Here is a 49,035-nt window from a genome sequence, read left to right as displayed (position 1 = left end):
CATATGTTGAAACTTATAAGTTTGCAGCTTGATCAAAAATTGCACTCATTTTATTTGATTAAGTCTTAGAATACAGGCAGGCAGTATTTATTTGTAATCTGATTTTCATTCGGAAAACCTAAAATGGACTAATGCCCGTCCTTCTATAAATCCTATTGCACAACAGATTTTCGGATTAACCCTACACTCCGCAACTACACTAAAAGCCATAAAAAAAACCTGTTTGCGTTCCAAACAGGCTTTTCAATTCCCAACCAAGAATCCATTTTATTTCCCAACCACGGATTCTTATGGCTAAAGTAAAGCAGGTCATCATGCCCCTCGTGGTAACTCGGTGAGTTGACCTGTTTGCTCGTTGAGGCAAGGAAATCTTTCATCGGGGATTACGTGATACCATAAGAATGTGGTAAATCGAGCGTTTAGTCAACATGCAGATGAAATTGTTTGTCCTTTTGGCCTTAGCCCTAAGTGCCTTTCCGCTTACGGAAGACACGGTGACCCTACAGGTGCAAGCCAGTGCCTACAACTCCATTCCCGCCCAAACGCGACCCGGTACTGGCAACATCGGAGCCTGGGGAGATACGCTCAAGCCAGGCATGAAAGTAATCGCCGTGAGCCGGGACCTGATCGCAAAAGGGCTGACTCATAATACAGCAGTGAAAATCCACGGACTGGAAGGCACCTACCTCGTCAAAGACAAAATGAATCAGCGCTGGACCAACAAAATAGACATCTATATGGGCACGGATGTGCAAAAAGCCCTGCAATGGGGCATACAAGAAGTCCAAATATCCTTTGAGCCCAGCGGCCTCTAATGCAGCCTGCTCAAAACCACGTTTCGTTAAGCGGTCAGATGGGTATCTTGGATAAATTTATTCAGAATTAAGAGCGGCCTTGAAGGTTGTCCGGAAAGATTTTGTGAGCAAATTTGTGGGTGAAGACAAAAATTTGTTTGAAATCCTGTTGCAAACAGGATGAGTTTATTTTTGTCCCCCAAATTTGATTACAAATTCCGGTAAAAGCTTCACAGCCTTGGGTTTTTGACGGTCCGCCGCTGCGGTACTTTTGGGCTAAGCCAAAAGTACGAAAGAAAATACCTAGAAGATTTGTTCTGATTGTTAATTGTGAATTACAAAATATCACATACTTATTGAAAAGTGATAGCCTGGAATTACAAGGTACAGGCTGATATTAGAGGTTAGAAACCCTACTTTTCCAAACCCATTTAGCTAAGCTACTTCGTCCATTAGGAATTGAAGTTCATTAATAAATTTCACCTTGCTTTCTTACATCTGATATACATGAAACTTTTGACGTAAGCCCAAAACATCTAATTGGTTTTCATTGAAAATCTAAATACTTGCCCCTACTTGGTCCTCGTCACTCACAAAACCTATTCCTCACCTGCTGCGTACTATCGGCATGTATAGATTACCACTTCCTGGCACTCATTGGTCTGAGCATATCATGCGGGCCCAAAAATGCAACAAACAACCATACAAGCCCGACAAACCCTGACCTATCGTCGCGACCGGCTCATCGTTTTCCTGAGGGTTTGGAGCTCTCTACACCACTCCCTGGTGACACCATCGAATTTCCACTGATCGTAACAGGCAGGGCAAAAGGCTATTGGTATTTTGAAGGAGACTTTCAGCTGGCCCTGTATCAAGGAGATCAGCTGCTGGCTGAGTCTTATGTTTCTGCGCTGGATGCGTGGATGACTCCAAGTTTTGTGGCTTTCGAAGGTGAAATCAACCCAAGGCAAACGGTACCTTCTGCCACTCAGCTGACGCTCCTGCTTCAAGGGGCTAACCCCTCAGGTCTGAAACAAAACGAGCGGCAGTTTGAAGTGCCGCTCGTCTCCGAATAATTATCTATCTGCGCTTACGGTGGAAGTATGGACTCCTACCTCTAAGGTCTTCGCGCCCAAAGGTGAGCGTTAGTTCGTGTTTGCCAGAAATCAGCTCGTTGAATTCTCCGAAGGGGTGGTTGTAATTATACCCAAACTTAAAGTTTCCAAAACGGATGTCTTTGGTAGAAAAGGCCAGTCCTATGTTTGCACTACTATTGGAGCGATAGGCACCGTTGAGCCACACCATGTTGTTGTACCCTACCAGCAAGCCAGCGTCGTAGAAATAGCTGCCGTCATGGAAGTAGCGAATCAGCCCGTAATTTTCTACGGAGTAGATGCTCTTATGATCGGTGTAGGTGTATTTCATGTAGCCGGTAAAGTCAGCTTTGAGCGACTCATTGCCACGCACCAGATTGGGCATAAAAAAGCTCATCTGAAACTTATAGACATTGTACACCAAACCACCACCTAGCGTCACCACTGTACGGTCGTAAGAATTGTCTCCGTTGAGCAGCGGATCATTCTGATCTACATACGGGCTGTATTGCACGTCCTGCTGCTCGAGTATTTCTCTCAAGAGCCCTGGAGCCAGCGAAAACGACAAGTAGTGATCCTCATTGATGCCAGCAGAATAAGAAAGCGACAGATCCACGGTTTGATAGTTGATCATTCCGAGGCTTTGGGAATTCATGCGCAGCCCTCCTGCCATGCCGCGTCCCAGGTCATAGTACCCTGCAAAGCTGATATACTCGGCTCCTTTTTGGGACTGTGACCCGGTGTACTTATTGGCCTGGAAAGCCGTAAAAAATGCTCCACCCATGGCGCTATATGCGGTATTGATGGAAAATGGATTCAGGTAATAGCTGGAAGAACCCAGGTAGTCTTGAGCAGATAATCCTTGTACCAGCGCAAAACTGACGATTAATGTAACTAGTCTTTTCATGGCAGTTAGTCTCTTATGATGGTTACTGTTCCTCGATACACAGGTCCATCAGGGCCTGCAAATTTGTAATAATATACGCCTGGGTCCAGGTCGTCTCCGTTTTTCCCCTGGCCGGCCCAATCATTGTTATACGGCCCCTTACGATACACCTCTATGCCTGAGCCACTGTAGATCACCAGCGTATAGTTTTCGTAGAGCTGGATGTTTTGTACCCGGAAGTAGTCATTGTATCCATCGTCATTTGGTGTGATCACCTCATTGACTGGCAAAATATCTGGCTCTACCTCATCCATGAGCTCTATACGCAGCAGCGCCTGAGTGCTCAGCTCGGGTGAGCCACTATCGGTCACGGTCACCAAATAGATGATCTCGGTAATTTGCTCATAGTCGAGTGAGTCTGTCGTTTTCACAACAACCTCTCCGGTACCAGCCACCACATTAAAGGCAGCTATCTCTTCATTGAAGAAGGGATTGTTGCGCTCAAAAGTGTAGGTAAGCCGATCTCCATCTACATCTGTACCGAGGAGTGTCCCTATGGATGTACCCGCTTCGGCATTTTCATAGACATAAAATGTAGTATCCAAAAGCACTGGTGTTTCATTCACTGAGTTGATCAGGATGACAAAGGATTCGCTAAAGGTAGTTTTTCCCTTGTCTGTTACCGTCACCTCGATCGCATACTGACTTTGCGCCTCAGCGTCCAGCGAGGTGGCGGTCTGTAACTCATCCCCTACAATCTTGAAATATTCGTTTAATACTGTGGCGTCATTTCCCGTAAGGGTATAGGTAAAGCTATCCTGTGCATCCGTATCATCGGTGCTGAGCACCCCGATCACCGTGCCCTCGGGCAGGTTTTCATCCACATCGTTGTTGTCCAGCATGAGGCCGGTAGGTGCGTCATTGGCGTCTACGATGGTGACCACAAAGTTTTTCTCAATGCTTCCCCCCTGTGAATCCGTAGATCGCACCCTGATTTTATAAGAGCTGGTAGACTCAAAATCAAACGCCTCTGCGGTCTTCAGTTCGTTGTTTTCAATAGTGAAAGATGCATTACCTCCAGCGCCTACACCCTCTACCAGCGTGTAGGTGAACGTCTCGCCTTTATCTTCATCGGTGGTTTCGAAGGTGCCCACCAGCGTCCCCGCATCCATATTTTCATCCACCTCCAGGTTGTCAATCGTCAGGGCAGTAGGCACATCATTTTCATTTTCTATCAGCACGTCAAATTGCTGAGTGTAAGTATTCTGAGCTTTGTCTGTCACGGTCACCACGATGAAGTATTTCTGCTTCGTTTCGAAGTTGACCTCCTCGGCCAATTCCAGGTTGGGTCCGTCTATGAAAAACGGGCCGCTCACATCCTCACCCGTGGCAAAAGCATAGGTATGCAGCTCCCCAAAAGTGCTGTCGCTATCCTCTGCAGTCATCTCGCCAATCACCGTCCCTATTTCCTGATGCTCCGGCACGATCAAATTGGTGACAAAGATTTGAGTAGGCGCTTCATTCACGTTATTGATCTTAAACGTAAAGGGCTCCTCATAGCTAAAGCCTTCCCCCGCAGCATCCGTCACCTTGATGGTGAGTGTGAGCTCCTTGTTGGTCTCATAGTCCACCTCTTTTTGTACAAAAAGCTTGTTGCCGATGATTTCGAAAAAGTCATCGTTATCAGACCCTACAAGGGTGAATTTGTATTCATCCGTTGCATCCTGATCGATGACGCTGATTTCGGCTACTTCCTGTCCGACTTCATTGTTTTCATGAAAATCAAGCTTGGAAAGCTCCATATCAGTTGGTGGATCATTGGAATCTGTAATATTGATGATGAAAGTCTTCACAAACGTGTTGCTGCCCTGATCGGTGGCTTCTATACGCACTTCGTAGGTATTGCGTACCTCATAATCATAGGTGCCACTGGACTTCAGCTCATCGTTTACAATGGTAAAACTACCATTATCGGCATCTCCATCTCCAACTACAAACGCATAGGTCCAGGTATCCGGATTGTCAACATCGTTTACCGAAAGTCTGCCAATGAATGTACCCGAAGCTGCATCTTCCGCCAGTAGGTTTTTGCTGAGGTAAAGGTCGTTTGGTGGCTCATTGACATCTGTCACGGTTACCTCAAACTGCTGAGCGTAGGTATTCCCCGCTACGTCTTTGGCCTGAATGGTAATGAAATAACTCGAAGTAGTCTCAAAATCCAGTTTACTCGAAATGGTGAGTTCGTCTCCATCGATAAAAAATGGGCCACTTACATCTGCTCCAGAGTTGAAAGTAAATGTGTGTGATTCACCACCGTAAGCATTGTCAGTATCTTCTGCCGAGATGGTCCCAATCACTGTGCCCAGTGCAGCATCTTCTGCTACCACCAGATTGGTCACATTGATCTCATAAGGAGCTTCATTTCGATTGTTGATATCCAAGGTGAAGGTCTCATCATACGTAAAGCCATCACCTCCATCGTCGGTAACTCTGATGGTAATGGTTAAATCCTGATCCGTTTCATAGTCGATCACTTCAGATACGATGAGTTTTTCATCAATGATTTCAAACTTACTATCATCATCAACGCCCACTAGCGAGTACACATAGGTGTCAGTCGCATCCTGATCAGTAACAGAGATCACTGCGATCTCGTCTCCTATTTCATTGTTTTCATAAAAGTCGAAATTGGAAAGGTTGAGATCCGTTGGCTTATCGTTTCCGTCCGTCACAGATACTGTGAAGTTTTCCACGCGGGTATTGCTCCCTGCATCGGTTACCTGTACACGCAGGAGGTAGAGCTTTTTCGTTTCAAAATCCAGGTCTGCCAGCGTCCGCAGCTCGTCCCCAACGATCTCGAAAGAAGCATTACCCGATGATCCATCACCTGATACGAGCGCATAGGTGAAGGTATCGCCAGCATCTACATCGGTGGTAGAAAAACGTCCAATAAACGTACCCGAAGCACTGTTCTCCTCTACTTCATTGGCATTTAATGCAATATCCGATGGTGTTTCGTTTACGTCCTGAATGTGAATTTCAAACTGTTTGGTATACGTCAGCCCTCCTTTATCGGTAGTCACGATTGTGATGAAATAAACGTCTTTGGTTTCAAAATCCGAATCAACGATAATTTTAAGCGCAGCGCCATCCAGCAAGAAGTTGCCATCTGAATCGGTACCATTCTGAAAAGCGAAGCTGTGCGTATCGCCTGCATCTTCATCCGTCACGGTGAAACTGCCAATGACCGTACCTTCGACGCTGTTTTCATCAACTTCGTTGTTGGAAAGTGTGATGTCTGTAGCCGTTTCATTTACATCGCCAATATTGATCGTAAAGGTCTCGTCGTAAGTAGCACCTGCTCCTCCCTTATCCGTTACCCGGAGGGTGAGGGTATAGCTGCTTTTCACTTCAAAATCTGCGGCTACTCCAAGTACCAGGCGGTTGTTGTCACGAATCTCAAAGTCCCCATCGTCATCCGATCCTATCAGCTGATAGGAGAACGTGTCACCAGCATCTTCGTCAGTCGTAGCAATTGTCGCTACCTGATCAAATAGCTCATTGTTTTCGTTGATCGTACTGGCGGAAAGCGTCAGATCTGTAGGCGTATCGTTTTCATTGCTGATCGTGATGGTAAAGACGGTCTCGGCCGTAGCACCTTTAGGGTCTGTGGTTTTCAAGCGAACAGAAAGCTCCTCAAACTCCTCAAAATTCAAGACTTCAGCTGTTTTAAACTCATCACCATCAACGCTAAAATAACTGTTACCCGAATCTCCCGTGCCCGTCACGAGCGCGTAAGTAAAACCCGTGGTATGGTTTTGATCTTCCGACCCCAGCGTACCTACCACAGTGCCTACAACCTGATTTTCCGCTACAGCAGAAGCCGAAAGGGTTACAGCAGTGGGTGCGTAGTTGTCTGAGATATCATACGGATCTGTGTTTTCACCCGTACTGGCATTCGCCTGAAAGGCCAGGCTATTCACGGCATCCAGTACTTCATTGTTTTGATCATCATAAAGCTGGAAAGTGACTGTCTTACCTGAAGCACTGTTGCTATGTACAGTAAGAAACACCACTACATCTCCAGTAGATGGCACGTTTACATCCGGACTACCTACTCCCACTACGGTGCCGTCTATAAATGCGGCTACTTTATCGTTACTACTGGTACTGATTCGCCCATTCATTTCCAGACGTGCCACTACGGTCATGTCGTGAGAAAAATCATTGGGATCAACCGTCCAGCTCGCTGGCGCCTGTCCCTGGCTGTAAAAGCCAAGGAGCAGGGCTGCAATCATTAGTACATTCTTCATTGTCTAGCTTGTTATTAGGCTGGTGATTATTGTTTGATAATTTTTTCGGTCTTGAGCAGCTGATCTCCTTCGTAGAGTTTCACGAAGTACACGCCGCTTTCGAGACGGTCACCCAGCAGCAAGGATCGCTTACCATTGAGGTGTGCTGCGTCTATCTGCTTGCCGTTCACATCTATGATTTCATAGCGCACCGCTTGCAAGCCTGCAGGCAGGTTGAGCATGATTGCCTCATGATATGGATTCGGGAACAAAGTGATCATCGCAGGATCTGCTTCCAGCACGGTCTCTGGTGTATTGAGCGCCACAGGATTTGCTACACTACCATAAGAGTAATCTGCTGAGAACGCTACGGACTTGCCATCGGCAAAGGTGTAGGTTCTACCAAAGTCATCCTCAAATGTAAGATCAGCACCAACAGCTTCACCAAACACCGTAATAAACAGCAGCTGTTTTCCGTTCACATCTTTGGCATAAGTGTAACCCACCTGCTGCTGTCCTTCATAAACTTTCAGTTCATTTTCAGACAAGAAATTGGTGTTGGAAACCGCTACAATGGTCATGTTATTTGGATAGTCCATGTAATTGAGGTCTTTGGTGAGATAATCGCTATCAGAGACAGGTTCCGCGCCATAGCGAGCCGTGAGTGGCACACTTGGATACGTAAACGTCGTATTCTTAGAAGACTTCAGCATGAAACCATTGCCCTTAGTTAGGTGCGTCAGTGAACCAATCCAGCCGATCATGTCTCCTTCGTATACTGCAAACCCTCGCTGGCTTTTGATCTCATCACCCACTGTCGCATCAAAATTGGCCAGGGCAGTGTTGATTTCCAGCGTTCGCTGCGAGATGTAGCTAATCCAGTTCCACCCTTGCTTCACCGTGATGGTCTCAGATGAAGGGTTGATTTCGGACCCGCTAAATTCCAACATGCCGTCACTGGCAAGTTTAAATTTATACATGGTGTTGTTTTTGATACCTCCATTGTTGGTGATGGTACCAATCCAGCCGTTCACTTCATCGTATTGATCAAAAAGACCATGGGTCTTGATCAAGTCACCATCTGTCACGGTAACGTCAGCCATGAAGCTGGCAACTGAAGACATTCTGGACGAGCTGGTATTGAAGGATAGCCATTGCCATCCACTCACAAGCTCCTGACGAACCTGTACAAGGCCTGTCGTTTCGATTACCACCGGATTTGAGGCACTTCCCTGACGTGTTTCGGATACAAACGAAATCGCAGGATCTACTTTGGTGTAGGTGATACCATCAGACGCATCCCAAACACGAAGCTCTACATTTTCACCGCTTACTCGGTTGGAATAGATATTGAGGAAAGCAAAATACTGATCAAAGGCTGCCACGTATTTGAGCTGAGCTACACCTCTACACTCCGTACCCACAAATGCAGCTACTTTGTCGTCTCCATCTTGAGAGAATTTGCCATCTATCTTTACTTTACCAACCACACTCATACTGTATTCAAACTGAGTAGGATCCACCGCCCATGAATCAGGAGCTGCCTGGAAGACATTCAGGTTGACCATCATTCGCTCATCGTAACCGTAATCTGTGGTGAGGTAGATATCCTGGCTATAGTCTCCCAAATTGATTCCCTCATCTACTGTAAAGGTGACAGTTTGCGATGTGAGCGGGTTGAGTGTGCCAGACGCTGGCGAAACCGACAACCAGTTAGGCACATTAGATATACGATAGTTTTCAACAGCCCCTCCCACATTGGAGATCGTAGCTGTGAAACTTAAAGCACTTCCAAGTTCTAAATCAAACGACTGCTCAGCCTCTGTCCACAATACGGTGTTCTTATTGTAGTAAGCCGTCCATCCTGCAGGGCTGGTCATCTTGTTGCCATTCAAATCCTGAATGTCTTTCACGGTGATATCGAGGATCACACTCTCCAAGAGGCTATCCGGATCGATTGGTGATAGGATGATCTTGTCGCCATTCGCTGTGAAGCTAAAGTTGACATGCTTAACAGGTCGCGGTAGATTGATAGCCGGCGTGTTCTCAACAGCAGCAGCACTACCCACAGCAACCAACACATCGTCCGCTTTGGCACCTTCTGTTTCATTGTCCATTGTAGGTGTTTTCAGCAATACACCACTATCTTCTTTGAAGGTCTCAAATGGATAGTAAACCACGAGTCCACCTTCTTCACCAGACAGTTTGTACTTACGCTGAAGTTCTACCTGACTGGCAGTCTTAGCTTTTGCCCAAATGCGTATATCATCAAACGAACCATTGAAATACTGATCGTTTTGCTCTACAGCACCATCGAACCAACCACGAGCGCCAATCCATAGTTTGGATCCTCCAAAGCCAAGCCAGTTTTCAGCATCTATCGATCCGATTTGCTCGCCATCGATGTATACATTGGAGCTGGTGATTCGGTTTACACTCAAGGCAAAATGGTGCCAGGTGTTATCCAAATAGCTTTTATCACCAATGATGTGTTTTTCATCATTATTGGCAATCATGAATTTGCCTGAAGCATCCGTACCAATAGACCAGCCAACTTTGTTGGCATCACGGCTGTCGCCAATACCTGTGCTCAACAGGGTAACACTGTCGGTAACTGCACTGCGCTTGAACCAAAACTCTACGGTAAAGTTGTTTTCGGCGGTAAAGGCTAGTGACTTACCCGTTAAGTAGCCATTTGAAGTCAGCTCATAAGCGTAACCTACCGGCTCGATGGACCAGTTTCCATAAATCGCAGCATGCTTAAATCGGATATGATCTTCGGCCACATTTCCTTCTGCCTCTTCCATTCTCCAGTTACCAATGAGTCCAAACTCGTTGCGCTCAAGACGCTTGGTCGCCACGATGCTGATCTTGCTTTCCGTCAAAGGACGGTTCCATATGCGTAGTTCATGCACTTTCGCATGCAGTGGCTTAGTTTTATCGTATTTCGCCTGGCCTACATAGATTTTACCTTCATCGATGTAGTCACTCAAGAAGTCATTGTTGATGTCATCAGGATCAGTATTTCCATTTAGGGTAATGGACCCTGTGCCATTTGCATGGTCGTAGACGAAAGCATAGTGACGCCAATTGCTGTCTGTAATCTGCTCCTCAGAGACTTCTGTTTTACCAGAAAGCTTGAAGTACACCCGGTTGTCCGAACGGAATCCGATCTCCAATGCATCATCTGCAGCTACGCCCTGAGACAAGACCACTTGCTCACCCATGCCTGTTCTGGCCAGGTAGAAATCTATAGAGAAAGACTTACGCTTTAGGTCTACACCTGCAGGAATTTCCAGGTAATGATTTGCATCCCCTTCGAAATTCATGCTGGCACTGTGACGCACATCGCCACCATTGAGCACACCCGTAATCTCAAAGTTTGTTGGGCGCAATAACCCACTATTGATCGGCTCATTGAACTGAATCATAATCTCCTCCCCTGCTGACAAGATACCGTCGCTAGGCTGTGGCGCTCCAAATGGATGTGGATTAACTCGATCTATGAGGCCGCTAAAAATCTCCGACTCACCAAATACTACAGATCCTGAAGAGGCTACGTTACACTTGGTAACAGCGCGCAAGTCATACTCACCGTCGTTGATGTCAGTCAACAACCAGTCGTATTCGATCACCGGATTATTTCTCGGAATTTGTCGAGCATAGGGATCATTCATTCCCGTAGTATCACGATAGAAAGTCTCCAACACAGACCAGGTAGACTGAGAGGATTGTTTGTATTCCAGGTTTACGCTTTCAAATCCACTGTAGTTGATATTGAACCCTCCGATCATAACGGTGAGTGTATCCTGAAGATTGGAGTTGGCTACCCAGTTGTCTTTAGGTGTCAGAATCTCAGGTGTAGTACACTGCGGTAAGTAATAAGCAGAAATTGCTACCGTATCCGATATCAAGGAATAGAAGCTGGTAGGGTCAAACTGACAGCTACTGGAAATGATCACCTGCACATCTGAATAATCATATTCGAATGGTCCACGCTCTACTTCCAGCACTTTTTGGATGGCTTTACCTCCTGGCACTAAAATGCTTCGTTCTTCAGACAAGCTCACACCATCGAGTGATAATTTCAAACCATCCGGATTCGAAGCCTCTACGATGGACAGGTTATAGTACATATCCTGCTTGTTTTCACTGTCATTATAAAGTGTAAGAATGAAGTTGGCACTTTCGTCAGCAGGCACATTGTACATGATAGGCACATCTACCTCGATACGCGGTTTGTCCTGCTGGAAGGTACGAGCCGAAATTTCCGTGCCTTTTTGATAGTACTTGGTCAGCACCTGATCCTCGTGAGGACATTGAGTCACCCCTCCATCTGCTATTTGGAAAACCGGACCATTTTTCTTCTTGGAATTGTAAATCTTCACATTGAAGTAATCCGAAATATCTCCATCCGTAAGGGTATATCCGTAGGTGGTAAAGTCTTCCTGAGACTCGCTTTCGGACCCACCTTGCTCCAGATTCACCGCTGTGGACATGTCGAGCTCCATACTTACCCCGAACAGGGAGAAGTCCATGGAAGTCCCGGCACTCATTGACTCGGCAAACTCATAAACAAATGAGGTGGTCTCCTCTTCTGAAGAGCTTTCTTCAAATGAAAGCACCGAACCTCCACTGACACTCAAGTTGCGCTTGGGTCTGTTCTCCTGAATAAGCTCTACTTTTTCCTTCTCATTAAGCATCAACTGTTTCTCCCACAGAGAAATCTGCTGATTGAGCCATCTTACTGAATCAATCTCGTCTGGAGCTCCTCTATTGAACTTGTAGCTTTCCCCATCAAAATCTTCTTCTTCTGTGATATCAGGGGTATTGGTACTCTTTGAACTCAAATCCGGATGGTCGTTATTCTTTCCGTAGTTAGTATGATCTGCCGCCAATTTGCTTTGGTAACTGCTATTCTGCTTCAGTACATTGTCTCGCAGCATTCGCAAATTAGGTATCAACGTATTTTCGATATGCCATGAGGTGTAGGCAAAGACCGTAGCCTCACCTGTAGGGTTCATAAAGGTAGTCAGGTATGACCCCAGTTTGTATTGAGACCCATCATGAGCAGTGATTACCGGACCTGTACAATGAACATTGGCACCGCCACAATCAGCGAGCGGTACAAATGAAAGGCTCTGAGAAACTCCAAAGCGAACATTTTCTGATTTACCTACGAAGAGGTCAAAATCCGGACCGGTGAAGTCTTCGGTAGTCTGGAAGGTCTCCGTGGCTGTGTAAGACGTTACACGCTCACCCTCATCACTGAGGCTATAGCTTACATCCAGACCCGTGGTAGCGTCGGATTCGGATTCATTGATCGTACCAGCACCAAAACCTACCCAGGTAGTGACTGATACCCCAATGCCCAACTCCAGATTCACCGACTGACCTGCTGCAGAACGATAGCTACTGGTCTTCGATACTGTAGTACCCTGCTCGAGGTAAGAGAAACTACCATCACCCGGAGGATCTCTAAGGATAAAGTCTACAACATCCGGACCTTGGGTTACAAAGCTTGTACCCGCCACTGGTGCAGCTCCTAATATGTATCCGTTTCTCACCACATTCACATCTGAACCGCCTGGCCAGTATACAGGGTCGTTTCCTTTGGTTTTTACTGTCACCTGCATGGATTTAGTAAAACTCTGAGATTCAAATGACGCATTGTTGTTAAACTCAGGAGATGCTGCTTTGAATGTATAAGTGGTATCTCCATCTACATCTTGTAATTGGATGGTTTCAAGTGTTCCTGGAGGTGAACTGGCCGCATTATAATGCAACACATCATCACCATCATAGAAGTAGCCTTTACCCCATTGGTTGAACAACTCAATGGTCGCATCAGACACGGGCACAGTGTCTTTCACTGCCGGCGTGACATCATTTCGCTCATAAGCCTCACTTACTTCTACGCGTATTTTATAATCTCGTGCCTGGAAGAGTACAGGATCTGTAAACGATGTATTGAGATTAACTGAATCTACCGTGCCGTCTTTATTGGTAATGGTATAAACGGACTCTCCTTTAAATTCGGTGTCTGTGTTCTGAGCTCCGTCATATACGGCTACTTGTGGCTCAGAGCGGTAAATGAAATTTCTAATTACATGATAGTCAGCCGAATCTACTACCCACTCATTTGATGAGTTTTTAGTAGAATCAATTTCATAATCCAGAGAGTTTACATTTCTTAGATCCAAGGTAAGATCTTCTGCAAGCTCCGGCTTTTCAAAGTAAAGCGTTGCGGAATTGTTGCTTTGCACATGAATCCCACGCTGTAAGCCAGCTCCATCTGTTTTGTTCGGGTTGTAAACGGTGTATTTCAAAGGTGGAACCTCCACTACATACTCCCCTGAATTTGCATCTGGCGTTACTGTGGCAAATACGTTTTTGCCTGTTGCTTCTTCTAGTTTGAAGAGTGACGCTCCAATGTTGTTAACTGATTTGTCAAAACCAACGATTTTTTCGCCTTCCACGAGTCCACCAACTACACGTCCGCGTACTTTACGAACCGTTTGGTCATAAATCAGCAGATTGCTTACTGGCTCCTGGAAGTCATGATATTCTTTGGATGTTGGCCATTTACCATCATTATTAAAATCATGGAATGCTTTCTGAGCCTGAACGTAATGTAGACCAATTGGCACCTGTATTTGGAAGAAGCCATTTGCATCGGTTTCTACAAATCCGGATGAATTTTGAACGTATGTTTCGCCATCTATTAAGAAACGAACTCCCTGTGATCCAGTAAGCTTATCTCCAAAATCGAATCTCACATAACCTGATACGGTAAATGAACTCACGTCTTTGAAGTCCACTTCATTTTGAACCGAAACGCCTTCACCTATGAAGAGTACCTTCTGTGCTGGAGTGAATTCATGCACGGCACCACCCAATGTGATTTTAGGTGTCACTGTGAAATTTTCCCCCGTTCCAGAATAGGCAATTCCTGTTACGGTATAATTACCATTGGCATCTGTGTAGCCTGCCATTCCCAATTGCTTTCCATCAGGAATATCGGTGGTCCAGGTAGCGCCATGAATATCTCCATCGTTCGCATGGAATACACCTCCTGTATTGGCTATGTCGAACACAAATGGCCCTACTCCTTCATTTAATCTCCAGTAGAGCGCAAGCCCTGACGTATTCGGCTTGATAAGTCTTCCATTGTCTTTACCTACCGTCAGACTATCTGTGGCCAATGTGTGCATGCGCACTTCATCTATTACTCCAGCGAAGAATTCTGACTTAGCCAAATTTGCTCCTATTGTAATGCTGTCTGTGCTATTGGTCAATGTACCCGCATGTGCGTTATTGTAGTATTCTTTACCGTTTACGTATACAATGGCTGTAGACTCATCGTAAGTCAGCGTTACGTTTTTGTACTGACTGGCATCAAAAACGGTATCCACAGTGAAATTAATCGAGCCATTGAGTGTTACGTTCAGATCTTCTCCATTCTGGGTGAGTTTCACCACACCATTTTTATGAAGGATGGTCCTGTTACCGGCAGAGGTGTTAGCTGGTTTGATCCAGGCAGAAACGGTGATACCTTCCTCAAAATCCTGGAAATTGGTATTAGCTGCGATGACATAATCGTTTGTTCCATCAAAGTCCAAAGCAAAGCCCGTATTGCCCACTTCACGCTCCACAACTACTTTCACATTTGGTACGGCTATTCCTCCTTCATAGGTAATGTTACCATTTACAATACCACTCGGACTTCTAAAACCTATGGCATAACCCACACCCAGGTTGGCCAGATCTGAAGGTAATGAAGCATAGTTATTGATAGTGGTGATATCAAAGCTGAGAATTTCGCCATCACCACAATCGCCAGAAGCTACGATAAAATACTCGTATAGAACGCCTGCGTTGGCGCGCTCGTCTACATACTGACGAAGGTCACTATCTACAATAGCCACTAGCTCTGGCACTACGGCATCTCCGAGCTCTCTTGAGTAAATTTTAAACCTATCTGCAAAAGAGTGATTGGAGTTCATGTTGATTCCCCACTTAAGTGTAATACGGTCTGAGTAATACCCTTTCGAGGTTTCCAAAGCAGAAGGGTATAGAATATCCGTAATAGTGGTTTCTACTACAATGTCATGAGAAAGCTCCGTGCCGCTACCATTCTGAGCCAGTACCCCGTCCGTATTACAAGGATTGTAGGCGTATACTCTGTAGGTGTACGGCTGGCAATTTTCAATTCGCTTATCCGTGTAAGTTCTGGTTTGGCCTGTGGCCGTTTTTTCTGTATCTGTAGACACATATTTATATTCTACTCTATTGGTACCGTCTACATTGGTTCTGGCTATGATAAACCCTGTTTCATCATCCGAATTGTCTGTCCATGAAACTCGAACACCTTTACCTCCATCTACATTTACTTCGGCAACTGAAGAATTAAGTGGAGCGGCCGGATCTACTGGTGAAACTCCCATTACGGCATCAGAGAAAGAACCGTACTTACCACAGCTCTCATTATAGGATGAAATCTTGTAGTAGTAATTAGTGCCTTTAGTGATGCCAGTATGCTCATATTTTCTTTTTGAGCCACTTACCTCACCCAAATCCGTAAAAGTTGAGTTGTTCGTACTAACCTGGATTTTGAATTTGGAAGGATTCAGCTGGTACCACTCCCAGGATAGATGGATGCTACCGTCACAACGATCCTGAGTTGCTTCAATCCCTGAAGGCGGATCAATTCCCTTTTCGGTAAGCGTACCAGCAGTAGTGGTTTCTGATTCAGAACCTACGCTCACTACACATCGGTATTTATTGCCAAAGCTTGAACCTGATACCGACTGAATATTCAAAGTAGAGCTGGTAGCCCCATTGATATTGGAGTAAGACACTCCATTGTTGGTACTAACCTGCCACTGATAGCGGAAAGAGGCATCTCCTGATCCGTTGATATTTGCATTCATGGAGAAGATGGCGGCATCTCCGCAGTTTGCTTTTACGTCTCCCGGATGTTCAGTGATATTGATTTTGTTGTCTACCTGGCGAACATTTAATACCGCACTGGTCGCATTGTATCCGCAACTGTAAGCATACCCCGTGGGGGAGTTGCCCGGACTAGAATCGATAATGGTAAACCACAGTTCACCGTCATAATCCGCCTGCCACTCTTTATTACCTCCAGACTCTTCCCATTTTTTCTGGTAAATCCCGCCTCCGAGCTCACTAAAAAGTTGCATTTTGGAGCCACCTCCATGGAATGGAGTAGAACTTTGAGTGAATTGATACACAGCACCTTTGACCACAGTGATGGATTCAACATCTCCTGTGTTAATCGTGTGTGTAGCACTTGAAAGGGTAGGTGTGCCTAGATCTTTGGTACGATTGTTTTGCGGGCAGGTTTGTCCATAGGATATAAACCATCCCATCATTATGGCAATGACTAAAAAGGAATTTTTCACGTCTATCGTGGTTAGTTAGCAGTTGTTAATCGTCGGTGAAACTAACTCATGCGCGCGAGGATTCTGACAACTTTTTCGCCAAACAATGCAATTTTGCCGATAAGATTTTACTGTGTATTTCCATTAAAAATGACGGTACGTTTTTTCTCGCTCCAAAGCCCTTTCTCGTCGAAAAGGCCCTTGTCTGTTCCCACCCTTCTCTATATTTGTCGGTCATGAAAAATCTGGAAAAATTCGTTAAGATCTTCCAAAAAGAATTAATTGACGAGAATATCAATTCCGATACGGCCTTTAAAAACCATGGAGGCTGGAGTTCGCTGGTATCACTGATCATAATCACTGAAATTGACCAGCAGTTTGGTTTTTTGATAGAAGTTGAACAGCTAAAAGAGGCCAATTCTATTCAAGACCTCTTTAATTTGTGTTTGGCAAAGAATGCCTCATGAATTTAAAAATCACATCGAAATCTATAGAAGGTATTGTAACAGCCATACCTGCCAAAAAGACTTTTAACGAGGATATTGACTGGTTAGATCTCCGCCTTAAAGATCGACTAATTTCGGCTGTTGGCATCAATGAACGAAGAGTTACCTCTGCCACCGCGAGCCTGGCAAGCTATGCCACTACAGCTGCAAAAAACCTTCTCGAAAAGACACATACGCCTTCAACTGAAATTGGTGTATTAGTTTTAGTTACTCAAACAGGAGATCAGCAAGTACCCAACACTGCCATTAGCATTCAAAGTGCTTTAAAACTACCTGAAGCTTGTCTAACGTTAGAGGTGAATATGGGCTGTTCGGGCTTTGTCCATGGACTGTATACTATATCTCAACTACTCAACGGGCTACCAAATAAAAAAGGTCTATTGATCACCGGAGATTTTTCAAGTAGAATATTGGCTAATGAAGACTCAGGAACGGTCCCACTGTTTTCGGATGCTGTCTCAGCTACTCTTGTGAGTCAGGGAGGGGATGATCAATGGGACTTTGTATTAGCAAATCAGGCAGAAGGGCGTGAGGCCATTGCCATGCAAGCTGACGATGGCATCCGTCCATTCGATGGATCAGCTACACTTAGATTAGATGGTCACAAAATTCTGAGTTTTGGACTCAAAACAGTAGTACCCGGACTGCAAGATTTTTTAAGTCAAAAGCCCACGGCAGATGCTTACCTCTTCCATCAGGCAAGCAAAATCATCAATGATACCATTCGCAAAAAGCTCCATCTGCCCGAAGAAAAATGCCCGGAATCGTTAAGCAAATACGGAAATACCAGCAGTGCCACGATACCTTTGACCATGAGCATGAATGATAGATTACAAAAGAGCCGATGCAATATCGTTTTGTGTGGTTTTGGAACTGGATTATCATGGGGAGGCGCATACCTAAACCTTTCCCCCGTCCATCACTTTGGAATTTGTGAAATCTGATCAACCTACAATAGCCGTCGTAATCCCTGCCTACAATGCACAAGAATGGATTTCGAATACTTTAGATGAGTTGAAAGATCTTTCAATTTTCAAACAAATCATTGTAGTCGATGACGGAAGCGCCGATCTAACGGCTGATGAAGTCCGCAAGCACCGATTCATTGAGTTGATCAGACTGCAGGAGAATCGGGGACAGCATCATGCCACATGGGTCGGGATCAAGGCCTCCAACTCAGATTTTGTGCTAACGATTGATGATGACCTCCCTCTTTCGCCAGCCGCGATTCATCAGTTCATAAAAGAAGGAATTCTACAGAATGCGGAACTGGCTTATGCGCAATACAGTCGAGATGGAAACGTACTTTCGCGAATAGGATCATGGCTCGTGAGTAAATGGATGTCCTTGAAATTCAATCAGCAGATAGCCGGCTCCTCCACTCGACTGATCTCATCCGGCTTGATCAAATCCATCAATAAAGACACTCTGGATGGATACCTGGACACTCATTTGCTGAAACATTCGGAAAAAACGATTTTCATTCCGGTTGCAGGATTTCGCCCCAACCTGGCAAGTCGCTACAGCCTCCGCAGAAGAGTGAAGCTGTTCACAAAACTCTTGGGCTCATGATCATCACAGGAAACCGTATATCTCTGGAGCGCATAACAGCGGATGATTTGGAACTACTCAGAAGCTGGCGTAATAAACCTGAAATCAGGAGCCAAATGGAGTATCAGCAACACATCAGCGCTGAAGCGCAAAAGCAGTGGTTTGACTCACTGGACCCCAAACTGAACTATTTTTTCAAAATCAGCTATGCCTCCGAAGCAATAGGCCTGATTCAAATCCAAAACCTAAACACATCCACCCATACAGCCGATAGTGGTTTGTATATCGCTAAACCGTCCTTTTGGCGAACACCTATCCCCTACCTGGCCTCCTTACCGCTTCTTGATTTAGCTTTCAATTTCCTGAAAATCAAAACTTTAACTGCCAAGGTAAAAAAAACCAATGAGGCTGCGCTGAATTACAACCGGTCGCTCGGCTACCATTCTCAAACCGACACCAATTCCTCCTTTACCAGGCTTGTTTGCACCCGGGAGAGTTTTTTAGCCACAGCAAACCACCCACATTTTTTACGCTTTCAGCAAAGCTATCAGGCAACAGGACTAGCAGCCAATCAAGAGGGGCTCTTCATCTCCGCCACCATTCCCGAATCATAAGTTTGCAATTGACCCAGGTAAACAATGATGGATTTGTTGCCCACTTCCACAAACGAATCACTAATGGTCTATCGCCGTAAGGGATTTTGGCTACTTTGAGGTCTGGCTTGAGTTTCGGAAGCACTTGCTGGAAGAATGCCTTGCGGTTGTGCCAGTAGTACTCCGGGTCTTGTGGAGGCATTACCTCCAGTCCCACGTGCTTGGTAAGGTGCTGATCATCATAAAACCCCAGGTTGTTGGCTTGCGCAAAAAGATTGTGTGCCAGGGATACTCCAACGAACGGTACGCCCACACAGATAGTGGATAAAATCATCTGCTGAGCTATGGCCTTCGAAAATATAAAGCAGTCAAAGCCAGGATGCTTCAAACCAGGCTCTTCATAAATTTCCTCTAGAGGTTTATCCAAAAACGCATCGTCAATTCTTCGCCGATTGATGATGAGCGCATCGTGGCCTGCTTCCAGTTTTGCAGCCACAAATTGATAAAAATTCGGCTGAAGAATAATGTCCATATTGGTATAGCAGTAGAAATCTGCCTCTTGCTGCAAGGCTGAGTTCAGCAGATCATCAATCAGTGTATAAGGTACTTTTCGACGAAAGTCCCGAATGTCCAGAACAGTACGATTTAGATTCTGAAGTTCGGTGATATCTTTGGGCAATGCTAGCTGATCACCTGCCAGCCTCACAGCGGCCAATTGCACCTGCAAGGTATCAGGCGCCTGTTTTGCAGCAGCTTGCATGCTCCTTAGTGTCAGCTCCTGTATTCGGGACTGCCTGGAATCCTCTGAATAGTAAGGGTTTATGAAATGAAGAAGCTTTAGATGCATTTAAATGTCCAAAAAAAAGTAACCCGGGTTTCTGCTCAAAGCTACACAACAGGCCAATATTTTCAGCTAATGGTAGCTCATTTGGCCATGCTGAAAGCCCTGATCATACGAGACATTCAAATAAAATATGCTCAATCTTTCCTGGGCATTATTTGGGCGCTGGTGCAGCCACTCACAGCCTTATTAGTCTACTCCATATTTTTCAGATTTGTATTTCAGTTTGAGAGCCTGGGGTACAATTATGCTTTGTATGTGTTCTCAGGGGTTTTACCCTGGCAACTATTTAGTCATGCTTTGCACCATGGGTCAGGCAGCCTGATTCAGCACCAGGATTTGGTGCGCAAGGTGGCGTTTCCCAAACTATTGCTACCGCTGACCAAGGTAGCTGTAGGGTTACTAGAAATGAGTTTGGGAATGGGCATTTTGTTAATCTTTCTAGGCATCTCAGGACATATATCAGTCCAGCTTATTGCACTGCCCGTAGCAATCCTCACACTTGTTTTAGTGAGCCTGGCGCTTCCGGTATGGATCAGTCAGCTGGCCATCAGGAGACGAGATCTGTTACATATTCTCCCCTATCTGGGAAACTTTGGCATTTGGTTAACACCTGTATTCTTTACCATGAGTAGTCTCCCAAACTGGTTGCAAACCATCGTCCTGTTAAATCCCATGACCGGTGTGATTTTGCTTTTCAGGTTTGCACTATTCGGCGATCCGATACCCGCTCTGATCTGGTGGCCCCTGGCTATTACAGGCGTGCTCCTGCTACTAGGTTTATACCGGTTTAAATCTTTTGACAAAGAAATGACTGACCACCTCTAATGCTGAATGTCAACAACATATCAAAAATATACGGAAACTTTTCGGTACTCAAGGACGTCTCCTTTCAGGCCGAGGCAGGAGATGTCATCGGTATTATCGGAGCTAATGGGTGTGGCAAATCCACATTACTGAAAATCATCTCAGGGATTGTAGCGCCAACTGCTGGTGAGGTATCTTATGAGGGTGCGCTCTCGAGCCTGTTGGAGATAGGCAGCGGCATACACCCTGATTTGACAGGAAAAGCTAATTACTTTCTCAAAGGAGGCATCCTGGGAATAGGCAAAAGGGAGCTACAGGCGAAATATGAGCAGTTGGTTGCCTTCACCGAACTCGGCGACTGGTTGGACCAGCCTGTGAAAAACTACAGCAATGGCATGTACATGCGGTTGGCGTTTGGTATTGCTTTGGCTCTCGACGCAGACATTTATCTTTTTGATGAGATCCTTTCGGTAGGTGACGCTCCCTTCCAACAAAAATGCCTGAGAACCATAGAGGAACTTTCTGATAAGGGAAAAATCATCTTGATGGTGAGTCATAACATGAGCGAAATCACCAATCATTGCTCACGGGTATTGTGGTTGAATGAGCAAAAAGTAGTTTTAGGAGACGTATCCGAAGATATAATAGGAGACTACTTATCCAGCGCATTCAACAAACCACATGACCTACCCCACCGGCTCGAAGATGTGGTCATAAATGATCTAGTCCTGCAACCTGACTCGGTGGTCACAGGGAATGAACCTCTCGAAATTAGGTTGGATCTACATATCGCAAAGCCACTCCAAAACTTTCAGGTAACCGTTCATATTCAAGACCAACAAAGCATTCCGATCTTTTCAGTCTCCACGGCAACCGCCAATGACTGGAGTACTCCCGGTATCGGAAATCATGTTTTAGCAGTAACGATCCCTGCAAATTTTCTCAATCAAGGAATTTATACCCTCTCTTTTTATTTGCACATCGAAAAACAGGTGCATCAGATTCGAAATTTGACTTTTTTTAGGGTGACTGATGATGCTCAAAATAACCAACTATTCAGTGGAAAAATCAAAACCAACCTTGGATGGAAACTCAAGTGAAACAACTTTTTCTTAATCCCAAATTGGATAAGGCTTTCAAGGAGCTTGGGGTCATCAAAATTGGTCTCCTCGACAAGGACGAACTTATGGAGCTACTCCAATTTGCCAGCAAAAACCTCCAAAACCAAAGACCCGTCATTGATTTTGCTAAAGGCCTCAATTATTACATTTCAATTTTCGATACTGATGAAGCCTTCAAAAGAGCATGTGATCAATTGATCTCAGGGATTGTAAATGAAAAGCTGTCCAAAATTCTGGTGGACTATGAAAGTTTTTACAGCAATTTTATGATCAAATACCCTGGAGATGGAGTATTGGAGTGTCATCAGGATTTCAATCTGGTAGACGAAAGGAACTTTACAGGCTTCAACCTGTGGTGTCCGCTCTCAGATACAGCACCAGAAAATGGAGGCTTGCACTTCATCAAAGGTAGCCACAGAGTAAAAAACCTGTTTCGCGGACCAAATCTACCTTTTTCGTTTACCAGATTCAATGAGGTGCTTATACCAAAAGCACAACCAGTGACTGTAAATGCCGGAGAATGTCTGATTTTCGACCATAGAACCATACACTTCTCCACCCCAAATACAACCACCCAAACACGATATGCCATTCAGTCTGTACTCAAACCTATAGAAGCACCCTCACTGCTTTACATCTATGATGCGACTGAGGATGCTGTACACGCTAAGGAAATCGACAGAGAATACACCTTGAAACATGGTTTCTGGTCTGAAGAAATAATGAATAGGCCAACGCTCCATACCATTGACTATGAAAACCCTGAAGAACTTGATGATGTACAAAATCTTGTCAGTCAATGAATCGAATTTTTAAGGAAGACCAGTTTGAAAACGAGCTGAGTGAAAAGGGATATCTAAAGATTCGTTTGATTGATAACGAAAAAGTCAAGACACTCCTGGATGTATACTCGGCTGAAATGACCAATGAAACGGCTCACAATTCAAAATATGGACTCTATGTCACCCTGGAAGAATGGAGTACAGAAAAAAGCCTCGCCATTGAGCAACGTGTGGAGGAATTACTGCGTGAGGAGCTGGAGTCATATTTTCTTTCTTACAAGACTCACCTGGGTGGTTTTTTGGTCAAAAACCCTGACCCGAACGGATACACTTACCCTCATCAGGATTGGACCTTCGTAGATCATGGAAATTACCGATCGGTAACCGTCTGGATAGCGCTCATGCCTATAGATCTAGAGCAAAGCACTTTGGGTTTCGCCCCGGAAAGTGTTTCTCTTTTCAATAAATACCCAGTAGGGACACCTGTCACCATCATGAAATCAGGTACTTCTGGTCATGAATTTCAATTATATGATCATTTGGATTTCCAACGCGTCGAACCAGGAGAGGCATTTGTATTTGACAACCGAACCGTGCATGCAGCATCTCCTAACACCAGTTCAAAGCCACGTATAGCCTACGCACTCACGCTATCTCCTCCCGAGGCGCCACTTTACCACTATTTATATAGCAAAGCTTCGGGTAAGGATGAATTGATCCAACTTGAAGTAGATCGTGCTTTTTTTCACGACTACACCATAGAAAGTGCTGACGAATATTACAATGATGGAAGGCTACCAGAGGGTTATCCGGTGATTTCCAGAATAGCTCCAGTATGGAAGCCAATGGATCCAGTCAAACTCAAAAACTACCTTGCATCTATTCAGAAAAATGGTTTAACAATTGGTGCAACCCAACACAGCGAAACATCTTCCAATTGGATCAAAAAGTTAAAAAATAAGCTCTCGAATGCATTTCAACGATAAAGCCACCCAGCGACAGTTTGATCAGGACGGGTACTGCAAACTGCAACTTCTGTCACCTGACGCAATTACAGATCTGACAGCCTTCGCCAAAGATTTCATAATGGCAGAAGAAGTCAAGAACACCGACTATGGCATGTATGTCTCACTGGAGGAAGAAGCATCTAGAAAGCAAAAAATTACGGATTATGTCCGATCGGTAGTCGCGCCTGCACTATCTGAGCACGTATCTAACTACAAAATCCACCTTGGCGGTTATCTCATCAAAGCTGCAGATGATCAAAAATACACCTTCCCCCATCAGGATTGGATTTTCGTGGCGCATGGCACCTCAGCAGTCTCCGCTACGGTATGGATCAGTCTATTAGACATTGGGCCAGAAAATGGAACACTGGGATTCTTAAAAGGAAGCCACAAATTTCTAGACTTTCCGATTGGTAGCCCCTCACCTGCCGTACCCACACCCGCCATGGGTAAAGAGCCAATCATCTTTGAGCATCTCACCTTCGAAACTGTAAAAGCTGGTGAGGCACTCATTTTCAATAACAAAACTATACACGCAGCACTGCCGAATAGTGGCTCTTTTCCGCGCTTAGCAGTAGGAATCGGCATCACTCCTGCAGATGCTCCGCTGCACCATTATTTTCTCAATCCAGAAAATGAAAAAGAGCTGCTACAACTCCGGGTGAATGAGTCATTTTATATGACTTACAACAATGACGACCTGTATCAACTTTACCAGGTAAGCAAATTACCCAATGGAGTAGAAGTAACAGGTAGAGTCCCCGTCAACCGGGAAAGCTACCCCTCTGAAGAAAAATTGCTTGCCTCCATTGCTACACATGGTAATGTAAAAAACAACTATTCACTCAATCTGGGTAAGCATTTTGGCCAACCAATTGAGCAAGCAACTGATGACTCAGTAACCGAAACAGCACCTGAAGAAAGTGAATGGATAGACAATCGGACGTTCTTTGAGACTTACACTCCTATCAATATTTACAGAGAAGCTAAAATGCGAATAGGCAAATGGTTGAGATGATACAAAGCACCTTAAAGGACCCTACCCAGCGCGAACAATTTAATCGTGACGGTTTTTTGATCATTGACTATTTCGAGAAACAGGAGATCGCAGAGATGCGTGATTATTTCTTTGAGCATGTCTCCAATTACCACAAGGAAGCGCTCTACGAAAGCAGCAGAAACAATAGCAATGAAACCAATGATCTCATCAACGGTCATCTGAAAACCTATTTTGAACGCCATTCGGATAAGTTTTTTGAAAATTACAAGTTGTATGGAGGCACCTACATGGTAAAACCAGAAAGGAGCGAAAACTTTTTGCCGCTACATCAAGACTGGAGTATCGTGGAGGAAGACAAGTATGAAACCCTCTTTCTTTGGTGTCCGTTGCAAGACACCAGCAAAACCAATGGTGGACTTTTTGTAGTACCTGGGAGTCATCATTTTTTTCAGAATCGTAGATCAGGGAGCTTGCCCGCACCCCGAATCGAAACCACTACCAAAAATCGTCGATTCACAAAAAACCTGGAGGTAAAAGCAGGCCAGGTGGTGCTGTACTCTGATCAACTTTTTCATGGCTCCTATCCCAACTCCAGTCAACAACCCAGAATCGTAGCGACAGCACGGGTCATGAATTCTGAGGCCAAGCTTACGTATTATCATAAGCTATCAGAAGAAGAAACGGCGGTATACTTTTTCAGCAAAGACAACTATCTAAATGGCATTCTAAAGTTAGTTTCTGGAGATATTCCGGATGGACTTCAGCCGGCATATATTGAACAAAACAACAATCAGCCGATAACCGAATCTTCATTTGATGATAAATTACCAGCGCAAAGCTCTTGGACAGCCTTACTGCACCGATTAAACCGACTTTTTAAGTCATGATAAAAGCATTTTTCAAGACCTACACACCGGCCAACATCTTGCGTGAAGTGTACTACAACTACCTGCTGCCTAAAAAGCACAGTGATAAGGTAGGTGCATTTTATGACCAACATCATGAAGCCTTCCTGGAGGTCTATGGTGAACTGATACAGGCCTTCCGTACGCATGACATTGCTGATATTCTGACTTATGAACTCAAACAAATAGGTATTACCCAGGAGATGACCGTACTGGATGCGGGGTGTGGTGTAGGCAAACCCGCGCGATTTTTTGCGAGTAAATCCGGAGCTACTATCCACGGCATCAGTGTTTCCAAAAAGCAAATTGCTGCTGCTAAACAGCTATCTAAAGATGCAGAAAACCTGCACTTCGAAGTGCTTGATTATCACGAAGTGGATAAGTATTTCCCTTCAGCATCCTTTGACCGGGTATATTTCCTGGAGTCTTTTGGGCATAGTACTTCCAAAAAGCAGCTATTGGATGCCGTCTGGAACGTACTCAAACCGGGCGGGGAGGTATATATCAAAGATCTTTTTAGAAGAATAGCTCCCGAGTCTAAAGACCAACGCAAAATTGATCGCGAAATCGAAAGAATCAATTCGCACTATCACTACGACGTAGCAGACCTCAACAAGCTCATGGACATAGCCAGAAAACAAGGGTTCGTAATCAAATTCATCCAAACACTGGATATCCCGCTTGATCAATTTGAAGACCTAACCATCTCCAACAAATTCCAGGAACTGACGGGGATTTGTCCCATTCATGACTTCTCAAAGTACGTTTTTCCAGTAGATTTTTTTGAAGTGATGCTTTATAAACCAGCCTTCAACATGGAAGAGGCAAAAGACCGCTATTTTTTGCAAAACCTACTTCACCAGAAAAACTCATGATTAGTTCGCCACATTTTGTCTGGACCCATTTTGCCAAAACTGGAGGCTATACTGTGCATAAGGTAATAGAAGATCTACAGCTTCCAGACGTACAACTTGATCCCCTTGGTGGTGAATGGTCTGATTACCGTAGGCACGAACCCTTTTGGTTACGATCACAAAAGGAAAATCGTGACATTACAGCCAACAAACTCAAAATTCTGACCTTCCGAAGACTACCTTCATGGCTACTCAGCTTCGCAGAATTCAAAAAACGAGAAGAAGGCTTTGATTTCGAAATCAAAGAACTTGCCAAAGGCTATTTTAAGCATGAAAAGCGTGACATGACTTCTGGAGCCCTGGATGCTCCTGGTAGTTATGAGCAACACCACGCAGATGAGGCGCTGGCCTATTATCATCCAGAATCAATAGATGTCTGGTGGACTCAAGAACGACTCATTCCTGATATGCTCGACACGCTGGGCAGGTTTTATACGATTCCATCCAGTGCCTATCAGTGGGATTTCCAACAAAACAGTAATTCTTACAACAGAAGCATATCAGATCGATTCAGTCGAAATCAGTTGGAGGAACTTTACCACAATTGCCCATTATGGACAGCCTTCGAAAGAAAAATATATGGTTCGCTTTTGGTCTAAACTGCGTCTGAGTGAGCCCTGGCAATACAAGGCTCCGATCATACTCTCTATGATTTATGGAGTAGTATATGCTCAGCAGATCACACCACAGCACCTCCTCAAATGGCTCACGCTTAGCCTGGTGACCATCATTGGCATAGCAGGCCTAGGCTATCTGAGTAATGACTGGGCAGACCAAAAAACTGATCGTGAACACGGCAAATCAAACTTTTTCCTGAGCACATCAAAGACTTTTCAGGGCATAGTAGCGCTCGGTTTAACCCTTTTTGCCCTGGCTCCGTGGTTTCTATTCCCTACCAATGCGCTTAGCCTTTGGCTATTGGGGGCAGAGCTTACCGCCTTTGGCATATATGCTTTCCCTCCTCTACGACTAAAAACGCACGTATTTTTTGCCCCTATCGTAGATGCATTTTATGCGCATGTGCTCCCTGCTACCCTGGCTACACATACATTTTACCTGATAGCCGGTGAGTCGGCCACCTGGCAAACCCTTGTGCCTACAGCTTTCTGGCAGCTATTTTTAGGCATTAGACTATTCATCAATCACCTGGTAATAGACCGACCCAATGACATCCATACGCACCAAACGCTGGCCACTCGATACCATTCGCTAAAGCTACGCATGGCATGCATTGTACTGCTTGTAGCGGAGCTATTCAGTTTGTCAGTTTTACTATATCATTGGCTCGGACCATTTGCTTGCACAGCCATCTTCTTAGGAATGTTGCTCACCGTCATTCAGCATCCCGTGGTTTATTCTTTTAGAGAACATGCTGCTGAGCGATTTTACAAACTGGGCCTACCCTATATGATGTTGTTGGCGCTATCCTTCTACAACCCCTGGTTTCTTGGTTTTCTGGCAGTACATGCCGTTCTCTTTCCAAACCCACTTCCTTCAGAAACCTATCTTTGGTCTGAAATCAGATCGTTTTTGTCTAAACCAGTCAACCTGATCATTTATTATTTTAGACGTTTGGTGCTTTTACAAGATCGGCCAAAAGCTTATCAAGAATACTACCCTGAATACCTACGTCAGCGATCGAATCAAGAGAAAATGAAACAGACAGGAACGGTAATCATTGCCAATCTGAATAAGGATAAATACTCCGAAACCTACGTACGTGCTTACGAAGAGCACCTTTCCCATGGGATCAAACTCATTCATGGCGGATATCCACCCACTAAAACTGATCAGGATGAAACGATCATAGACCTGGAGGCCTACTTAAGGCAAACAAAAGCCAAAATGGTCTTCGCTCACTTTGGGCCAATGGCCGTGAGCATGTTGCCTGTTTGCCTCAACACCGGAATTCCGCTGATGGCTTATTTTCATGCCTATGACATCCATCACCGTGATCAAATAGAATGCTATAAAGCGGACTATTTACAGCTTTTCCAGCATGTACACGCCCTGCTTGCCAGCAGTAAAGAAATTTACAACAAGCTGGTTGCCTTGGGTGCCCCCGAAAAGAAAGTCCACTATCTGCCCGCGTATGTAGCGCTTGAAAAATTCGCTTCTGATCGTAAGAGCGAGCCCTCTTTTGAAGTACTGGCTGTCGGCAGGTTTTGCACTACAAAAGCACCCCACTTAACCCTACTGGCGTTTGCCGAAGTGCTCAAAAAAGCACCTAACGCCCAGCTAACCATGGTGGGAGATGGCGAACTGTTAGAGACGTGCATCACTTTGGCTACTTCGTTAAATATAGCTCAACATGTGACATTTACCGGAGCGCTGAGTCATGAAGAAATCCATCAAATGATGACCAGGAGTAGCGTTTTCGTACAGCATAGCCTTACAGCTCCTGTCACTGGCGATCGGGAAGGTACACCCGTAGCAATCATGGAAGCCATGGCCAGTGGCTTGCCTGTAGTTAGTACCGATCACGCCGGTATCGGGGAGCTCATTGAAGATGGAAAAACCGGCTTTCTGGTGAAAGAAGGAGACTATTCAGCCATGGCAGATCGAATCGCTACGTTGTTGGAATCACCAAAACTGTCCGCTGAAATCGGCACAAATGCATCTAACGCCATTCGAAAGCATCATGAAGTAGCCAACCATATGGCGATCGTCAGTCACCTGATTGATCAACTGGCTCTAAAGTAATTTGACCCACCCGCTCTTGCCAATCAGGAGCGCCTAACAAGTCTGAAATGCGCATACGGGCAAGCTGATGATAGCTTATCGCAGTATCCAATTCCTCATGAAGCTTTGTCATAAAACCATAGCAAGGGTCATAAACATTGCTGGAAAAAGACACGCGAAAATCAAACTCCAATACGCCCGAAGCTAGCTCTCCTACCTGCTCCCCTACAAAAACAGGCTGGCAATGACTGTCTGTAAGCACCGACGCATCCACCAGCAAACGTACCCATGTAGTGTCTTCTTGAAAAGATCCCTGCCGCTCACCGCTCAACCACTCAAAGGCATCGAGTAATTCTCCGTCTGCACCCAATAGCTGTGTATTAAACGTGGCGTCCTGCCAACTCACACGACCATCCGGAAGCTGCACAAATGTCACTTCATGCGTGAAAGAGGTATTGCTAAAACCAAAATTATAAGTGGCCGCAGGGTAGCCCAGTGCGCGGTAAACATCTCTGAGCAAATAACTCATTGGACCACACGAGATGTGGTAATCACTGGTGTCCATCGCCTCAAATAAAGACAGTACCTCAGCCTCTTGCCAGTCATTCCACGTAGCCTCAAAGCCAAGCTGGGAATCAGGCGTATATCCTCGATGACCATACATAGCTACCGCCCTGCGGAGCGCTGTGATTTCCATTTCAGGCGTTAGGTTATCCGATACAGCCAAAACTTCCCTCATGCCAGTCGACTCGGACGGCCCACAGGCTGGCACCAGGCACAGCAGCGCCAGGCTCCAAAAAATCGAATAAATACGTAGCTTCGTTTGCATAAACCGAACTGTGAGAAGTTGCTAAATAAACGAAAAGCCCTGACATTCATCCCGCCCGTCGTACTGACCCTGGTGTTTATCGTATTGTCCACAAATCCGGGGCAAAGGTTTATTCAGCTTTGCTTTGATCACTTATTCATATTTGAATATTCGGCTGAGCAACTTTCTACTTATTACCCAAATTTTTATTGCTTGGTTTTCCTGGGGTCACGTTTCCTGTTATATGGAGCCATTCCACTGATCGTTGGTACACTAATCACCTATCGAAAAGCGCTCGTCAGGTCCAGGTATTTTACCTGGGTCAAAGTAGCAAAACCTCAACCGCTGTGGCGTGAGCCACTTTTTCAGATGGGAGCTGCCTTGAGTGTCCTGTTGGTTTTCTATCTGGTAGGCAGCCTATCCGCCGTTCATCAGTTGGTTTTCACCCGGCTTACGCTTTGTTGGTTGGTTTGCTATGGAGTGCTGTATCTGCTTATCAACCTGGAATCTGTCCGCCAAGCCATTCTTCGCTATCTGTTCGCTCCAGTCACCAATAAGCACCTCGCGCTCGTTCGGATTTCATTTTATGGGTACCTCTGCTACCTCTACCTGTTCGTATTGCCCAAGTTTGGCCATTTCGAAGGACTTATCCGACACGATCTGCCCGGACCGGGCTGGCTCGTCAACTGGCTACCCATTACCGACGAAATATACCTCACCCTAAGCTGGATCGGTTTAGCGCTGAGCATCTGCTGCATGATTGGAATCCGATTTCGAAGCATACACCTGCTGCATGCTGTAGTCATCACTTACCTCATCACTGCCCCAAACCTATTTGGTAAACTCTGGCATCATCAGCTGGTGATCTGGTGCGCCTGGATCTTGGCCGTAGCCCCGACTACAGATTATTTGATCATCGGACAAAAAAACCAATTGAAGGCAAGTGGAAAATACGGCTTTCACCTCAAAATCATCTGGCTCCATTTCGGTCTCATTTACTTCTTTGCGGGGTTTTACAAGCTCTGGCTCGTAGGTCTCGACTGGGCACTGGCAGATACCATGCTTCATCAGGTAAGACTGGAGTGGCTCGAGCACTACCAACAGCTACCGAGCTGGCGGGTGGACCAAACTCCACTGCTCCTGCACCTCGGTGGACTCACTGTCATCCTATTCGAGCTCAGTTTTCCTTGGCTGCTTTTGCACAAAACCTGGCGCTGGCTCGCAATCATCGGAGGCATGCTCATGCATCGAACTATTGGCATACTGATGTACATTGGGTTCGGCACCTGGCTCGTGGCTTTTTACCTGTTTTTCATCCCTTGGGATTGGTTCTTGAGACTTTCGTCAAAAGCTACTCTTGTAAATCATCGTCCAGACTGGAAAAATTATACTTATTGGGTACCGCTCGTTTTTCTGTTGGCAAACCTCAGCTGTGGCATCTTCCGCATCGATTCCTACCCCTTTTCGGTCTATCCGGTCTATGCCGCTCGTGTACCGCCCACCTTTTCATTTTTGGAGTACCAGCTAGCAAATAAATCTGTACCACCAAAAGCAATTTGGGACCTGGCCCAAAAATACCATTTTCGGTGGGAAAGCTTTTCTCGTTTCGAGCCGGAAATCATTCTTCGATATGACCAAACAGGTACCATCGACACGCTGGCCATTCAGCAGCAGTGGCTCCGGTGGCAAAATGCCATCCCGGAATTAGATACGGTCACCACTGTAGACGTATACATCCTAGAACTACCACTCGATCCTGATCAGTATACCGACACCCTGCGGCATGAGTTTTTGGTGCGTTTGTCCTTACCGTAAATGCATTCTTGGCTAATATTGCCATCAGCCAAAATGACAACTAGTAAGCCAAAACTCAGCATTGTACTCTGTGGAAGGAACGACACCTACGGTGACGACTTTCTCAATCGTCTGGAAACCAGCCTGGCGTGGAATGCCCAAAAAGCTGAGCAGCACAAGGTTACCACAGAGCTCATTATGGTGGAGTACCACCCGCTTCCTGATAAGGAAAACCTTACTTCACTTTCCATCTGGCCCCGAAATCCGTTCTGGTCTACGCGAATCATTACCGTACCAGGGGACGCCAATGAATTTCGAGAATTTCCTGCCAAAAACATCGGCATTAGACGAGCGACAGGTGATTACATACTTGCTTCCAATGCCGATATGCTCTTCCCGGATGCCTTTTTCCAATTCGCAAACTCACTATCGGATGAAAGCGCCATATATCGCGCAGACAGGCTCAACATCCACAGGCGAACCAACGCTGAAGATGAAATGCTAACCACCACCAGCGAGTACTGCGTGCAGGGAGGCATGTACCATCGACCGGCATGGATTTCACACGAGCTGTATTACCCGCTCCTAAAAGCCTACCTGCCACTGCGCAGGCTGCTGTACAAGACCCTGAAGCTTCGGACAGCAAGCGAACGCTTTTTGCTCAACCATCACTTTGTGGCGGCTGGAGACTTCACCCTGGCTCACCAGTCCGTTTGGCATGCCCTCGACGGGTACTGGGAAGACTCGATCATCAGCACCCATGTAGACTCCTTATTTCTTTTGAAAGCGATTGGAAGTGGATACGAAGTGAAAAACGTCGATTTTCCTACCATGCACCAGCACCATGACCGGCGCCATGATTTTTCCAATCAGAGCCCTGAAATGAAACTGATGTGGACTATTTTGCACCGCGAAATTGAGCAATACCTGAACCAGAACGCGCTGAATCCGCTCAGCACCCCCAACTGGGGAAATCCAAAAGAAAATTACGCGACAACAGACCTATGAAGCCCTACCTGTCCATAGTAGCCGCCAGCCGAAACGATAACCACGGAGGTGACCTCAACCAACGCATGGAAGTGTTCTTACGTGGACTTTACCACCAGCTGGGACGCCATCAACTAGCTACAGAAATCATCATCGTGGAGTGGAATCCTCCTGCCGATAAGCCCCGGCTGTCGGACACTTTGCCTAAGCCTCCACAGGGTAACCCCGTCACATTGCGAATCATCACGGTACCAAAATCCATTCATGAGCAGTACGAAACGGGTAAAATTCTTCCGCTCTTTCAAATGACCGCCAAAAATGTAGGCATACGCAGAGCAAAAGCGCCCTTCATTTTATGCACCAATATCGATTTACTCTTTTCGGATAAGCTCATAGACCTTCTGGCAAAGCAAAAACTCCAAAAAGGCACCTATTACCGATGCAATCGGTGTGACATCCCCAAAGACATCAATTACGAGGCTACCATTCCCGAGCTGCTAAAATTTGCTCGCAAAAACATCCTCCAGCGACTGGGCAAAAACAGGCTTTACCCCAACTTCAACGGCCAAAGCAAGCTGTGGTATCACAACATTTTCACCCTTGGGATCGTCTTCGTCATCGCTAAACTCAAAAGGCTGATGGAGTCAGCCGAGACCACCATGATCGAGAGTGCGGATACCTGGGCATGTGGTGATTTTACCCTGATGCACCGCGATGACTGGGAGCAGATTCAGGGCTATTTTGAGCTAGACGCCTACTCCATCCACATTGATAGTCTCGCGCTGTTTGCTGCGCTAGGACAAGGCATACGCCAAAAAATTCTTGCACCGGAGCTGTGTACCTACCATATCAGCCATCAGTCGGGCTGGGAGCTGCAGGACCCCATGAAAAAGATCAAATTTGATTTGAAAATGCCGATGCTCGACTGGAACACCGCACATGATGCTTGTCGCCACATGTACCTCCAAAAGGAAGTCCTTCCAATCAACGACAAAAACTGGGGTTTTGTAGATGTAAATTTGGAAGAAGCTACCTTTAATGAGTAATTATGCTCTGATAAGAAATCCTACACCCAATCGAACTATGAAGAAAAGGATACTGGTCTGCGGCGGAAGCGGATTTATCGGCACACATCTCATCAATAGACTGGTAAAAGCTGGCCATGAGGTCGTTTCTGCGGACATTCAGGCTCCTGAATACAATGATCCTGCTACGTTTAGCTTCCGGCAAGGAGACCTTCGCAGTGAATCATTTTGTGAGCAATTGTTTGATGGTGGAGCGTACGACGAAATCTATCAGCTCGCAGCAGACATGGGTGGCGCAGGCTACATTTTCACAGGAGAGTCAGACGCTGACATCATCACCAACAGTGCACTGATCAATCTCAACGTACTACGAAGCTGCGTGAAACATGGTGTGGGCAAAATATTCTATTCATCATCGGCATGTATCTATCCTCAGCACAACCAGGAAAACCCCGACGCTCCCTACTGTGAAGAGTCTTCCGCCTATCCGGCCAATCCTGATAGTGAGTATGGGTGGGAAAAGCTTTTTAGCGAACGGTTGTACTTTTCCTATTTGAAAAACTACCAGATCGATGTGAAAGTGGCTCGTTTCCACAATGTATTTGGGCCGCTAGGCGCCTGGAACAATGGCAAGGAAAAAGCTCCTGCTGCTATCTGCCGCAAAGTAGCCGAGGCGGCCGACCACTCCACCATCGAAATATGGGGTGATGGGCAGCAAACTCGTACTTTCCTATACATCGATGACTGCCTGGATGGCGTAGAGCAGCTGATGAACTCTGACCTTCACGGACCCTACAACATTGGGTCAGAAGAACTTGTCTCCATCAACCAGCTTGCGCAGCTCACTATGGAAATCGCTGGTAAAAATCTATCGCTGAAACATATCGATGGCCCCATTGGGGTGATGGGCAGGTCATCTCACAATGAAAAAATCTCACAGGACCTGGGCTGGCAACCACAACTGACACTTCGTGAGGGCATGCAGAAAACTTACCATTGGATCGCCGAGCAACTCCTCCAAAAAGCAGCTGTAGACGTATGAGCATGAATAAAATTGGCCTCATTGGTCCTGGGCGCTTAGGGCTTTGTGTGGCGCTGTTACTGGATGAAGCGGGAGTAGAAGTGACAGCCATAGAAAACAATAAAACCTACCTTAGTCAGCTGCAAAACAGAGAATTAATCACTCCAGAGCCAGAGGTAAGCGATCGCTTGAAGTCTTCAGCTATCAGCTTCTCAGCTGACATACAGCACTGTCTTACTGAAGATCATCAAACTCTACTCATCTATGTCCCTACCCCTGAAAACGAACAGGGCTATGACCATAGTCTGCTGGAAGAAGTACTGAAATCCATCCGATCGTTTGGTCCGAGAACTCATAAAACCAATCTCGTGGTAGGCTGCACCACCTTACCTGGATACCTGAAAAACCTGGCCGCAGATCTGGAACAACTCAACTATCAGTTTACCTATAGTCCGGCATTCATTGCACAAGGCAGCATCATTCGCAACCTTCAGCATCCCGACATGCTACTTTTCGGAACGGCTGATGGATCCAGAGCCCACGCTGAGGAAGTCTTTCGCAAGATCGTAAAAAACGATGCTCCAGCCCACCACATGGACCTGACCAGTGCAGAAATCACCAAGCTGGCGACCAATTGCTTCTTGACTGCAAAAATTGCCTTTGCCAATGCCATTGGTGACCTGGCCATCAAAACAGGAGCCAATTATGAAGCTATCCTGGGAGCCATTGGCGCCGATGATCGCATAGGCAAAAAGTACCTTGGATACGGCTTTGGGTTTGGTGGGCCTTGTTTTCCCAGAGACAATCGCGCACTCAACATTTTTGCGAAAGCTAACGGCTACAACCTACAAATCAGTGAAGCCACCGAGACTGCCAACAAGCAGCATACTGAATTTCAGATAGACCACTACCTACAAGAATATGCAGAAGGTGAAAAAGTGGTTTTCGATCATGTGACCTACAAGCCCGGAACGGATATCCTTCAAGAGTCCCAACAGCTCAAAATTGCCATTGCGCTGGCAGAGGCCGGCCGAGAAGTCTGGGTGCAGGGTGATGGATTTGTATTGGAAAAGCTCCAAAAAAAATATGGAGCGCTCTTTCGCTACGAATTAAAAAATTGATTAACTGCTGCTATTACTTCGTCCTGTAGCTCCGTAGTGATCCCCTGAAACAACGGCAGTCGAACGAGCTGAGTGCCTGCTTCTGAGGTATATTGATCGCTACCTACAAAGCGACCATAAGCCTGCCCAGCAGTGGATAAATGCTGCGGATAGTAATGAAAGGGTGTTTCAATGCCCTGCCCCGCCATATACGCAATAAATGCATCTCTTTCGGTCTGATCTTTTAGTTTCAGGTAATAGACATGTCCATTGCTGCCTTCCAGATTTGCCGGCCCCTCAACTGCATGATTTTCAAAGGCTCGATGGTAGTGGTTCCATGCTGATTTCCTGGCCGAGGTAATGGCATCAAGGCTTTCAAGCTGCGGAAGCAACACGGCTGCCTGCCATTCGGTAAATGGTAGTTTGGCTCCACTTCCTACCCATTGATAGTGAACCGCCTCACCAGCGAGAAATGCTGATTTATTCGTTCCTAAATCCGTCAATTCTTGAACTGCAGATTGTAACTTCGGATTGTTCACGATCAAAGCTCCACCTTCCTGACAAGAGATGTTTTTTTGCCTTTCAAAACTGCAAGCCGCCATATCTCCAAATGAGCCTAGTGGCTTTTCGGCACGCAGGGCTCCCATCCCATGTGCATTGTCCTCGATTAGCAATAGGTCGTTCGCATCACAGAGCTGTCGCAATAGCTCGTAATCGGGGCTCCAGCCGCCATAGTTGACGGCTACTACCCCGCGAGTTTCCGTGCTCAATGCCTCTGCCACAAGCGAAGTATCGATGCAACGCGATTCGGGTTGTATGTCTACAAATACGGGCTTAAATCCGTGCTGCACAAATGGCAACACCGTAGACACGTGCGTAAAGGAGGGGAAAATCACTTCCCCAAGACCTCTTGTCTTCAGAACCAACGCGCAAACCTCCAATGCCGCGGTACACGAAGGAGTCATTATCACGCTATGACCTCCAATCAACTGCCGGAGCTGCTCCTCACATTTTTGAGCAAAGCTCCGCTCCCAAAATGCCTTTGGATCAGTCTGAACTTGATTTAAATACTTATTTTGCAACGCAGCAGGAGGTGCTGCTACAAAAGGAATCCGATAACTCATTGAACACGCTAAAAGTCCGTAATCTAACAAAATCTATTTGGCCACTACAACTTATTTTGCTGGCGGGGGTATTCCTTATTTATGGACAGTCCATTGGTTTTGACTACAACCTCGATGACGAGATCGTACTGCAACCTGCGTCGGCATTTAGTTGGGATGGAGTAGCAGCGGCACTCACCGAACCATACTACAATCAGGCTGGCGCAGCTTATGGCTACCGACCGGTTACCTCCCTATCTTTTTACCTACAAGCCGCCCTGCTAGGCAATCAACCGTGGATAGGTCATCTCATCAATATTTTGCTCTACAGCAGCATCGTTTTGTTGCTTTTCCAGATTACAAAAAGCCTAAGCAATTCTGTGGCTGTTGCATTTGGCATTGCGATGCTATTTTGTGTGCACCCGCTGCATACGGAGGTGGTCGCCAGTATCAAAAACCGTGATGAGCTGCTGGCCCTACTTTTTGGATTACTAGGGTTCCTAGCGTTAGACTTGAAGTCATTCTGGAAAGTGCTGGCGCTGATGATCGGCATCTTTCTCTCCTTGATGGCAAAGAAGACGGGGCTTACCCTATTTTTAGTAGCTCCTGCTGTAGTACACGCATACGGCAGAATAAACAACCTCCAGTTTTGGATGATCGGAGCCTATATGACGGCATTATTGATTGCTTTGGCACCCCTACCCGACTTGTCGGATTCGCTATTCATAGCCGGCGCCTACCTGATCGCACTTGCAGGCTACTACATCTGGGATCAGGTGCACTCTAGGCTATGGAATTATCGGTGGGTCTGTGATGCCTTTGCATTGTTGGGCGGTATTGCTGTGATTTATTGCTGGTTGGTGAGCTTTTCCAGTACTATCCTGCTTTTGGCCTTTGCCTTGAACAGCGGCTTGTTTGCTTGGCGCAAAAGGATTTCCAACCTCATCGCACTTTGGGTCAGCGCAGGGACGCTTAGCTTTTTCACCGAAAGCTGGTATTTGCTTCCATGGCTCTTTTATACCCTACACCCTGACAGACTGCAGCACAAACCACTGCGATATATGCTGGCTGGGGTATTGGTCATGCTGACCTGTCAACAGCTACTTGCCAGCAACAAACCCTGGAGTATTGCTATTGGCATGATCTATGGCTTACCGCTGGCTCTTGCGAACATGCACAAGTATGTGAGATGGGTGGTAGTAGCCAGCGCCACCATCGCGCTGGGCATCAATGTCTTTACCTTCAAAGATCCTGTTTATGTGATTTTCCTGGCAGCAATCGTTGCCTATCAGCTGACTCCAAATAAACTGCATCGCAAACCATACGCCTGGACTACTGCAATACTCGTGCTGGTATTGGCACAAACCGCCTACCCTCCTTACATCTCTGGAAAAGACAAACTGCAACAGCTACATACCCTAGAAAGCACCGATCAGGAACAGATCAGTCAGTCGGGAAGGAGTCTGGACTACATCGAAAACCCACTAGCTACGCAGCAGTCGCTCGCCAACCACGCCGTGGCAGGCGCCAATACCTATTTGCACTACTTCAAGCAGTTTTGGGCTCCTACGAACCTAAGCATGTACTATGGCTTCCAAACAATTGACGTATTGAGTTATGGAATGGCCCTCTGGAGCCTGCTCGTTTTTGGGTGCCTCATGCTGCTGCTCATCTGGCTCAGGTGCTGGAATTTATTGACCCTTCTCGCTCTTTGGGCAGTCACTTTGTTACCATTTTCAAACCTATACATTCCCATGGCCGGGATCGTTGGAGATCGGCTGTCCTTCTTCGCCTCGATATTTATGGCAGGCTTTGCGCTTTTGGCCATACAAAAAATCAGGCATACCAAGCTTAAGCAGGCCACTTTTGCTATCATCATTTTAGCATTAGGCTTCCTAAGTTTTCAGCGAACGTCACTTTGGAAAGACAAAGAAACCCTGTACCTACATGATGTGTCCGTGTGGCCTCACTCCGTAAAACTCAACCAGCTAGCCGGAGATTTGCTGTACAACAAAGGGATAACCAGTCAATCTGCGGAGGAATTACAAAAAGCCTACGGGTACTTTCAGCAAGGAGCACAGACGCATCCTCCCTATTATCTCAACTGGTACATGATGGGGCTCATCAAGCAGCAACTGGGCAACCCACAGCAGGCACTGGAGCATTATCAAAAGGTGGAGGATTCCGAATATGTAAATCAAAACATCCACCTCAACATGGCCATTTGTGCAACGCTTTCCAGTGACTATCAGCTGGCTGAAAGGTATTACACGCGCGCCATTGGCTTTGAGCCTACCCGGTTGCAGGCTTACCTGAACATGGTCTTTATGTATCTCAAAACAAATGAGCTAACAAAAGCACTCGGCAAAAATCAGGAAGCGCTGAACAGCTTCCCAGATAATGCCAGCCTACACGAAAACCACGCAAGAATTTACTATCAGCTAGACAGCATCCCGCAAACGATCCACTATCTGGAGCAGGCCATTGCTCTCGGAAAACAAACGCCCTCCAACACCGAATTTTTAGCCAAGCTCAAGGCTCAAATTGAGGAAAGATAGTTTTGCAGGCGGCCAAGAAAATACTCCCACCCGCCTATGCAGCTTTCGCGCTCAAACTCTGGGATAGCTTCAGGAAAATCTGCCAATATTTCACAAGTCACTGTGATATGGGTATGCTCGTTGCGTTCGACCAAGGAGAAAGTTACAGTTGAGTCTCCAGGGTATTCATCATATTGCCACCTTACTTTGATGTGCTTGAATTCCATCACCTCCATCACCGTCCAGCGATGTGTAAAAGTTCTGGTCTCTGACCGTACCGGAAAACGTACCTTAAACCCTGGCTCAGGCTTAAAGTCAGGAAGGTTTTCGAAATACCATTGATGCATCTGATCAAGCTGGGTAAGTGCCTGCCATACGCTTACCCTAGTGGCAGCAAGTGGTTTTTCTACAACGATTGGTGGATCTGATTGCTTCATCATCTAAGTGGAATGGTAAAATAAAAAGTACTCCCCTCACCTTGTTTTGAATCTACCCAAATTTCACCTTCGTGCAGCGCAGCTATTTTGGCACAATGCGCCAGGCCTATTCCCGTGCCCTCAAACTCACTTTTGGAGTGTAATCTTTGGAAGATGACAAAAATGCGATCTTGATTTTCTTTTGGAATACCCAGCCCATTGTCCTTTACAGCAAACCGCCATACATCTGCCACCTTTTCGGCAGAAATCTCCACTACTGGAGGCTCGTCGGGTCGGGTAAATTTTACGGCGTTGAGGATCAGGTTTTGAAACATCAACCTCAACTCCATCCGGTAGGCTGTTACCGTAGGAAGTTGGCCGATAATCAACCGTGCCCCCGTACTGGTCAGTTTGGCTTTCAGGTCATTACGCACTTCATTGACCAGCTCATTGCCATCTACAAAGGTGAGCTGCGAATTTTTCCCAATCTTACTGTAATCGAGAAGACCTTTCACCAGCTCACGCATGCGCAAAACGGACTGATTCATAAAGCCTAAATACGTTTTGCCGTTTCCATCCAGCTGCTCTTCGTAATCAGCCACCAGCAGATCATTAAAACTCATGAGCGTAACCAACGGCTCTTGCAGGTCATGTGCAGCGATATAGGCAAACTGCTCCAGTTCTCTGTTTTTGTACTCCAATCCCTGGCGGGCTACTTTCAGCTCAGCTACCCGCACTTTTTGCTCCCGGTAGGTTTTCATATAGTCGATTACCAACCCGGCGAGCGGCACCACATAAGATGCTGCTTTGAGGAAATGACCCGCATGAAAATCGCTATCAAACAGGGTTGTGGAGCCAAAAGCCATGTGTATCTGAGTGGCAATAGCTGGAATCATACTCCAAAATAGCGCACTGGAAAAGACACTCTTTTCCATCCTGTAAAATCGGGGTAAGATGAATATCGCCGTAATCACATAGATTACTAAGGGGATCACATCATAAGGGCGTGCAAACCATCCATCTACGTACATGGTCTGGGGAAGTTGACTCGTAGAAGCACACAGCTGTATGACCAAAAAAGAGATCAGGAGGAAACTCAGACTGGTCACGATCACAAACCGATTGCGTCGCAGTGGCTTGACCTTTCTGTTTAACCCCAACACAAAAATGCCCGCTCCGAGGGTGAGCACGATTGCATTAAACATCCGGGAAAGTGCCCAGGTAAACGGAATGAAATTGGTATCATCTGCCACCGACCGTATAATGTTACTTGCAGCCAGCGCGTGAAATGCATCCATAAAGCCGGCGCTGAGCAGCGCCATCCCGATGATTGGTGTAGCCAGGTTGCCGGTAATGCGGTATTGCACCAAAGCCATGATGGCCGTTACGATGGCTACAATTACCCCGCTCCACTCCAGCAAAAAATGAATAAATGCACCTTTCACCAGCGTCATCGCCAGCTCGGTCCAGTCTGCAACGGAGTACGTTTTTACCGCTTCCAGATCCACCAGTGGAGCATGAGATCCAAAATCGACCCCAGTCAATTGCAGCAGAAATGGCAACGCACTGATCAGTAATGTGGTCGTAACTATGGGGCGGGTAAGTGTTCGCGATACCTGTTGGAGCGTCATTTAATGATCGGGTCTTTAATGTTGGGAGCACTAAAACTAATACATTTCCACCCCAACCCGAAAAGACCCTTCGATGAATCTGTGGGCAGACGCTGAATAAAAAAACAGGAAGCCAATAGTGACCTCCCGTTTCTGTCTAAACTAAGTATGAAGAAGTATTAATTTATAAGCTCAATGCCATTTCGGGAGAGCGCATCTGAAACAAGGCCGCTGCCCCCAACAGAGCGATATCGTCCATTTCCGACCGGGCTACTACCAGTCGATCCAGCACACGCTTGTAAGGGTATGTGCGGATTTCTTTCCACATGGATTGCTCAAAGTATGCAAAAGCGTCCTTTATAGAGCCTCCGATTAGGAATGCTTCCGGAGACAGGATCTGCAGCAAAGACTTCATCAGGCTGCCCACATGCTGTCCGTACTGCTCATAATAGCCGAGAGCCAATGGATCTCCCTGCTGAGCACGCTCGTAGACTTGCTGACCCGTCACATTAAATTCATTTTCAAAAAACTGCCCGCTGCAGTAATATTCATAGTGATGCTTCAGGTACGGAATCAGGGCCAGCTCTCCGGCAGCAGAAACCAGGCCAGCATGCACCTGCCCATTGATGATGAAGCCTGCTCCCAGTCCGGTACCCAGAGTGATACCTACAAAGCTTTCGTACTGTCTCCCCTGGCCGTAGCATTTCTCTCCCAATGCAAAGCAGTTGGCGTCATTGGTCAGGTATACCTCCAATCCAGTAGCCTCTCGGACGGCCTTGGCCAAAAACACCTCATCCCACGAAGGAATGTTGATCAGGTCGTAGACTACCCCTTCTTTTTCATCGAGCAGGCCGGGTACACCTATACCTATTCCTGCTATGTCAGCATCTTCCCGCAGCTCATGCAGAGCCGCAATCAACGCCTCTACCACCACTTCTTTTGCTTCCGTTGCAGGTGTGTTGATGCGGTGCCGCTTGATTACTTCGCCATTTTCTACGATACCCATGGAGATTTTTGTCCCTCCTATGTCTACCCCTATGATGCGCTTATCACTCATTATTTCAAATATTACTTTCGATTATCTCGTGTCATCTCTATTACCACCAAAGCACCACTACACTTTGATGTAAATCTTCTTTCGATCCAATACATATCCCACCAGCCAATGCAAGAGCATAAAAAGCACTGCATATATAAATGCTGCATGATCCGCCCTTAAGAATGATTCAAAAAAGCTGTAAACAGCATTTTTAAAACTTGTTTCGCCAACTGGAATCAGGTAAAACAACGTGCCCAGTACCCATGACAAAGCATAGATAAAGAGCGGGTTTCGCCCAAAAACCTCAAAGAAATAGGTCCAGTTTTTTCGTTGCCTTACCTCTATCAGATAAACCAGAGCAGCTATACACATCATGCTAATCCCACTGGTAAGCATCACAAAAGAGCTGGTCCAGATTTTCTTATTGATAGGAAAAAACCAATCCCACCATAACCCCACTAATACGATTACTGCTCCTGCAAGTAGCAGCTTGGCCACTGCTTCATATGTTGGGCCTTTGGCTCGCAAAAACACCCCGGTATAGTAGCCAAAAATCACATTGATCATGGCTGGTAGCGTACTCAGCAGTCCTTCCGGATCAAAAGGCACTCCCTCTCCGCCGTACAGCCTGGGCTCGCCTATGAGCATTTTGTCTAGCACATTACCGGCATACCCACTCAAACTATAAGGGTCTACACCACCAAACCAGTAAAGGATCAGCCAATAGCCGAGCAATACTGCTCCGCTGACCCATAACACCACGCGTGTGCTGCAAAACCGCACCAACACCATCGCCAGAAAATAACACAGCGCTATTCGCTGGAGCACCCCTAAAAAACGGATGTCAGCTATAGACCGCCACGCCTGTTCTTTAAAACTGTAAAATGGAAAGAAATTGAGCAGATAGCCAATCAGAAAGATCAGCACCGTGCGCTTGATTACTTTCACCCAAAAGTCGCTTAGTGACTTATCTGCAAGCTTTGGCAGTACGAATGCCATGGCGTTGCCCACGGCAAACAAAAATGCCGGAAATACCAAATCCGTAAGCGTAAACCCATGCCATGCAGCATGTCGCAACGGGCCGTACTGCACCCCCCATTTTCCAGGACTGTTTACCAGGATCATCAGTGCTATTGTGGCACCGCGAAACACATCCAAGGCCGTATACCGATACTGCTTTTCCATAGGCATTTCTTTGAGCAACCTCCCCTTCAACTCCTAAAGCTACCTGCTTTCAAGAGCTCAAGGTAGGCACAAGTATAATCATTTCAAAAGAAAAAAATCAAAATGTGTGCGCACACATTCAAATTGTGTTCGCAAACACTACTATATTTACAGTATAAAAAACACCGCACCACGTCACCAAAACATACCACCTCATCATTTACAGGGGTTTGGTTATTTTTGGCGCTGCAAAACCCGGGCAAGCCATGAGTGAGAAAAGAAACATCCGAATCAAAGACATAGCCGAACTCGCAGGCGTATCTGTAGGCACGGTGGATCGTGTACTGCACAACCGCGGAAAAGTCTCTGACGATGCTCGCAAAAAAGTGGAAGAAGTACTGGGCCAAACGGGCTACAAGCCCAACATCATCGCTCGTACGCTGGGCTCCAACAAATCCCTCAAAATAGCGGTGCTCATCCCCGACCCGGCGCAAGATGAGTACTGGAAGCTATCTGCTGAAGGTATAGAGCAGAGCAAAACTGAGTGGGCCCACTATGGAGTGGAAATCAGTGCACACTTTTTTGATTTGTATAAAAGCACTTCCTATGAAGCACGTGCCCAGGAAGCATTGGTCAACACGCCTGATGCACTACTCACGGCACCGATCTTCTATAAGCAGTCCTTGCAATTTTTAAATCAACTGGACAAAGACAACACGCCGTACCTGCTTTTCAACACTGAAATACCCGAATCCAGAGCGGTGAGCTTCATAGGCCAGGACCTCTATCAGAGTGGCAAAGTAGCTGGTGAACTGCTGGCTTTTGGACCGCACGATAAAAACACCGTGCTGGTACTGCACATCAATGAAGATGTGAGCAACGCCACCCACCTGCTGGAAAAGGAAAAAGGCGTGAAAGACTTTTTTGCCAACAGCCAGGTGACTGTAAAAAGCATAGCGGTAACCGATACCCGCGAAGCTGCAGCTCAGCAGCAGATCAAAGAAGCCATCGAGCAGCCTGATCTTAAAGGCATCTTCATCTCTTCATCTAAAGGCACGCACCTCATCGCTGACCTATTGGAAAACTACCAAAAAACAGAGGTCCCACTGATCGGGTATGATACGCTCAAAAAGAACGTGGCCCACCTCAAAAAAGGTGTGGTCAACTTCCTGATCAATCAAAATCCACAACGCATGACGCAAGTGGGCATCAGTCAGCTGATCAACCACGTGATGTTTCACAAAAGCGTGCCAGCCAAAGAACTCTTCCCCTTAGAAATCATCACGCAACAAAACGTGGATTCTTACCTGAAATCCACCATTGGGTAGCACTAGGATTTGAGCAAAAATCCACTTGACTAAAACTGGTCATTCAAGGTTTGGTCAAACCTTTGAACAAGTCTTTTTTGAGTAAAGTCAAGCAAAATTTGTAAGTTTGTGTAATCGATTACACAAATTGTCTATGAAAACACTAAAAAGACCATCTGACCATACTCCCAAACCCGTGAAAATTCTTCAGTTTGGGGAAGGGAACTTTTTACGAGCATTTGCCGACTGGGCCATCTATGAAATGAACCAAAACGGCTACAACGCCGGAGTGGCTGTGGTGCAGCCCATCGACCGGGGACTAGCACACATGCTCAGTGCTCAGGATGGACTTTATCACCACCTGGTGAGAGGTTTGCAAAAGGGCAAGTCTGTCAACAACACCATCCTCAACGACACCATCGAGCAGGTAATCAACCCGTTTGAGGATGAAGCAGCCTATTTCGCACAAGCGGCTAATAAAGACCTGAAAATCGTCATTTCCAACACGACAGAGGCAGGTATCCAGTTTCAGGCAGACGATGCCCAGCCCTCATCTGGACTGGCCAAAACCTTTCCGGGAAAACTCACGCAGCTCCTGCACAAGCGATTTGAAACTTTTGGCGGAAGCCCGGAAAGCGGACTGGTACTCATCCCCTGCGAGCTCATAGAAAAGAATGGAGAAAAGCTCCGGGAGACGCTCCTGCAATACGCGGAAAGCTGGAACCTGGGAGCTGACTATGCCGACTGGATCAAAAACCACAACCACTTTGCTAATACGCTAGTGGACCGCATCGTGCCCGGATACCCAAAGGATGAAATCGATGACATCAAATCGCGAATCGGCTATGACGATCAGCTGGTGGTCGCATCGGAGGTATTTCACCTGTGGGTGATCGAAGGAAACGAACACGTACAGGAGGCTTTTCCGGCACACCAGCACGGCCTCAACGTGAAGTATGTAGCTGACCTCACGCCTTACCGTACCCAAAAAGTACGCATTCTGAATGGTGCTCATACGGCGATGGTGCCTGTAGGCCTACTTGCAGGAATAGAGACGGTGCGCGAAAATGTGGAAGATGAGGTAATCGGTGATTTCATTCTGAAAATCATGTACGAAGAAGTAGCTCCTACCATAGACCTGCCTCAAGAGGATGTCAAGCAGTTTGCTGACGAGGTGCTGGAGCGCTTCAAGAATCCTTTTGTGCGCCATGAGCTGAAGAGCATCAGCCTCAACTCCATTTCGAAATACCGCGTGCGCATACTCCCCACCGTACTGGACTACATCCAATTGAAGCAAAGCCTGCCTCAGGGATTCCTTTTTGCGCTAGCCAGCCTGATCAAGCTCTACCTGTCAGACAACTTTGAGGCGAATGATGATGCGTCGGTACTGGAGTTTTTTGGTAACCTGAAAAACACCACAGATAACAAAGCACTGGCGAAAGCAGTACTCAGCAATGAAGATTTTTGGCACCAGGACCTGACAGCCATCGAGGGATTCGAGGCTCAAGTGGGTGAATACCTGGAAGCGATCGACAACCATACAATTAAAGACCTGGTAACTAAGCTCTAATATGGCAAAAGCAATCACAATCAATGCTACCGACAATCTGGCGGTGGCGCTCACGGACCTCACGGCGGGAGAAACGCTCACGGTAAACGATAACACGGTAACGCTCACCCATGATGTGGCTGCCAAGCACAAGTTTGCGCTAAGCGACCTGGAACAGGGTGACGAGATGTACATGTATGGACTGGTGGTAGGCACTGCCAACGCAGCGATCCCTGCCGGCCACCCGATCACTACCGAAAATACGACACACAAAGCCTCTGGCTATGACCTGGATGCCCGCTCGGACTACCAGTGGCAAGCGCCAGACATCAGCCGCTTCGAAGGCAAGACCTTTGATGGCTACCACCGTGCGGATGGTCAGGTGGGCACGGCCAACTACTGGTTGGTATTTCCTCTGGTCTTTTGCGAAAACCGCAACATAGAAGTGCTCAAAAAGGCTTTTGAAAAGGCGCTGGGCTACGAAAAAGAAAGCAAGTACGAGCAGATGGTAAGCTCACTGGTACAGGGCTATCAGTCGGGCAAGCTGGATGAAGTACTGCAAAAGGACAACCTGCTTTCCTCTTTTGGGAATGGTACAGCCGAGGAAGTGTTTGAAAACATCAAAGTACGGTTTATCACCCATCAGGGCGGCTGTGGCGGTATTCGTCAGGATGCCGAAACGCTCTGCAGACTGCTGGCAGGCTATGTGAAAAATCCGAATGTAGCAGGTGCTACGGTATTAAGTCTGGGTTGTCAAAATGCGGAAATAAAGATCTTTCAGGCAGCACTCGATGCCCTGGGCGTGGACAAGCCAGTAGAAATCCTGGATCAACAAACGCTGGGCAGTGAGGAGCAGCTCATCGGCCAGGCAATCCAAAAGACCTTTGCCCACCTGGCGGCTGCCAACCAAATCTCGCGACAGCCGGCACCACTTAGCAAGCTGACCATTGGTATGGAATGTGGTGGTTCTGATGGCTTTTCGGGCATTTCGGCCAACCCATCGGTAGGCTATGTGGCTGACCTGATCTCTGCGCTGGGTGGCAAAGTGATGCTCGCGGAGTTTCCAGAGCTGTGCGGTGTGGAGCAGGAGCTGATCAACCGCATGCAAAACCGCGACCATGCGGTAAAATTTACCGACCTGATGCGGGCCTACGAAAAGGCGGCAAAGGACAGTGGGTCGGGCTTTGACATGAACCCCAGCCCCGGCAATATCAAGGACGGGCTGATTACTGATGCCATGAAGTCGGCTGGGGCTGCCAAAAAAGGCGGCACCTCCCCGATCAACGATGTGCTGGACTATACCGAATATGCCACCGCACCGGGACTGAGCCTGCTGTGCACACCCGGCAATGACGTGGAGTCTACCACCGGACTGGTGGGATCTGGCGCCAATGTGGTGCTCTTCACTACGGGACTGGGAACGCCTACTGGCAATCCGGTAGCTCCGATCCTCAAGGTGTCTTCCAACACGAAACTGGCCGAGCGCATGAGCGACATCATCGACATCAATACCGGGCCGGTGATCGAAGGGAAGAAAACGATTCAGGAAATGGGTGAGTCCATGCTGGAGCACATCATCGAGGTGGCTTCTGGACGCAAGTCTTCCAAGTCTGTGGAGATGGGGCATCAGGATTTTATCCCATGGAAGCGCGGCGTTTCCCTATAAAAACACTTCTTCAATCAATGATGAGCCTGCCCCGTTTGGGGTGGGCTTTTTCATTATCTACTTTTCCATGCGGCCAGCCAGGCTGATGAAAAGTAGAGGAAAAATGCATTTATGGAGACAGCTCATCAGATTTTTATCCCGTGGAAGCGCGGCGTTTCCCTATAAAAATACTTCTTCAATCAATGATGAGCCTGCTTTTTCTATTTATCTACTTTTCCATTGATGAAAAGTAGCAAAAATCTAGGGCTGTATTCATTTCTTAACGTGATTTAGTACTTCATGGCAGGAAATAAAAAAACTCATCAATGAAGCATCGATTTTATTTGTCTTTAATTAAGTATTTAGAACAAATAGAATGAGTACTCACAGAAATGATTCCCAAGCTTCATTGACTCAAACAGTTTTTATTTCTGTTCCGCCACAAAGCACAAAATCACTAAAATGAATAATGCCCATCCGGCATTCAATTATACACATTTTGAAATCATTAATTAAAGATTTAATTGGAGCACATCATCGAGGTGGCTTCTGGACGCAAGTCTTCCAGGTCTGTGGAGATGGGGCATCAGGATTTTATCCCATGGAAGCGCGGCGTTTCCCTATAAAAACACTTCTTCAATCAATGATGAGCCTGCCCCGTTTGGGGTGGGCTTTTTCATTATCTACTTTTCCATGCGGCCAGCCAGGCTGATGAAAAGTAGAGGAAAAATGCATTTATGGAGACAGT

The 49,035-nt window shown here is 46.4% G+C and carries 35 protein-coding genes; 25 read left to right on the top strand and 10 right to left on the bottom strand.

The window, feature by feature from the left end:
- The first annotated feature begins 434 nt into the window (after positions 1-434).
- Both C7460_RS21865 and C7460_RS21860 read left to right on the top strand, forming a co-directional pair.
- Positions 435-815, top strand: coding sequence for a 3D domain-containing protein (locus C7460_RS21865; protein ID WP_221409603.1), 381 nt, complete (start codon positions 435-437; stop codon positions 813-815).
- A 545-nt stretch (positions 816-1,360) separates the two neighbouring features.
- A complete protein-coding gene (locus C7460_RS21860) occupies positions 1,361-1,870 on the top strand; it encodes a Gmad2 immunoglobulin-like domain-containing protein (RefSeq protein WP_115870278.1) in 510 nt (169 codons plus the stop codon).
- A 4-nt stretch (positions 1,871-1,874) separates the two neighbouring features.
- On the opposite strand, the gene C7460_RS21855 is transcribed toward C7460_RS21860, so the two are convergent.
- From C7460_RS21855 to C7460_RS21845, 3 genes are read right to left on the bottom strand one after another with little or no spacing between them, the layout of a single operon-like run.
- Positions 1,875-2,795 (bottom strand): type IX secretion system membrane protein PorP/SprF, encoded by a 921-nt coding sequence (locus C7460_RS21855; RefSeq protein ID WP_115870277.1) that lies wholly within the window; start codon positions 2,793-2,795, stop codon positions 1,875-1,877.
- 5 nt (positions 2,796-2,800) lie between these two features.
- The gene (locus C7460_RS21850; protein ID WP_115870276.1) at positions 2,801-7,087 is read right to left on the bottom strand and encodes a cadherin domain-containing protein; all 4,287 of its coding nucleotides are present in this window, start codon (positions 7,085-7,087) and stop codon (positions 2,801-2,803) included.
- A 26-nt stretch (positions 7,088-7,113) separates the two neighbouring features.
- On the bottom strand, positions 7,114-16,494 hold the full coding sequence (locus C7460_RS21845; protein ID WP_147303052.1) for a LamG-like jellyroll fold domain-containing protein: 9,381 nt from the start codon (positions 16,492-16,494) through the stop codon (positions 7,114-7,116).
- 35 nt (positions 16,495-16,529) lie between these two features.
- Between C7460_RS21845 and C7460_RS24155 the strand changes: the two genes are divergently transcribed.
- The 4 genes from C7460_RS24155 to C7460_RS21825 are packed head-to-tail and all read left to right on the top strand — an operon-like array spanning position 16,530 to position 19,144.
- A complete protein-coding gene (locus C7460_RS24155) occupies positions 16,530-16,940 on the top strand; it encodes an acyl carrier protein (RefSeq protein ID WP_147303051.1) in 411 nt (136 codons plus the stop codon).
- Entirely contained in the window at positions 16,937-17,923 is a 987-nt protein-coding gene (locus tag C7460_RS21835) for a 3-oxoacyl-[acyl-carrier-protein] synthase III C-terminal domain-containing protein (RefSeq protein WP_115870273.1), read from the top strand. Before C7460_RS24155 ends, C7460_RS21835 begins: the two co-directional genes overlap by 4 nt.
- A complete protein-coding gene (locus tag C7460_RS21830; RefSeq protein ID WP_170148138.1) occupies positions 17,913-18,551 on the top strand; it encodes a glycosyltransferase family 2 protein in 639 nt (212 codons plus the stop codon). Before C7460_RS21835 ends, C7460_RS21830 begins: the two co-directional genes overlap by 11 nt.
- Positions 18,548-19,144, top strand: coding sequence for a GNAT family N-acetyltransferase (locus C7460_RS21825; protein ID WP_115870271.1), 597 nt, complete (start codon positions 18,548-18,550; stop codon positions 19,142-19,144). The genes C7460_RS21830 and C7460_RS21825 overlap by 4 nt, the downstream gene beginning before the upstream one ends.
- On the opposite strand, the gene C7460_RS21820 is transcribed toward C7460_RS21825, so the two are convergent.
- Positions 19,116-19,970 carry a hypothetical protein gene (locus tag C7460_RS21820; protein WP_115870270.1) on the bottom strand — a complete coding sequence of 285 codons (855 nt, stop codon included), beginning with the start codon at positions 19,968-19,970 and terminating at the stop codon, positions 19,116-19,118. The two genes, C7460_RS21825 and C7460_RS21820, sit on opposite strands and share 29 nt — an antisense overlap.
- A gap of 69 nt (positions 19,971-20,039) precedes the next feature.
- On the opposite strand from C7460_RS21820, the gene C7460_RS21815 reads away from it, so the two are divergent.
- From C7460_RS21815 to C7460_RS21780, 9 genes are read left to right on the top strand one after another with little or no spacing between them, the layout of a single operon-like run.
- The gene (locus C7460_RS21815) at positions 20,040-20,792 is read left to right on the top strand and encodes an ABC transporter permease (RefSeq protein WP_221409602.1); all 753 of its coding nucleotides are present in this window, start codon (positions 20,040-20,042) and stop codon (positions 20,790-20,792) included.
- Positions 20,792-21,871: an ABC transporter ATP-binding protein gene (locus tag C7460_RS21810; RefSeq protein WP_115870268.1), complete on the top strand. Its 1,080-nt coding sequence runs from the start codon at positions 20,792-20,794 to the stop codon at positions 21,869-21,871. Before C7460_RS21815 ends, C7460_RS21810 begins: the two co-directional genes overlap by 1 nt.
- Positions 21,856-22,695 (top strand): phytanoyl-CoA dioxygenase family protein, encoded by an 840-nt coding sequence (locus tag C7460_RS21805; RefSeq protein WP_115870267.1) that lies wholly within the window; start codon positions 21,856-21,858, stop codon positions 22,693-22,695. The genes C7460_RS21810 and C7460_RS21805 overlap by 16 nt, the downstream gene beginning before the upstream one ends.
- On the top strand, positions 22,692-23,660 hold the full coding sequence (locus tag C7460_RS21800) for a phytanoyl-CoA dioxygenase family protein (protein WP_115870266.1): 969 nt from the start codon (positions 22,692-22,694) through the stop codon (positions 23,658-23,660). The genes C7460_RS21805 and C7460_RS21800 overlap by 4 nt, the downstream gene beginning before the upstream one ends.
- The gene (locus C7460_RS21795) at positions 23,644-24,699 is read left to right on the top strand and encodes a phytanoyl-CoA dioxygenase family protein (protein ID WP_115870265.1); all 1,056 of its coding nucleotides are present in this window, start codon (positions 23,644-23,646) and stop codon (positions 24,697-24,699) included. Before C7460_RS21800 ends, C7460_RS21795 begins: the two co-directional genes overlap by 17 nt.
- On the top strand, positions 24,687-25,568 hold the full coding sequence (locus C7460_RS21790) for a phytanoyl-CoA dioxygenase family protein (RefSeq protein ID WP_115870264.1): 882 nt from the start codon (positions 24,687-24,689) through the stop codon (positions 25,566-25,568). The genes C7460_RS21795 and C7460_RS21790 overlap by 13 nt, the downstream gene beginning before the upstream one ends.
- The gene (locus C7460_RS21785; RefSeq protein ID WP_115870263.1) at positions 25,565-26,461 is read left to right on the top strand and encodes a class I SAM-dependent methyltransferase; all 897 of its coding nucleotides are present in this window, start codon (positions 25,565-25,567) and stop codon (positions 26,459-26,461) included. The genes C7460_RS21790 and C7460_RS21785 overlap by 4 nt, the downstream gene beginning before the upstream one ends.
- Complete coding sequence (locus tag C7460_RS23910; protein WP_170148137.1) at positions 26,458-27,099, top strand: hypothetical protein; 642 nt, start codon at positions 26,458-26,460, stop codon at positions 27,097-27,099. The genes C7460_RS21785 and C7460_RS23910 overlap by 4 nt, the downstream gene beginning before the upstream one ends.
- A complete protein-coding gene (locus C7460_RS21780; protein ID WP_170148136.1) occupies positions 27,080-29,203 on the top strand; it encodes a glycosyltransferase in 2,124 nt (707 codons plus the stop codon). Before C7460_RS23910 ends, C7460_RS21780 begins: the two co-directional genes overlap by 20 nt.
- Here C7460_RS21780 and C7460_RS21775 read toward each other — a convergent pair.
- Complete coding sequence (locus C7460_RS21775; RefSeq protein WP_115870261.1) at positions 29,169-30,011, bottom strand: hypothetical protein; 843 nt, start codon at positions 30,009-30,011, stop codon at positions 29,169-29,171. The two genes, C7460_RS21780 and C7460_RS21775, sit on opposite strands and share 35 nt — an antisense overlap.
- Before the next feature lie 18 nt (positions 30,012-30,029).
- On the opposite strand from C7460_RS21775, the gene C7460_RS21770 reads away from it, so the two are divergent.
- The 5 genes from C7460_RS21770 to C7460_RS21750 are packed head-to-tail and all read left to right on the top strand — an operon-like array spanning position 30,030 to position 35,938.
- Positions 30,030-31,805, top strand: coding sequence for a hypothetical protein (locus C7460_RS21770; protein WP_115870260.1), 1,776 nt, complete (start codon positions 30,030-30,032; stop codon positions 31,803-31,805).
- 33 nt (positions 31,806-31,838) lie between these two features.
- Positions 31,839-32,792 (top strand): hypothetical protein, encoded by a 954-nt coding sequence (locus C7460_RS21765; RefSeq protein WP_147303049.1) that lies wholly within the window; start codon positions 31,839-31,841, stop codon positions 32,790-32,792.
- On the top strand, positions 32,789-33,817 hold the full coding sequence (locus C7460_RS21760) for a hypothetical protein (protein WP_115870258.1): 1,029 nt from the start codon (positions 32,789-32,791) through the stop codon (positions 33,815-33,817). The genes C7460_RS21765 and C7460_RS21760 overlap by 4 nt, the downstream gene beginning before the upstream one ends.
- Before the next feature lie 37 nt (positions 33,818-33,854).
- Positions 33,855-34,838: an NAD-dependent epimerase/dehydratase family protein gene (locus tag C7460_RS21755; protein WP_115870281.1), complete on the top strand. Its 984-nt coding sequence runs from the start codon at positions 33,855-33,857 to the stop codon at positions 34,836-34,838.
- Positions 34,835-35,938 carry a nucleotide sugar dehydrogenase gene (locus tag C7460_RS21750; RefSeq protein ID WP_115870257.1) on the top strand — a complete coding sequence of 368 codons (1,104 nt, stop codon included), beginning with the start codon at positions 34,835-34,837 and terminating at the stop codon, positions 35,936-35,938. The genes C7460_RS21755 and C7460_RS21750 overlap by 4 nt, the downstream gene beginning before the upstream one ends.
- Here C7460_RS21750 and C7460_RS21745 read toward each other — a convergent pair.
- Positions 35,920-36,882, bottom strand: coding sequence for a DegT/DnrJ/EryC1/StrS family aminotransferase (locus C7460_RS21745; RefSeq protein ID WP_245986523.1), 963 nt, complete (start codon positions 36,880-36,882; stop codon positions 35,920-35,922). The two genes, C7460_RS21750 and C7460_RS21745, sit on opposite strands and share 19 nt — an antisense overlap.
- Between C7460_RS21745 and C7460_RS21740 the strand changes: the two genes are divergently transcribed.
- Positions 36,858-39,578, top strand: a complete 2,721-nt coding sequence (locus C7460_RS21740) for a tetratricopeptide repeat protein (protein WP_115870255.1) — start codon at positions 36,858-36,860, stop codon at positions 39,576-39,578. The genes C7460_RS21745 and C7460_RS21740 overlap by 25 nt on opposite strands.
- Here the strand turns inward: C7460_RS21740 and C7460_RS21735 are convergent.
- The 4 genes from C7460_RS21735 to C7460_RS21720 form a co-directional block, all read right to left on the bottom strand.
- A complete protein-coding gene (locus C7460_RS21735; protein ID WP_115870254.1) occupies positions 39,560-39,997 on the bottom strand; it encodes an SRPBCC family protein in 438 nt (145 codons plus the stop codon). The genes C7460_RS21740 and C7460_RS21735 overlap by 19 nt on opposite strands.
- Positions 39,994-41,604, bottom strand: a complete 1,611-nt coding sequence (locus C7460_RS21730; RefSeq protein WP_115870253.1) for a sensor histidine kinase — start codon at positions 41,602-41,604, stop codon at positions 39,994-39,996. The genes C7460_RS21735 and C7460_RS21730 overlap by 4 nt, the downstream gene beginning before the upstream one ends.
- 163 nt (positions 41,605-41,767) lie before the next feature.
- Positions 41,768-42,640 (bottom strand): ROK family protein, encoded by an 873-nt coding sequence (locus C7460_RS21725; protein ID WP_115870252.1) that lies wholly within the window; start codon positions 42,638-42,640, stop codon positions 41,768-41,770.
- 57 nt (positions 42,641-42,697) lie between these two features.
- Positions 42,698-43,807, bottom strand: a complete 1,110-nt coding sequence (locus tag C7460_RS21720) for an acyltransferase family protein (protein WP_245986521.1) — start codon at positions 43,805-43,807, stop codon at positions 42,698-42,700.
- Between the two features lie 245 nt (positions 43,808-44,052).
- On the opposite strand from C7460_RS21720, the gene C7460_RS21715 reads away from it, so the two are divergent.
- The 4 genes from C7460_RS21715 (at position 44,053) to C7460_RS23970 (ending at position 48,913) form a co-directional block, all read left to right on the top strand.
- Positions 44,053-45,114, top strand: a complete 1,062-nt coding sequence (locus tag C7460_RS21715) for a LacI family DNA-binding transcriptional regulator (RefSeq protein ID WP_115870250.1) — start codon at positions 44,053-44,055, stop codon at positions 45,112-45,114.
- Positions 45,115-45,247: 133 nt separating this feature from the next.
- A complete protein-coding gene (locus C7460_RS21710) occupies positions 45,248-46,663 on the top strand; it encodes a tagaturonate reductase (protein ID WP_115870249.1) in 1,416 nt (471 codons plus the stop codon).
- Position 46,664: 1 nt separating this feature from the next.
- Entirely contained in the window at positions 46,665-48,308 is a 1,644-nt protein-coding gene (locus tag C7460_RS21705; protein WP_115870248.1) for a UxaA family hydrolase, read from the top strand.
- A 503-nt stretch (positions 48,309-48,811) separates the two neighbouring features.
- Entirely contained in the window at positions 48,812-48,913 is a 102-nt protein-coding gene (locus C7460_RS23970) for a UxaA family hydrolase (RefSeq protein ID WP_185148313.1), read from the top strand.
- Positions 48,914-49,035: the final 122 nt, after the last annotated feature.

This window comes from Marinoscillum furvescens DSM 4134 (assembly GCF_003386095.1).
Lineage (GTDB): Bacteria > Bacteroidota > Bacteroidia > Cytophagales > Cyclobacteriaceae > Marinoscillum > Marinoscillum furvescens.
Note: the sequence above shows the minus strand (reverse complement) of the source record. Positions and strands in the feature narration are given on the sequence as shown.

Coding starts and splice junctions, on each gene's coding strand:
- C7460_RS21820 (WP_115870270.1), bottom strand. CDS start 19,970: ATGCATCTAAAGCTTCTTCATTTCATAAACCCTTACTATTCAGAGGAT.
- C7460_RS21815 (WP_221409602.1), top strand. CDS start 20,040: ATGGTAGCTCATTTGGCCATGCTGAAAGCCCTGATCATACGAGACATT.
- C7460_RS21805 (WP_115870267.1), top strand. CDS start 21,856: ATGGAAACTCAAGTGAAACAACTTTTTCTTAATCCCAAATTGGATAAG.
- C7460_RS21785 (WP_115870263.1), top strand. CDS start 25,565: ATGATAAAAGCATTTTTCAAGACCTACACACCGGCCAACATCTTGCGT.
- C7460_RS21775 (WP_115870261.1), bottom strand. CDS start 30,011: ATGCAAACGAAGCTACGTATTTATTCGATTTTTTGGAGCCTGGCGCTG.
- C7460_RS21835 (WP_115870273.1), top strand. CDS start 16,937: ATGAATTTAAAAATCACATCGAAATCTATAGAAGGTATTGTAACAGCC.
- C7460_RS21735 (WP_115870254.1), bottom strand. CDS start 39,997: ATGATGAAGCAATCAGATCCACCAATCGTTGTAGAAAAACCACTTGCT.
- C7460_RS21765 (WP_147303049.1), top strand. CDS start 31,839: ATGACAACTAGTAAGCCAAAACTCAGCATTGTACTCTGTGGAAGGAAC.
- C7460_RS21740 (WP_115870255.1), top strand. CDS start 36,858: ATGCCGCGGTACACGAAGGAGTCATTATCACGCTATGACCTCCAATCA.
- C7460_RS21720 (WP_245986521.1), bottom strand. CDS start 43,807: ATGGAAAAGCAGTATCGGTATACGGCCTTGGATGTGTTTCGCGGTGCC.
- C7460_RS21790 (WP_115870264.1), top strand. CDS start 24,687: ATGGTTGAGATGATACAAAGCACCTTAAAGGACCCTACCCAGCGCGAA.
- C7460_RS21755 (WP_115870281.1), top strand. CDS start 33,855: ATGAAGAAAAGGATACTGGTCTGCGGCGGAAGCGGATTTATCGGCACA.
- C7460_RS21850 (WP_115870276.1), bottom strand. CDS start 7,087: ATGAAGAATGTACTAATGATTGCAGCCCTGCTCCTTGGCTTTTACAGC.
- C7460_RS21825 (WP_115870271.1), top strand. CDS start 18,548: ATGATCATCACAGGAAACCGTATATCTCTGGAGCGCATAACAGCGGAT.
- C7460_RS21780 (WP_170148136.1), top strand. CDS start 27,080: ATGGTTCGCTTTTGGTCTAAACTGCGTCTGAGTGAGCCCTGGCAATAC.
- C7460_RS21865 (WP_221409603.1), top strand. CDS start 435: ATGAAATTGTTTGTCCTTTTGGCCTTAGCCCTAAGTGCCTTTCCGCTT.
- C7460_RS21745 (WP_245986523.1), bottom strand. CDS start 36,882: ATGACTCCTTCGTGTACCGCGGCATTGGAGGTTTGCGCGTTGGTTCTG.
- C7460_RS21705 (WP_115870248.1), top strand. CDS start 46,665: ATGGCAAAAGCAATCACAATCAATGCTACCGACAATCTGGCGGTGGCG.
- C7460_RS21715 (WP_115870250.1), top strand. CDS start 44,053: ATGAGTGAGAAAAGAAACATCCGAATCAAAGACATAGCCGAACTCGCA.
- C7460_RS21795 (WP_115870265.1), top strand. CDS start 23,644: ATGCATTTCAACGATAAAGCCACCCAGCGACAGTTTGATCAGGACGGG.
- C7460_RS21855 (WP_115870277.1), bottom strand. CDS start 2,795: ATGAAAAGACTAGTTACATTAATCGTCAGTTTTGCGCTGGTACAAGGA.
- C7460_RS23910 (WP_170148137.1), top strand. CDS start 26,458: ATGATTAGTTCGCCACATTTTGTCTGGACCCATTTTGCCAAAACTGGA.
- C7460_RS21725 (WP_115870252.1), bottom strand. CDS start 42,640: ATGAGTGATAAGCGCATCATAGGGGTAGACATAGGAGGGACAAAAATC.
- C7460_RS21760 (WP_115870258.1), top strand. CDS start 32,789: ATGAAGCCCTACCTGTCCATAGTAGCCGCCAGCCGAAACGATAACCAC.
- C7460_RS21800 (WP_115870266.1), top strand. CDS start 22,692: ATGAATCGAATTTTTAAGGAAGACCAGTTTGAAAACGAGCTGAGTGAA.
- C7460_RS21810 (WP_115870268.1), top strand. CDS start 20,792: ATGCTGAATGTCAACAACATATCAAAAATATACGGAAACTTTTCGGTA.
- C7460_RS21730 (WP_115870253.1), bottom strand. CDS start 41,604: ATGACGCTCCAACAGGTATCGCGAACACTTACCCGCCCCATAGTTACG.
- C7460_RS21750 (WP_115870257.1), top strand. CDS start 34,835: ATGAGCATGAATAAAATTGGCCTCATTGGTCCTGGGCGCTTAGGGCTT.
- C7460_RS21710 (WP_115870249.1), top strand. CDS start 45,248: ATGAAAACACTAAAAAGACCATCTGACCATACTCCCAAACCCGTGAAA.